This window comes from Mycoplana sp. MJR14 (genome assembly GCF_029210525.1).
Lineage (GTDB): Bacteria > Pseudomonadota > Alphaproteobacteria > Rhizobiales > Rhizobiaceae > Mycoplana.
Genome location: NZ_JARGEO010000010.1, coordinates 1 through 55,855, shown reverse-complemented (window position 1 = coordinate 55,855; position 55,855 = coordinate 1). Strand labels below are relative to the sequence as shown.

The window sequence follows — 55,855 nt, the reverse complement described above, 5'->3', positions numbered from 1 at the left end:
GGCTGCTGGACGAAACGACGATCGGTGAGGGTCGCCAGCTCCGCCTCGGACGCGGCGATCAGGAGCTCGACGACGTCCGGGGTGAACTCCATGTGGCACTGGAAGCCGTAGACGAGGTCGCCATACTCCACGATCTGGCGCGGGCAGCCTTCGCTTGCGGCGATGACGGTCGCCGTGTCGGTCAGGCCCGGCATGTCGTTGTGCCAATGACCGACCGAAAGCGTCTCGCCGAAATGCGAGAACTTCGGATTGGTCCTGCCGGCCGCAGTCAGCGTGATCGGAAACTTGCCGATCTCCTTTTCGGGGCTGTGCGAATGGGCCGCGCCCAGGGCTTCGCCGATCAGCTGCGATCCGAGGCAGACGCCGACGACGGCCTTGCCGGCCTCGACGCACTTTCCGATCAGCGCCTGCTCCGCGGCGGCGTCGAAGTGCGGGCATTCCTCCGTCGTGGTCGAGGGGGACTGCGGCCCGCCCATCACGACGAGAAGGTCGATGCCCTCGGCGGACGCGGGCAGCCTCTCGTTCGCATAGACCCGCGAGTAGCTCGCCGCGTGGCCGCGCGACCTCACCCAGTCCTCGTAAGCGCCCGGGGCCTCGAACGCCTCATGTATGACGAAATGCACTTTCATGGGTCTGTCTCCGGGATCGTTCCTGTGTGTCGATGGCTGCCCTCGCCCGATGCGGCGCGCGGCAACCGGTCCTTTCAATGGGTGGGGTCGGCGAGCCCCGGCCAATAGTGTCCGTCGGGCGTGGGGCGCCTGCCGAAGATAGCCTGGCCGACGCGCACGACGTCCGCTCCCTCCTCGATCGCCTCCTCGAAATCGCCCGACATCCCCATCGACAGCTCCTGCACGGCCGGATTGCGCGCGGCCGCCCGGTCGCGCAGGCGGCGCAGCAGGGCAAAGCACGGGCGGACGGCATCCATATCCCGGCTGAAGAGCGCCAGCGTCATCAGACCGCGGGGGCGGAGACGGGGAAACCGCTCCAGCGTCTCGACGAACGGCATCAGCGCGTCGGGGTGAAGCCCGAACTTGCTCTCCTCGCCCGAGGTGTTGACCTGAATGTAGACATCCAGATGCCGATCCTCGCGTTCGAGCCGGGCGTTCAGCAGATCCGCGAGCCGCAGGCTGTCGAGCGCGTGGAACTCCCGCGCAAACCGGCACAATTGCTTGACCTTGTTGGTCTGGAGATGGCCGACGATGCTCCAGTCGACGTCGAGATCGGCAAGTTCCGCACGCTTGGCTTCCGCCTCCTGGATCTTGTTCTCGCCGAAGTCGCGGATACCCACCTGGCGGGCGAGACGCAGAATCCGGGCCGGGACGGTCTTGGTGATCGGCAGGAGCCGGACGGAGGCCCGATCGCGTCCGGCCCGGGCGCAGGCCCGGCCGATCCTCTCCTCCACAGCCGCGAGATTGGCGCGGAGCAGCGATGCCGGATCGGACCCGAAGCGTTCTTCGTCCGTGACCGACGGCCGTTTGTCCTGATGCAGCATAGGTTCTCGACCCGCGAATTCGGCGGCCCGACGGACGCCGCTTGGATTTCGGCGAAAATAGGCCCAGACTGGCTTGCCGTTAGCAGCCAGTTGCAAGGAAAATTGATGGTCCAGTTGAAGCCCGCAGGCACAAGCGCGAAGGGGCGGATCGGGGCGCAGGACATCTATGCCGCCCTGAAGGAGCACATTGCCCGGGGCGTGTTCGGCGAAACGGGCCAGCTGCCCTCGTCACGGGGTCTGGCGCAGGAACTCGGCGTTTCCCGGACGACCGTGATGATTGCCTTCGAGCAGCTTCACGCCGAAGGTTTCATCGAACTGCGACAGGGCGCACGGCCGCGGGTCGTCAGGGCCGCGGTCGGCGGACCGGACCAGGTGAAGCGGACCCGCGATCCCCGACAGGTGCGCCTGTCTGCCTATGGTGCGCGGCTCAGAGGTTTCTCGCCCTGGTCCGCCGAAGCGCCGGGCAAGGTCCTCGTGGACTTCCGCCACGGCGATCTCGCAAGCGCCGATTTTCCGTCCGCGGCCTGGCGGAAGGCTGTGGCTGAAGCCGCCGCCCGGCGGCCGGACAGGCTGACATACGGCGACCCGCGGGGATCGGTGCGGCTTAGACTTGCGCTGCAGGGCTATCTCTGGCGCGCCCGGACGATCCGCTGCGAGCTGGACCAAATCATCGTCGTGAACGGCTCCCAGCAGGGGCTGGACCTGTGCGCGCGCGTCCTTCTCGATCCCGGCGACCGCTTCGTCATCGAGAACCCCTGCTATGACATGGCGCGCCAGATTTTCGCCGGCGCCGGTGCGTCGGCCGTTCCCGTGCCGGTGGACCGGAGCGGCATGGAAACCGGGGGGCTGGCGCAGCTGGACGCGCGCCTGGCCTATGTGACGCCGTCCCATCAGTTCCCGCTCGGCGGCGTCATGCCCGTGGCCCGTCGCCATCAGCTGCTGGACTGGGCCCGACAGTTTGACGCCCATGTCGTGGAAGACGATTACGACAGCGAGTTCCGCTACGATATCAACCCCGTGCCGCCGCTCTTCGGCCTCACGGAGGGTGGCAACGTCATCTATTGCGGCACGGTCTCGAAGACGCTCGCGCCGGGCCTTCGCCTCGGCTACCTGGTGGTGCCCGCCGACCTGCAGGCGGTGTTCGCAACGGCGAAGCTTCTGTGCGACCGCCACACGCCCTTGCTTCAGCAGGACGCCCTGGCGTCGCTCATCGAAAGCGGCGCCTACGAGGTTCACCTGCGACGGATACGCCGCCTGAACCACGAGCGGCGCGCGACCCTGCTCAACGCCCTCCGTCATCGCCTGGGCGACAAGGTGGACGTCGAGGGCGCGGACGCGGGCCTGCATGTGGTCGCGTGGCTGAACGGCATTCCCCGGTCCGCGGAGACCGCGCTTCTGGAAGGCGCGCGTGCCATAGGCCTGGGGATCCACGCGATCTCACCGCTCTACGCGGCAGACGCCACGGAAAGCCTCCCGGACCGGGCGGGTCTCGTCATGGGCTACTCGGCGCTACAGACCGGAGACATCGAACGCGGCGTCCATCTGCTGGCGGACCTGGTGGAGCGGGTCGCCGGCGGTCTTTCGTGAGCATCGTCCGGTCGGGAGAAGGGGGACAATGCCCTGCCCTCCCAACAGCTCCCCGCCTTCCGCAGCGGGACGGGGGTTACTGCGCGCTCGTCGTTTGGGGCGGCGGGACGTCGGACTGCATCTTGCACTCGGTCAGCCAGACGTCATAGACGGGGTGCTCGACGGCGTTGAGGCCGGGGCTTTCGGCGAACATCCAGCCGGTGAAGATGCGGCGGATCTTGCGGTCGAGCGTGATCTCGCTGACCTCGACGAAGGAATCGACCTTCTGCGCCTCGGTGTCGTCACGGTTGTAACAGACGCGCGGGGTGACCTGCAGCGCGCCGAACTGCACCGTCTCGCCGACATAGACGTCGAAGGAGGTGATGCGGCCGGTGATCTTGTCGAGGCCGGAGAAGACGGCGACCGGGTTGGCGATGCGGGCAGCCTCGGCCGGAGCGCCTATGGCGAGCACCGCCACACCGAGAGCGGCGAGCGCGAGGGCCATGCGCGAAGCGATTGTCTGCCTGCCTGCCAAATCCATCCCCTTTTAAGTCTTTCGCATGAGAATCGGCCCGGCGCGGCGGCCGGGCCTGTCTGCGCTAGCGGTCAAATGTGGCGAAAGCGGTTCAGCCGCGCGGGGTCCAGGCGTCGTAGTCGCCGGTCACACGGGGGCGTTCGCCGGGGACGGCGAGCGAGCCCGGCGGGCGGTAGGCCTGCGCCGTGCCGGTGCCGTTCGGGCGGTGGTCCTTCTGCCACTCGCGCGGCTTGTAGTCCTCGTCGGCCGGGGAGACGTCGGTGCGGTGATGGATCCAGCCGTGCCAGCCGGGCGGGATGGCGGAGGCTTCCGCATATCCCTTGTAGATCACCCAGCGGCGGGTGCGACCTTCGGAGTCCGTGCCGCCGCCCTGGTAGTAGACGTTGCCGAACTGATCCTCGCCCACCTTCTTGCCGAAGCGCCAGGTATGGAACCGCGTGCCGATGGTCTGTCCGTTCCACCAGGTGAAGATCTGCTTGAGAAGGCTCATTATCCACTTCCTTGACCGGGCCGGAATGGCTGGCCCGCTGTCGAAACCGTTCCTCGCTTATGGCGCGCGGATGGGCGAATGTCCAGCGATTCCCGAATGTTCAAGCGGGATTTGCGGCAACGGCGACGCTTGTGCACGGCCGCGTCAGCCGAGCGGCTTCTCAAGGATCAGCGCGGGAATGCCGGAGCGGCCGTCGCCGCAATCGGCGGTCTCGCCCGCCCTTGCGAACCCGTGCGCCTCATAGAAGGCGATCGCAGTCGTGTTCTTCGGCTCCACCTCGAGCCGCATCACCCTGGCGTCGGGAAAGCAGGTCTCGAGTTCGGCGAAGAGATCCCGCCCGACGCCCTGCCGCTGATACTGCGGCAGCACATAGAGCTGGTGCAGGACCGCCACCTTCGGATCCGCCTCCGACAGGGCGGCATAGCCCATGCCGGCCAGCACCCTGCCGTCGTCGGCGACGACGAACTCGGCATGCTTGCGCTTCAGCTTCTCCGTCAATGCCGGTACGGAGTGCCATTTCGCCGTGATCTCGGACACCTTGTCGGGGCCGTAGAGCGCGTCATAGGTCGCATGCCACGTCTCGGCCAGGAGCGCGCTCACTTTCGGCAGGTCGCGCTCCGAGGCCGTGCGGACGAAGAACACGGCTATTCCTCGATGCCGAGCTTGGCCTTGACGAGGGCCTGGACGGCCTGCGGGTTGGCCTTGCCGCCGGTCGCCTTCATCACCTGGCCGACGAACCAGCCGGCGAGCGTCGGTTTGGCCTTGACCTTCTCGACCTGGTCGGGATTGGCGGCGATGATGTCGTCGACGGCCTTTTCGATTGCGCCGGTGTCGGTGACCTGCTTCATGCCGCGGGATTCCACGATCTCGCCGGGCACGCCGCCTTCGTTCCAGACGATCTCGAACAGGTCCTTGGCGATCTTGCCGGAGATGGTGCCGTCCTTGATCAGGTCGATGATGCCGCCGAGCTGGAAGGGCGAAACCGGCGTCTCTTCAATGCCTTTGCCCGCCTTGTTCAAGGCGCCCAGGAGGTCGTTGATCACCCAGTTGGCGGCAGCCTTGCCGTCGCGGCCGGAAGCGACCTCCTCGAAATAGTCGGCGATCGCCTTTTCCGACACCAGCACCGAAGCGTCGTAGACGGACAGGCCGAGCTCGCGCACGAAGCGCTCCTTCTTGTCGTCCGGCAGCTCCGGCAGGTGCGCCTTCAGCTCTTCCACATAGGCGTCGTCGAATTCGAGCGGCAGCAGGTCGGGATCGGGGAAATAGCGATAGTCGTGCGCATCCTCCTTGGAGCGCATCGAGCGGGTCTCGCCCTTGTTCGGGTCGAACAGGCGGGTCTCCTGGTCGATCGTGCCGCCATCCTCGAGGATGCCGATCTGGCGGCGGGCCTCATATTCGATCGCCTGGCCGATGAAGCGGATGGAGTTGACGTTCTTGATCTCGCAGCGCGTGCCGAAGGCCTCGCCCGGGCGGCGGACGGAGACGTTGACGTCGGCGCGCATCGAGCCCTCGTCCATGTTGCCGTCGCAGGTGCCGAGGTAGCGCACGATCGAGCGCAGCTTGGTCATGTAGGCCTTGGCCTCGTCGGAGGAGCGCATGTCGGGCTTGGAGACGATCTCCATCAGCGCCACGCCGGAGCGGTTCAGGTCGACATAGGACATGGTCGGATGCTGGTCGTGCATCGACTTGCCGGCGTCCTGCTCCAGGTGCAGGCGCTCGATGCCGATCTCGATGTCCTCGAAATTGCCCTGGCGGTCGGGGCCGAGCGAGATGACGATCTTGCCCTCGCCGACGATCGGGTCCTTGTACTGCGAGATCTGGTAGCCCTGCGGCAGGTCGGGATAGAAATAGTTCTTGCGGTCGAAGATCGAGCGGTTGTTGATCTTCGCCTTCAGGCCGAGGCCGGTGCGGATCGCCTGGCGAACGCATTCCTCGTTGATCACCGGCAGCATGCCGGGCATCGCCGCATCGACGAGCGAGACGTTGGCGTTCGGCGCATTGCCGAACACGGTCGCAGCGCCCGAAAAGAGCTTGGAATTGCTGGTGACCTGGGCGTGCACCTCCATGCCGATGATCACCTCCCAGTCGCCGGTGGCGCCGGGGATGAAGCGTTTCGGATCGGGGGTGCGGACGTCGACGATGGTCATGTGCAAGCTCTTGGAAGATCGCTTCGGAATGGCTGATTTTCGAACTGTGTCGGTAGACCATATGGGCAGGCGGCGCAAGGCTTTCACCCTTCCAGCCTCGGCCCGGACTACAGCGCCCCCAGCAAAACCTCGAGCAAGGCGTTAACCGGCATCGGCTATGCGTCGAGGGATGAGCGCCCTGTCGATTGCCTTCGTTCTTGTTTCGATCAACGTCCTGACGTTTCTTGCCTTCTGGCGGGACAAGCAGGCGGCCCGCGCCGGAGAGTGGCGGGTTCGCGAGAGCACGCTTCTCGGCCTTGCGGTCATCGGCGGCAGCCTCGGGGCGATCACCGCCCAGCGGCTTCTGCGCCACAAGACGCGCAAGGAACCGTTCCGGACGGCATTGCCGGCGCTCCTCGCCCTCCATCTCGCCCTTGGCATCGTCCTGGTCGCAGTGCCGGATCCTGCAGTGAGCCTGCTTCGGTCGCTCGGGCGTTGACGGCGGCAGCGCCATTTCCTAGAAATCGAGCCGTCCTATCGGAGCCTTTATGTTCTCTTCGTCTGAGTCCCGCTGAGGGCCCTGCCCGCAAACATCGCTTGCGCGCACGGGCCAGAAAAACGTTTCAGCCCCGCCGACCTTCGTCCGGCGGCAACGTTTTTTCGCGTTCTCTCGAACGCCTCTCGGACTTCAACGACCATGGACATTTCACGCGCCGAACAGCGCATTCTCCACCTGCTCGCCCAGGGCGGCAGGATCGAACTCGAACGGGACGAAACCCGGACCATCCTCAACGTCCACTGCATCACGCGCGACGGTTGGCGCGCCGGCGGCCTGGACCTGGACCTGTTCCGCAAGCTGAAGCGTCGCAAATGCATCGCCTCGCAAGGCGGAAGGCCGTACCGCATCACCCATCGCGGGCTGGTGCTGGTGCGCTCGCAGCTCGACAATCGCTGACAACGGCATGCGCGGCCCCGGTCGCGCATGCCTGCCGGCGCGGCGTCGTCCGGAAGGCTCAGAAGCCGCCCGGCCCGTAGCCGATCGGCGTGTCCTCCACCAGCTGCCGTCGCAGGCCGACCGATTCCACGTTCCTGTCGAGCTTCGGCGAATAGGCGACGGACAGCCAGCTGACCGCGTAGTCCCGCTTGCGGAAGAAGGCGAGTGCCGCCGCATTGCGCGCATGCGTCTGGAGCGTTGCCGCCTCGTGGTCGGCTCCCCGCATCTCGTCCTCGACGGCGGCAAGCAGGGCCGTGCCGATCCCCCGGCGCTGCATCGACGGATCGACCCAGAGGTCGGTGATCTCCTCGTCGAGCTTCTCGCGCGCCGCCCAGCCGGCGATGCGCCCGCCGTCCTCGGCGACGATGACCTTGACCCAGTTCGCCGACAGGAACTGCAGGAACGCCAGGCGCGCATTGTCGCGCAGCGCGTTCAGGTCGGCGACCCCCGTCACCGCCTGCTCCCAGGCCCGCATGCCGATCTCGGCCAATGCGGGGACGTCGTCGCCATGTGCATATCGAATGGTCGTCATCAGGAATGCCCCTCAGCCCAAGGGGCATACAACCATCCGAATCACTATTTGGCGAGAGCCAGTTACCACCACTTCTGCGGCGAGAACCGGCCGGCGGCCTTCTCGATGACGTGGGCGGTCTTGAACAGCGTCTCCTCCTCGAAGGGCTTGCCGATCAGCTGCAGGCCGAGCGGCAGGCCCTTGTGGTCGAGGCCGGCCGGGACGGCGATGCCCGGCAGGCCCGCCATGTTCACCGTCACCGTGAAGATGTCGTTCAGGTACATCTTGACCGGATCGGACGCGAGGTCCTCGTCGGCGATGCCGAAGGCGGACGACGGGGTCGCCGGCGTCAGGATCGCATCGACGCCGGCGTCGAAGGCGAGCTCGAAATCGCGCTTGATCAGCGTGCGGACCTTCTGCGCCTGCAGGTAGTAGGCATCGTAGTAGCCGGCCGAAAGCACGTAGGTGCCGATCATGATGCGGCGCTTGACCTCCTTGCCGAAACCGGCGGCGCGGGTCTTCTCGTACATGTCGACGATGTCCTTGCCGTCGACGCGCAGGCCGTAGCGGACGCCGTCGTAGCGGGCGAGGTTCGAGGACGCCTCGGCCGGCGCCACGATGTAATAGGCCGGCAGCGCGTATTTCGTGTGCGGCAGGGTGATGTCGACGATCTCGGCGCCGGCGTCCTTCAGCCAGGCGATGCCCTGCTGCCACAGCGCCTCGATCTCTTCGGGCATGCCGTCGACGCGGTATTCCTTCGGAATGCCGATCTTCATGCCCCTGACCGACTGGCCGATGGCCTTCTCGTAGTCCGGCACCGGCAGGTCGACGGAGGTGGTGTCCTTGGCGTCGACGGAGGCCATCGACTTCAGGAGGATCGCCGCGTCGCGGACGTCGCGGGCGATCGGGCCGGCCTGGTCGAGCGAGGAAGCGAAGGCGACGACGCCCCAGCGCGAGCAGCGGCCGTAGGTCGGCTTGATGCCGACGGTGCCGGTGAAGGCGGCCGGCTGGCGGATCGAGCCGCCGGTGTCGGTGGCGGTGGCGCCGGCGCAGAGGAAGGCGGCGACGGCGGCGGCCGAGCCGCCCGAGGAGCCGCCCGGCACGAGGTCGAGGTTGGAGCCCTTGGCGCGCCAGGGGTTCTTGACCGGACCGTAGTAGGAGGTCTCGTTCGACGAGCCCATCGCGAACTCGTCCATGTTCAGCTTGCCGAGCATGACGGCACCGTCGTTCCAGAGGTTCTGGGTGACGGTCGATTCGTACTTCGGCTTGAAGCCGTCGAGGATGTGGCTGCAGGCCTGGGTGTGGACGTCGCGGGTGCCGAACAGGTCCTTGATGCCGAGCGGGATACCCTCCAGCGCGCCGGCCTTGCCCTCGGCGATGCGGGCGTCCGAGGCCCTGGCCATCTCGCGCGCCTTCTCCGGCGTCACCGCGACGTAGGCGTTCAGCGTGCCGTTGGCGGCATCGATCGCCGACAGATAGGCCTCCGTCAGCTCGACGGCGGTGATCTCCTTGGCGCCGAGCTTCTCGCGGGCTTCGGCAATGGTCAGGCGGGTCAGGTCGGTCATGGCTCTATCTTTTTCGGGTCACGCAGCGCTGGAGGCACGTCCAAGCTGCTTCTGGTAGAATATCGAATAGGGGCTTTCCGGATAGTCGAGCACCGGGCCGCAGCGGGAGAAGCCGGCCTTCTCGTAGATCGCCCAGGCGGCGGGATGGCGGTCGCCGGTCTCGAGCACGAGGTGCGAAAGCCCGTCCGTTTCGGCGGCGGCGACGATCTCGGCCAGGATGGCCCGGCCGACGCCCCTGCCCTGCCATTGCGGCCGGGTGAACATCCGCTTGACCTCGCCGGTCCCGGCGGTATGCCGCTTCAGCGCACCGCAGCCGATCGCGGCACCGCCCTCGTCACGGGCGATCCAGACGGTGACGCCCGCCTCGGCCATCTGCTCCACCGTCAGGTGGTAGCAGGCCTCAGGCGGCGACAGCGTCAGCAGAACCGCGTTCAGTTCTGCGATGAGCGCACGCACCTCGTCCTGCAGCGGGCTTTCGACGGCGATCGTGAAGGCCAAGGGCTTACTCCACGACCTTGGGCACGAGGAAGAAGTTGCGGTCGGAGACCGGCGCATTGGCGACCACGTCTTCGGCTTTGTTGCCGTCGGTGACCGCGTCGTCGCGCTCCTTCATGGCCATCGGCATCACCGAGGTCATCGGCTCGACGCCGGTGACGTCGACCTCGCCCAGTTGCTCGACGAAGCCGAGGATGCCGTTCAGTTCGCCCATCATGCGCTGGGCTTCCTCTTCGCTGACCGCGATACGGGCAAGGTGGGCCACCCGCTTGACGGTGGCAAGATCGACAGACATCGGCATACTCCGGTCGGAAATTTTCCTCCCGCTATAATGAGAGTGCCCCGGCTGCGCAACGGGGGAATGTGCGCAGCCGGCCCGGGCGACACCCCTACCGCGAAACCAGTTCGCCGACCTTCGGCACCTCGACCTTGGTCTTGGCGCCGTCCATCCCGCTCACGAAGGTGTCGGCCGTCTGGTCGATGATCGGGAAGGTGCCATAGTGGCAGGGCAGGACGGTGCCGAACTTGAAGTAGCGCTGGCAGGCAAGGGCCGCCACCGCGCCGCCCATGGTGAAGCGGTCGCCGATCGGCACCAGCCCGATCTCCGGGTCGTGCAGTTCGTGCACCAGCGCCATGTCGGAAAAGATGTCGGTGTCGCCCATGTGGTAGAGCGTCGGCTCGTCCTCGAAATGCAGCACCAGGCCGTTGGCGCTGCCGAGCGAATGGGAGACGCCGTCCTCGGTGATCTGCGCCGACGAATGCAGCGCGTTGACGAAGGTGGTCGAGAAGCCGTCGAAATGCACGGTGCCGCCGGTGTTGCCCATCTCGAGCTTCTTGACGCCCTTGGTGCTCAGCCAGGCAGCGAGGTCGGCGTTCGCGAGCACGGTGGCGCCGGTTTCCCTGGCGATCGCGACGGTGTCGCCGACATGATCGCCGTGGCCGTGGGTCAGGAGGATGTGCGTCAGGCCGGCGGTCGCCTCCTTGCGCTTCGTCGTGTCGAAGGACGGGTTTCCGGTGAAGAACGGATCGATCAGGATCTTGGCCTTGCCCGTCTCGATCCGAAACGCGGCGTGGCCGAGCCAGGTGATCTTCATGATATTCTCCCGTTGTACTTCCGCCAGCAAATGGCATAGAGCATGGCACGCATTTCTGCAGCTCGGATGATTGGAATCCCGCTTTGGCAGCGGAGACGGACCGTACCGATGGCGGGGCGCTCGGCGATCCCGGAAACCGGCCCGGAAAACTCGCCTGGTTCCAGCATTATCCAAGCTTCCCGATGGAGACAAGCATGACACCCGATGACGACGACTATATCTATGACGAAGCAACCGGCGATTGGCGCCCGGCTTCCGAGGTGGCGGCAGCGGCCGCCGCGAGCCAGCCCGTCGCGCGCGATTCGGCCGGCAACCTGCTCGCTGACGGCGACAGCGTCACCCTCGTCAAGGACCTGAAGGTCAAGGGGACGAACACGACGCTGAAGCAGGGCACGGTCATCCGGTCGATCCGCCTCACCGACAACCCGGAGGAAATCGACTGCCGCCACGAGACGATCAAGGGCCTGGTGCTGCGCACCGAATTCGTCCGCAAACGGTGAGCGCATCCGCATGGCGACGGTGACGATCGAAGAACTCGCGGCGCTGCTCGAGCCCGGCCAGCCGATCGCCGGCCTCGATCTCGGCACGAAGACGATCGGCCTGTCGGTCTCCGACCTCGGACGGCGACTGGCCACGCCGCGGCCGGTCTTGAAGCGGGTCAAGCTCGGGATCGACGCGGAGGCGCTGCTGGCATTTGCGGAGAAGGAGCGGATCGCCGCCTTCGTGATCGGCCTGCCGATGAACATGGACGGCAGCGCGGGACCGCGGGTGCAGGCCACGCGCGCCTTCGTGCGCTCAATGAGCGAGAGGACCGACATTCCGTTCGTCTACTGGGACGAGCGGCTGTCGACGGTCGCGGCCGAGAGGACGCTGATCGAAATGGACGTATCGCGGAAGAAGCGGGCGGAGCGGATCGATTCCGCCGCCGCCTCCTTCATCCTTCAAGGCGCGTTGGACAGGCTCTCGGCGCTCGCAAGATCCTGAGCCGGCGCACCCTCGCCCGCGTCGCGCCGGCGCTGCCACCAGGCTGCGATGCGCTTTCGCTTGCGGAAGGCAATGATGGCGAAGACGAACAGGCTGTCGACGACGATGGCGCGGGCCACGAGCGGCGGGATGGTCTCGGGCGGCATGCCCAGCACGTGGCCGTAGACGCGGAACACCAGGTCGTGGGCGTCGCGGGTGAGCATGAAGATGCCGAAGCTCATGTCGTAGTAGGACAGGCCATACCAGCTGCCGAGCAGCGCGATCGGGCCGGCCCAGAGGATCAGGAACCACTTCATGCCGTTCTCTCCTCGCCGACGACGACGCCACCGAATTCCAGGCCGAGCTCGCGGACGGCCACCAGCGCCAGCAGCACGGCGGCCGGCACGGCAATGTCCAGCGCGAGCGCTGCGAAGAAGGCCGTCATGGCCGCAATCAGGATCGATTTCGGCATCGCGCCGTCCCCGATGGTTAACGAAACATTAATGGAAGCACCTTCCATCGATCGCTTCGGACACGCAACGTAAACCCCCGGTTAAGGTTAATTTCCACACCGACCCGCCTGCCCGCCGCGGCGACGGCCGCCCTTGCGAAAGGACCGCCGCCGACAAAAACAACCTTCAGGATTGCCGTTTGTTCCCGGTCGTGAAATGAGGGACCGGTCCCCTCGCATACCGGCCCTCCCATGCTCGTCGTCTTCGAAAGTATCCTCCCCGTCTTCCTGCTGGTCATCCTCGGCACCGTGCTCAAGCGCTGGCGGAAAATCGACGACGGCCTTTGGGTGGGGCTGGAGCAGCTCGGCTTCTACGTCCTGTTTCCCGCGCTGCTGTTCTCCACCCTCGCGCAGGCCGATTTCGCCGGCATGGAAGCGGGCACGCTCGCCATCGCCTCCATCGGCTCGGTGACGCTGATGTCGGCGGCGATCCTTCTCGCCTGGCCGCTCTTCCGCAAGGCCGGCGTCTCCGCCGCGTCCTTCACCACCGTCTTCCAGACCTCGACGCGCTGGAACGGCTTCATGGCGCTCGCCACCGCCGGCAAGCTCTATGGCCAGGAGGGGATCGGGATGCTGGCGCTGATCATGACGCTGATCATCATCCCCATCAATCTCTACAATATCGGCATCCTCGTCTGGTTCGGCGGCGGCGCGCGCGACGTGCGCGTCTTCCTGACGAAGGTGCTGACCAATCCGCTCGTCCTGGCGTCGGCGCTGGGTGCGGTCTTCAACCTTCTCGGCATTTCCCTCTATGCGCCGGTGATGGAGACAATCGATCTGGTGGCGGAGGCGTCGCTGAGCCTCGGCCTGATCATGGTCGGCGCGGGCCTGCGCGTCGCCGATGCCCTGCGGCCCACCGGCGTGGCGCTGCTGTCGGTCGCGCTGAAGCTGTTTGCGATGCCGCTCGTGATGGTGAGCGCGGCCTGGCTGCTCGGGATCGAGGGCAACGCGCTGCTCGTCGTCGCGCTCGGCGCCAGCGTGCCGACGGCGATGAACGGCTATCTTCTGGCCAAGCAGATGGGCGGCGACGCGCCGCTCTACGCCTCCGTCGCCACGCTGCAGACGGCGGCCTCGTTCCTGACAATCCCGCTGGTGCTGACGCTGGCCGCCTACGCCGCCGGGTAGAGCAGGTCGACGATGTAAGCCGAATCGAAGCGGGAATCGAGCATGCCGTAGGTCGAACGCCAACCGGCGGCCAGGCGCGTCTCGACGAAGGCGTCGGCGATGCGCCCTGCCCCGATCCGGTTGAGCTCGGCGGCGGCGGCCGAAAGCGCCAGCTGCTCGACCAGCATGCGGGCGGCGCCCTCGTCGCGCTCGCAGAGCGAGGTCGCCGCACGCAGCACCTCGACCGTCTTGCGTCCCGACGGACCGAGATCGCGGGCGATGCCGGCGAAGACGGATTCGAACAGGTCCTTGCCGCGCGACAGAACGCGCAGCACATCCAGCGCCATCACGTTGCCGGAGCCTTCCCAGATCGCGTTGACCGGCGCCTCGCGGTAGTGGCGGGCGATCGGGCGCTCCTCGACATAGCCGCTGCCGCCGATGCACTCCATCGCCTCGTAGATCAGCGCCGGCGCGATCTTGCAGCACCAGTATTTCGTCACCGGCGTCATCACCCGGGCATAGGCGGCCTCGTCGCCGCTGACCGGGGCGCGGTCGAAGGCCTCGGCGAGCCGGAGCGACAGCGCGGTCGCCGCTGCGACGTCGAGCGCCATGTCGGCGAGCACGCGCGTCATGATCGGCTGGTCGACGAGGTTCTTGCCGAAGACCTTGCGCCCGCGGGCATGGTGCACGGCTTCCGCGAGCGAGGCGCGCATGATGCCGCTGGAGGCCAGCGCGCAGTCGAGCCGGGTCAGCGTCACCATGTCGAGGATGGTGCGGATGCCGGCGTCCGGGGCACCGAGCAGGAAGCCGAAGGTGTCGTTGAACTCGACCTCGGAGGAGGCGTTGGAACGGTTGCCGATCTTGTCCTTCAACCGCTGGAAACGCAGGCCGTTGGCGGTGCCGTCCTCCAGCAGGCGCGGCACGAGGAAGCAGCCGATGCCGTCGCGGGTCTGCGCCAGCATGACGAAGGCATCGCTCATCGGCGCCGACATGAACCACTTGTGGCCGCTGAGACGGTAGATGCCCTCGCCCACCCGCTCGGCGGTCGAGGTGTTGGCGCGCACGTCGGTGCCGCCCTGCTTCTCGGTCATGCCCATGCCGATGGTGACGGCGCTCTTCTGCATGGCCGGGCGGTTGGTGCTGTCGTACTTGCGCGACAGGATCCGGCCGGCCCACTCGCGCTGCACGACCGGCGAAGCGGAGATGGCCGCGACCGAGGCGCTCGTCATCGTCAGCGGGCAGAGATGGCCGCTTTCGAGCTGTGCGGTCAGGTAGAAGCGGACGGCGCGCGCCTTGTGCGCCCTGCCCTTCTCGTCGGGAAGGTTCTCCCAGATCGACGAATGCAGGCCGGTGGTCATCGAGCGCCGCATCAGCGCGTGCCAGGCGGGGTGGAAATCGACCACGTCGAGGCGCTCGCCGCGCGGGCCGTGGGTGCGCAACTGCGGCGGCGATTCGTTGGCCATCCGCGCCAGTTCCTGCGCCTCGGGCGCGGTGACGTGGCGGCCGAGCGCGTCGAATTCGTCGCGCAGCCCCTTCGGCAGCGATGCCGTGCCGTCGACGAGCAGCGGATCGGACCGATAGGCGTTGATGCCCGTCCACAGCCGCGGCTGGTTCAGGTCTGCAAGGGTTTGTTCGGTCCGGGTCATCTGAGTCATGCAGGCGTTCTATCCTAACTGCGCGTGCCGCGAAACGGGGACGCAACCGCCTTACCCCGAAAGAATGCTTGATAAGAAGCGCCATCGGCCGGCCTGCGCGCACGGCCGCCTTGCCGCATCGTGGCATAGCCTCTATAGACCCCGCGTATTCACGACATCGAGGCGACCCATATGGATTCCTTTCCGCATCGCCACCTGCTCGGCATCAAGGGATTGACCGAGCCGGAAATCAACTTCCTGCTCGACAAGGCGGACGCGGCCGTCGATATCAGCCGGCAGCGGGAAAAGAAGACCTCCACCCTCAGGGGCCTCACCCAGATCAACCTCTTCTTCGAGGCCTCGACGCGGACGCAGTCCTCCTTCGAGCTCGCCGGCAAGCGCCTCGGCGCGGACGTGATGAACATGTCGGTCGGCAATTCCTCGGTGAAGAAGGGCGAGACGCTGATCGACACGGCTATGACGCTGAACGCCATGCACCCGGACGTGCTGGTGGTCCGCCACTCCTCCGCCGGCGCCGCCGCGCTCTTGGCGCAGAAGGTCTCCTGCTCGGTCGTCAATGCCGGCGACGGGCAGCACGAGCACCCGACCCAGGCGCTTCTCGACGCGCTGACGATCCGCCGCGCCAAAGGCAAGCTCTCGCGCATCATCGTCGCCATCTGCGGCGACGTTCTGCATTCGCGCGTCGCCCGCTCCAACATCCTGCTCTTGAACGCCATGGGCGCGCGCGTCCGCGTCGTGGCGCCTGCGACGCTGCTGCCGAACGGCATCGCCCAGATGGGGGCGGAGGTCTACCATTCCATGGAGGAAGGCCTGAAGGACGCGGACGTGGTGATGATGCTCAGGCTCCAGCGCGAGCGCATGTCGGGCGCCTTCGTTCCGTCGGTGCGCGAATATTTCCGCTACTTCGGGCTCGACGCTGAGAAACTGAAGGCGGCCAAGGAGGATGCGCTCGTCATGCATCCCGGACCGATGAACCGCGGCGTCGAGATCGCGTCGGAGATCGCCGACGGCCCGCAGAGCGTGATCGAGCAGCAGGTGGAAATGGGCGTCGCCGTCCGCATGGCGGTGATGGAATCCCTCCTCGTCTCGCAGAACCAAGGACCGCGCGCATGACCCGGCCGACCGTCATCAAGAATGTCCGCATCATCGATCCCTCCCGGGATATGGACGAGACCGGCACGATCGTCGTCAAGGACGGCCGGATCGCGGCCGCCGGCAAGGCAGCGCAGAACCAGGGCGCGCCGGACGGGGCGGAGATCGTCGACGGCGCGGGCCTCGTCGCCGCGCCCGGGCTCGTCGATGCCCGGGTGTTCGTCGGGGAACCGGGCGCCGAGCACCGCGAGACGCTCGAATCCGCCTCGCGGGCGGCCGCCAGCGGCGGCATCACCACCTTCATCATGATGCCCGACACCGATCCGGTGATCGACGACATCGCGCTCGTCGAATACGTGCTGAAGACGGCGCGCGACAAGGCACTGGTTCACGTCCATCCGGCCGCCGCCCTGACCAAGGGACTGGCCGGCAGCGAGATGACGGAGTTCGGGCTGCTGCGGGAAGCCGGCGCCGTCGCCTTCACCAACGGCCGCCATGCGATCCACGACGCGCAGGTGCTGCGCCGGGCAATGACCTATGCCCGCGAATTCGGCGCGGTGATCGCGCTCGAGACGCGCGACGAGCACCTGGGTGCCGGCGGGGTGATGAACGAGGGGCTGCTGGCAAGCTGGCTCGGCCTATCGGGCACGCCGCGCGAGGCGGAGGTGATCCCGCTGGAGCGCGACCTGCGACTCGCCACGCTGACGCGCGCCGCCTATCATGCCGCGCAGATCTCTGTCCCGGAATCGGCGGAAGCGATCCGGGTCGCCCGCGGCCGCGGCGCCAACGTCACCTGCGGCATCTCGATCAACCACCTGACGCTCAACGAGAACGACATCGGCGAATACCGCACCTTCTTCAAGCTCTCGCCGCCCCTGCGCGGCGAGGACGACCGCAAGGCGATGGTGCAGGCGCTCGCCGACGGCACGATCGACATCATCGTGTCCTCGCACGACCCGCAGGACGTCGACACCAAGCGGCTGCCCTTCGGGGAGGCCGCCGACGGCGCGATCGGGCTGGAGACGATGCTGGCTGCAGCCCTTCGCCTGCACCACAGCGGCGAGGTCGGGCTGACGCGCCTCATCGATGCGATGTCGACGCGTCCCGCCAAGATCTTCGGGCTCGACGCCGGTTCGCTCAGGGCGGGTGCGGTTGCCGACATCGTGCTGATCGACATCGACGAGCCGTGGCTTGCGACCAAGGACTGCTTCTTGTCGCGCTCCAAGAACACGCCGTTCGAGGATGCCCGCTTTACCGGGCGCGCGGTTCAAACCTATGTTGCGGGCAAGCGCGTCTATTCGGGGCGGTAGCGCCGGGCGCGGACGGCGGGCAACGGCTGCTCGTCCGCCCTGCGGGACTGATAGGGCCTGGCCCCTCATCCGGCCTGCGGCCACCTTCTCCCCGTGAGCGGGGAGAAGGGACATGCTGCTTCGGCGCGGTGGCGCGCCGTGAGCCAAGGGGCCTTCTCCCCGCCTGCGGGGAGAAGGGGGCGGCAGCCGGATGAGGGGCATGCCGTCATCGCAGGGAAGCACGTTCATTCGGCAATCTCGGGGGAGATTCAAAAGTGCCTGACATCCTGACCTGGCAGCTGGGACCGCTGCCGACGCTTCTGAGCCTTGCCTTCGGCTACCTTCTCGGCTCGATCCCCTTCGGCCTGATCCTGACCCGGATGGCGGGGCTCGGCGACGTGCGACAGATCGGCTCCGGCAATATCGGCGCCACCAACGTGCTGCGCACCGGCAACAAGAAGCTGGCGGCGGCCACCTTGCTCCTGGATGCGCTGAAGGGGACGGCGGCGGCGGCGATCGCGTCGCGATGGGGGCTGGAAGCCGGCATCGCCGCAGGCTTTGCCGCCTTCCTCGGCCACCTCTTTCCGGTCTGGCTCGGCTTCAAGGGCGGCAAGGGCGTCGCCACCTATCTCGGCGTGCTCCTCGGGCTCGTGCCGATCGTGCTGGCCGTGTTCGCCGCCATCTGGCTCGCCGTCGCCTTCATCAGCCGCTACTCCTCGCTTGCCGCCCTGGTTGCAATGCTCGTCGTTCCGGTTGTATTATGGTTTCTGGGGAACGAAGAGGTTGCACTGCTGTTCGCCGTCATGAGCGCGATCTCGTGGTGGAAGCACCGCGCCAACATCGCGCGCCTGATCAACGGCACCGAAAGCAGGATCGGCAGCAAGGGCTAGGACGAGAGGGCGCATGTCCGAGGGCGCAGGCAGGCAGGGAATTGCGCTTTCGGAGAAACAGCGGATCGCCTGGCTCAGGCTGATCCGCAGCGACAATGTCGGCCCCGTCACCTTCCGCGACCTGATCAATCATTTCGGCACGGCCGAGGCGGCGCTCGAGATGCTGCCGGAACTCTCCCGCCGCGGCGGCGCCGTCCGGACGATCCGGATCGCCAGCCGCGCCGATGCCGAGCGCGAGCTCGACCTGGCGGAACGGCACGGCGCGGCCTTCGTCGGCATCGGCGAGCCGGACTATCCGGCGCTGCTCCGCCAGATCGACGGCGCCCCGCCGCTTGTTGCGATCAAGGGCAACCGGAAGATTGCCGGGGACGTCGCCGTCGGCATCGTCGGCTCCCGCAACGCGTCGATCGCGGGGGCGAAATTCGCCGGCATGCTGGCAAGGGATCTCGGCGCGGCCGGCTATGCCGTGGTCTCGGGCCTCGCCCGCGGGATCGATACGGCCGCCCATCGCGCGAGCCTTGCCACCGGAACGATCGCCGCGATGGCAGGCGGCCTCGACCAGCCCTATCCGCCCGAGAACATCGGCCTCCTGGACGAGATCACCGCCGGCAACGGCCTCGCCGTCAGCGAGATGCCGTTCGGCTGGGAGCCCAGGGCGCGCGACTTTCCGCGGCGCAACCGGCTGATCGCCGGCATCGGGCTCGGGCTCGTGGTCGTCGAGGCCGCCAGCCGTTCCGGCTCGCTGATCACCGCGCGCAATGCCGCCGATTTCGGCCGCCTCGTCTTCGCCGTTCCGGGCTCGCCGCTGGATCCCCGCGCGCACGGGACGAACGGTCTCCTGAAGGACGGGGCGATCGTCACCACCGGGGTCGCCGATATCCTGGAGGCGCTGGCGCCGATGCGCGAGCCGGACCTGTTTGCCGGCCCGTCCGGCGCCGACGAGCCGCAGCGGGAGGCGATCGCCCTGCCGCCGAGCGACGGCGATCGCGGCCGCATCGCCTCCGCGCTCGGCCCCACCCCGGTGGAGATCGACGAGATCATCCGCCACACCGAGCTGCCGGCTGCGACCGTCTACCTCGTGCTTCTAGAACTGGATCTTGCCGGCCGTCTTCACCGTCACCCCGGCGGCCTTGTCTCGATCGCCGCCGATTGAGAGCGGCCGCAGTCCGGCCTGGATGTCGCCCGCCTCGACATAGGCCATCTCGATCAGATAGCGCAGCATCTCCGCGCCCTCCATGTTGGCGACGGCGCGCAGCTCGCCGAGCATCTGGCGGATATAGGCCACGTTCTCCTGCGTCCGTCCGGTGGGAGGGGCCGGAATGATCGGTTTGGTATTCATTTGCACATCCTGTCCGAATACCGCTGCGCAGACAGACGTCATCGCCGCAGCCTTCACTCCCGGAAGACGATACAACCTTTATTTTAAATTGCAACACAAGCTAGAACCCTCTTAGGTTGTACCCATCGAACGCCAGTTATTTTGCGCCCTCCTCTTGACCGGGACGTTTTCCCTGTTCATTTCGAGGGCCAAGACAACGCCGGCGCGTATCGCAGAACAGAAGGGCCATCCCGCCGGGACCGGCCCCCGGCACAGAGAACGACGATGAATGTTGTAGTGGTGGAATCGCCTGCCAAGGCCAAGACAATCAACAAGTATCTGGGTTCGGGCTACAAGGTGCTTGCCTCGTTCGGCCATGTGCGCGACCTGCCTGCCAAGGACGGCTCGGTGCTTCCCGACCAGGACTTCGAGATGTCTTGGGAGGTCGACGGCGCCTCGGCCAAGCGGATGAAGGACATTGCGGATGCGGTGAAATCCTCCGACGGCCTGATTCTGGCGACCGACCCGGATCGCGAGGGCGAGGCGATCTCCTGGCACGTGCTGGACCTTCTGAAGAAGAAGAAGGTGCTCGGCGACAAGCCGGTCAAGCGCGTCGTCTTCAACGCCATCACCAAGTCTGCGGTGCTGGATGCGATGAAGGCGCCGCGCGACATCGATATCGCGCTGGTCGACGCCTATCTCGCCCGCCGCGCGCTCGACTATCTCGTCGGCTTCAACCTGTCGCCGGTGCTCTGGCGCAAGCTGCCGGGCGCACGCTCGGCCGGCCGCGTGCAGTCAGTGGCGCTCAGGCTCGTCTGCGACCGCGAGGCCGAGATCGAGCGCTTCGTCTCGGAAGAATACTGGAACCTCTCGGCGCTGCTGAAGACGCCGCGCGGCGACGAATTCGAGGCCAAGCTCGTCTCGGCGGACGGCAAGCGCCTGCAGGCGCGCTCGGTCGGCAACGCCGAGGAGGCGAACCGCCTCAAGGACCTGCTGGAAGGTGCGGCCTATCGCGTGGAAAGCGTCGAGGCCAAGCCCACCAAGCGCAACCCGGCCCCGCCCTTCACCACCTCGACGCTGCAGCAGGCCGCCTCCTCCAAGCTCGGCTTCTCGGCGTCGCGCACCATGCAGGTGGCGCAGCGGCTCTACGAGGGCATCGACATCGGCGGCGAGACCGTCGGCCTCATCACCTACATGCGTACCGACGGCGTGCAGATGGCGCCCGAGGCGATCGACGCCGCCCGCCGGGCGATCGGTAGCCAGTTCGGCGACCGCTACCTGCCGGAGAAGGCGCGCTTCTATTCCACCAAGGCCAAGAACGCCCAGGAGGCGCACGAGGCGATCCGCCCGACCGACTTCAACCGCGTGCCCGACCAGGTCCGCCGGGCCCTCGATCCCGACCAGGCCCGCCTCTACGACCTGATCTGGAAGCGGGCGATCGCCAGCCAGATGGCATCCGCCGAGATCGAACGCACCACCGTCGAGATCGACGCCGACAATGGCGGCAAGCATGCCGGCCTGCGCGCCACGGGCTCGGTCATCCGCTTCGACGGTTTCATCGCCGCCTACACCGACCAGAAGGAGGACGGCGAGCCGTCCGACGACGGCGACGAGGACGGCCGCCTGCCGGAGATCAACGCGCGCGAGGCCCTCGCCAAGCAGAAGATCAACGCCAGCCAGCACTTCACCGAGCCGCCGCCGCGCTACTCGGAAGCCTCGCTGATCAAGAAGATGGAAGAGCTCGGCATCGGCCGCCCCTCCACCTATGCTGCGACGCTGAAGACGCTGGAGGACCGCGAATACATCGTCATCGACAAGCGCAAGCTGATGCCCGAGGCCAAGGGCCGGCTGGTGACGGCCTTCCTGGAGAGCTTCTTCACCCGCTACGTCGAATACGACTTCACCGCTTCGCTGGAAGAAAAGCTCGACCAGATCTCGGCCGGCGAACTCAACTGGAAGGACGTGCTGCGCGACTTCTGGAAGGACTTCATCGCCCAGATCGACGACACCAAGGAACTGCGCGTCACCAACGTGCTCGATGCGCTGAACGAGATCCTCGCCCCCCTCGCCTTTCCGAAGCGCGAGGACGGCGGCGATCCGCGCGCCTGCCCCTCCTGCGGCACCGGCAAGCTGTCCCTGAAGCTCGGCCGCGGCAGCGGCGCCTTCATCGGCTGCTCCAACTATCCCGAATGCCGCTACACCCGGCCGTTCGGCGCGGAGGCGGCCAATGGCGAGGGCCAGGTCTCCAGCGAGCCGCAGGCGCTCGGCAAGGACCCGCACACCGGCGAGGAGATCACCCTGCGCTCGGGCCGCTTCGGCCCCTACGTCCAGCGCGGCGACGGCAAGGACGCCAAGCGCTCCAGCCTGCCCAAGGGCTGGGCGCCGGCCGGCATCGACCACGAGAAGGCGGTGGCGCTGCTGTCCTTGCCGCGCGATATCGGCGCGCATCCCGAGACGGGGAAGATGATCTCGTCCGGCCTCGGCCGCTACGGGCCGTTCGTGCTGCATGACGGCACCTATGCCAATCTGGAGAGCATCGAGGACGTGTTCTCGATCGGCCTCAACCGCGCCGTCTCGGTGCTCGCCGACAAGCAGACGAAGGGCGGCGGCCGCGCCCGCGGCGGCACGCCTGCGGCGCTGAAGACGCTCGGCGACCATCCCGACGGCGGGCCGATCACCGTCCGCGACGGCCGCTACGGCCCCTATGTCAACTGGGGCAAGGTCAACGCGACGCTGCCGAAGGGCAAGGACGCGCAGGCCGTCACGCTCGAGGAGGCGCTGGTGCTGATCGCTGAGAAGGCCGGCAAGGGCGGCGGCACGAAGGGCAAGGCGAAGGCCGCCAGGACGACGAAGACCGCGGTCGCCAAGGCGGACGGCGAAAAGACCGCCAAGGCCAAGGCACCGAAGAAGGCGACCGGAACCAAGGCCAAGCCCGCCGCGAAATCGGCCGCAAAGAGCAAGAAAGCAAGCGAATGACGCATGACCCGCGCGACCGGTCGAGGCAGAGCAAGCGTCCCGGACGGGCGGGCCGCGACCTGCCGCCGGGCGCGGAGATTCCGCTGATCCACGGCGAGATCCCGCCGCGCGAGGTGCTGCTGCGCTTCATCGCCGAACATCCCGACAAGGCGTCCAAGCGCGAGATCTCCAAGGAGTTCGGGCTGAAGGGCGAAAAGCGGGTCGAGCTGAAGCAGATCCTGAAGAGCTTCGAGGAAGAGGGCCTGCTGGAGAAGCGGCGCAAGTCGCTCGTGCGTCCGGGCGCCCTGCCCCCCGTCGCCGTCCTCGACATCACCACCCGCGACGTCACCGGCGATCTCATCGGCCGGCCGGCCGAATGGCTGGACGATCTCGGTGTGGCGCCGGCCGTGACGATCCGTCAGCCGAGTGTCGGCAAGTCGGCCGGCAAGGCGCCGGTCGCGGGCCTCGGCGACCGGGTGCTGGCGAAGATCTTCCCGGCCAAGGACCGTGGCGGCCCGGCCTATACGGCCCGCGTCATCAAGATCCTCGACAAGCGCAAGAATGCCGGCATGGGCGTGTTCCGCGCCCTGCCGGACGGCGGCGGGCGGATCATGCCGATCGACAAGCGCGGCGAGGAACTCGCCGTCGACAGCGACTTCACCGCGAACGCCAAGGACGGCGACCTGGTGGAGATCGACGTGCTGCGGATCGGCCGCTACGGCCTGCCGCGCGCGCAGATCAAGGCGGTGATCGGTTCGGTCGCTTCGGAAAAAGCGATCTCGATGATCGCGATCCACGCGCACGGCATTCCCTACATCTTTCCCGACAGCGTCCTGAAGGAGGCCGCGGCCGCAGGCCCGGCGACGATGGCGCACCGCGAGGACTGGCGCGACCTGCCGCTGATCACCATCGACCCGGCCGATGCCAAGGACCACGACGACGCGGTCTATGCGGAGGCGGACACCGCGCCGGAAAACCCCGGCGGCGTGATCGTCACCGTGGCGATCGCCGACGTCAGCTACTATGTCCGGCCCGGTTCCGCGCTCGACCGCGAGGCGCTGAAGCGCGGCAACTCGGTCTATTTCCCCGACCGCGTCGTGCCGATGCTGCCGGAGCGGATCTCCAACGACCTCTGCTCGCTGAAGGAAGGCGTCGACCGGCCGGCGCTCGCCGTGCGCATGGTATTCTCGAAGGAAGGCCGCAAGGCGAGCCACACCTTCCACCGCATCATGATGAAGAGTGCGGCCAAGCTCTCCTACCAGCAGGCGCAGGCCGCCATCGACGGCGCACCGGACGACAAGACCGGCCCCATCTTAGAGACGATCCTGAAGCCGCTGTGGCATGCCTACCGCGTGCTGACGGTCGGCCGCGACCGCCGCCAGCCGCTCGAACTCGACATGCCCGAGCGCAAGATCCTGCTGAAGGAGGACGGCACCGTCGACCGGGTCGTCGTGCCGCCGCGGCTCGATGCGCACAAGCTGATCGAGGAGATGATGATCCAGGCGAACGTCGCCGCCGCCGAGACGCTGGAGAAGCGGCAGCAGTCGCTGATCTACCGTGTGCACGACGCCCCCTCGCTCGCCAAGCAGGAGACGCTGCGCGAGTTTCTCGGCACGCTCGACATCGCGCTGGTACGCGGCGGCAACATGCGCGCCAACCATTTCAACGGCATCCTGAAGAAGGCCGAGGACAAGCCGTTCCAGCAGATGGTCAACGAGATGGTGCTGCGCTCGCAGAGCCAGGCGATCTACAGCCCGGAGAACATCGGCCACTTCGGCCTGAACCTGATGAAGTACGCCCACTTCACCTCGCCGATCCGCCGCTATGCCGACCTGATCGTGCACCGGGCGCTGGTGGCCTCGCTGAAGCTCGGCGAAGGCGGCATCACCATGGACGAGGAGGCAGCCCTCGACGACATCGCCGCCGAGATCTCCACCTTCGAGCGCCGCGCCATGGCGGCCGAGCGCGACACGGTGGACCGGCTGATCGCCCATCATCTCGCCGGCCGGATCGGCGAGGAGTTCCTGGGACGCGTCTCGGGCGTCACCAAGGCCGGCCTCTTCATCGTATTGCCCGCCTATGGCGCCGACGGCTTCGTCCCCATCTCCACGCTCGGACGCGACTACTATATCTACGACGAGGCGCACCAGGCGCTCTCGGGCGAGAAGACCGGGCTCGGCTACCGGCTCGGCGACGAGGTGCAGGTGAGGCTCGCCGAGGCCGTGCCGCTGGCAGGCGCCCTGCGCTTCGAGATGCTGAGCGAGGGGCGCAAGATGCCGACGGGCGTGCGCTCCTTCCACAAGGCCGGCCGGCGCGACCGGGCGGGATCGCGGCGGCAGCCGGGAACGCGGCCGCCCCGAGGCCGGCGCTAGGACCGGACGGCTGGCCGTGAAGCAAGAGTTGTGACGATGCAGGCGACATTCGAACAGAAGCGCAAGGGAGCGGCCCCAGCCCATCCGGAGGACCGGCCGGCGGCCCGCTCCATCCGCCGCGGCCTTCTCGGCCGCTGCCCCGCCTGCGGCGAAGGCCGGCTGTTTGCGTCCTTCCTCAAGCCGGTCGATGCCTGTTCGGTCTGCGGCGAGGAAATGCACCATCATCGCGCCGACGACCTGCCGCCCTACCTGGTCATCACCATCGTCGGTCACCTGGTGCTCGGCGGCTACATGATGACGGACCTCATCCTGCCGTTCAGCACCTGGATGCACCTGGCGATCTGGGTGCCGCTGACGCTGATCGGCGCGCTGGCGCTGATGCAGCCGGTCAAGGGCGGCGTCATCGGACTGCAATGGGCGCTGCGGATGCACGGTTTCGGCGGACAGGCGGAGGCGCCGGAGGACGAGCTGCCGCAGCGCGACGCCGGCGCATGAGCGGGCCGAGCCCGCTGCGGCCGGTGGATGCGGCGTCGGTGATCCTCATCGACCGGTCGGACGACCGTTTCCGCGTCCTCGTCGGCAAGCGCAGCAGCCGGCATGTGTTCATGCCCGACGTCTACGTCTTCCCCGGCGGGCGGCGCGATCCGCTAGATTCGCGCATGCCGGTCCATGCCCCGTTCCATCCCGCAGCCTTCGAGCGGCTCAAGCAGCGAACGCCGGTGCGCACGGTTCCGGCAACGCTGCGCGGCCTCGGCGTCGCGGCCCTGCGGGAACTGCGCGAAGAGGCCGGCGTCACCGTCGGAAGCGCGGTGGACGGCGCGCCTGCCGGCAGCCATCTCTTTCATCCCGACCTCTCCCGGCTGCGCTTCGTCGCCCGCGCGATCACCCCGCCCGGACAGGTCCGTCGCTTCGACACCCGCTTTTTCGCCCTATTTACCGACGATGCGGAGATCGACCCGCAAACGGTGCACGACAGCCCCGAGCTTTCGGACCTGCGGTGGATTGACATCTTCCAGACATTGAAAGTCGATATGCCCGCGATCACGATCTCCGTTCTTGAAGAACTGAAGACTTCCCTCCAGCAAGATCCGTCCCTGCCGTTCGGCGGGCAGGCGGCCTTCTTCATGCACCGTCGTGGCACATTCGTCCGGGACCTATTGTAGAGCGATGGAATCACGCATGTCAGATCCCAAGTCCGGGACCTCTTCCACGCCCGACAGCATCCACTGGCGCTCGCTGATCGCCGCCATGGCCTCGATCGCCGCCGTCGGCATCGCCATCGGTCTCGGCCTGCCGCTGCTCAGCATCATCATGGAGAAGCGCGGCATCCCGACCACGCTGATCGGCCTGAATTCGGCGATGGCCGGCGTCGCCGCCATGGTCTGTGCCCCGTTCACGGCGCGGCTGGCGCACAAATACAGCACCTCGACCGTCATGGTCGCCGCCATCGTGCTCGCCGCGGCCAGTTCGCTCGGCTTCTACTACATCCAGAACTTCTGGCTCTGGTTTCCCCTGCGCATCGTCTTCCACGGGGCGACGACGATGGTGTTCATCCTCTCCGAGTTCTGGATCAATGCCGCCGCCCCGCCGCGACGGCGGGGGCTCGTGCTCGGCATCTATGCGACGGTGCTGGCGCTCGGCTTCGCCAACGGGCCGCTGCTGTTCTCGCTGCTCGGCAGCGAGGGTCCGGTTCCTTTCGCGGTCGGCGCCTTCGTCATCCTGCTCGCGGCCGTGCCGATCCTGATCGCCCGCAACGAGAGCCCGGACATCGACGAAAAGCCGGAAATGCATTTCATGCGCTACATCCTGCTCGTGCCAACGGCGACGGCGGCCGTCTTCGTCTTCGGCGCGGTCCAGGTCGGCGGGCTGTCGCTGTTTCCCGTCTATGCCACCCGCGCCGGCTTCAGCGAATCGCAGGCAGCGCTGCTGCTCACCGTGATGGGCGTCGGCAACTTCCTGTTCCAGATCCCGCTCGGGCTCCTGTCCGACCACATGAGGGACCGGCGCAGGCTGCTGTCGATCATGGCGCTGATCGGCATGGTCGGCGCCGCCTCCCTGCCGCTTCTGTCGCAGAACTGGCTCCTGATGGCGGTGGTGCTGCTCTTCTGGGGCGGCTGCGTCTCCGGGCTCTACACGGTCGGGCTCAGCCATCTCGGATCCCGGCTGACCGGGGCGGACCTTGCAGCCGCCAACGCCGCCTTCATCTTCTGCTATGCGGTCGGCACGGTCGCGGGCCCGCAGGTCGTGGGCGTCGCCATCGACGTTGCCGGCGACGACGGCTTTGCCTGGTCGATCGCCTTCTTCTTCGGGCTCTATGTCGCCCTTTCCCTCGCCCGCATGGTGTTCCGGCCAAAACGGGCTTGACTTTTCAGGCGCGATTTGTAGTTTCCGCGCACAATTGAAGTTCCAATGCCGTGGAACCGGACAGGTCGTCCACGGCTTCGTTTTTGTAAAGGCAGGACGACCATGGCCAAGGCTACCACCATCAAGATCAAGCTGCTGTCGACGGCCGACACCGGCTTCTTCTACGTCACGACGAAGAACAGCCGTACGATGACGGAAAAGATGACCAAGACGAAGTACGACCCGGTCGCGCGCAAGCACGTCGAGTTCAAGGAAACGAAGATCAAGTAATCCTTGACACTTCGGCCTCTCTGAAGGGCGCATCGCTCCGGCGGCGCGCCTTTTTTATGTGCCGTGATTCTGCAGGCCCGGCGTGGGAGCTTGCGGCGGACGAATCATCGGATGCACGGAGAACCCTGAAACGCGAAACGCCGCTCCGTATTTCGGAAGCGGCGTTGATCGGGGGCCGGCTGGGGAAGACCACGGCACGAGGATTCCGTTTACGTCGTCACCAGCCGGCCAACCCCACGACCCAGGAGATGCGGCGGACCTAGCATCATGGGGTAACTTGCGGCGAATTCTCGCTCGCCTTTCTTTAAAGATCGCGCGGAATTGGAAAAAAATCAATGAAATCTTGCGCGCTGCCGCTACTGTGCGAGCCGCGAAGGTTAATTCGTTCATCCCCACCTGAGGTCATCAGGCGAAGAAAACGCTATTTGCAGCATCGGTTATCGTGCGCCCCCATCACCAACCCTCAGGTGCACGTCGTCTTCCGAGTAAGACCTGACGTTAGGTGAGCCCCAATCACCACATCATCAGAAGACATTGAATACATTATCAAACCCAAACTGTAATATAAATCGTCAAAAGTAGCCTATCCGCCACTATTTTTACGCTTCTCCGAGCCCTTCAAACCGCCACGACTTGCCATTCCTCAGCCGTTGCAGAAATTGACGCTGTGTCATTTTTCACTCAAATGAGGGGTACAAAATCTGTGGATAAATGCATTCGGCAGACCAACTGTGTCGCCACCGCCACGATTCGTCCCGCGTCGGGACGGAAAAATTCCGGCGCTCGCGGAACGTCTCGATCCCGTACGGCGCCGGCGCCGGTCCGACAGGGATAGTAGGACGCGCCTCCGCTCGAGGCGAGCGGAAGGCAGCGATGAAAGGCAAGACAAAAGTGATGGGGCGGTGAGGTGCGTCGCCGCCGATCAGGCGGCCGCAAGCGCCGAACCCGTCGATATCGCGGATCGGGCAGCCCGCTTCAGGCTGCGGCTGCGACGACGCGGTTGCGGCCGGCGCGCTTGGCCTCGTAGAGGGCGTTGTCCGCCCGCTTCAGAAGCGTCTCGGGGGCGTCTCCCTGCGGCAGCAGCGAGGCGATGCCGATCGAAGCCGTGACCTGCAGCGGCACGCCGCCGTCGGACAGCCGGAAAGGTTCCTGCTCGATCGTCATCCGCAGTCGCTCGGCAACCGCAGCAGCCGTTTCCGCCGACGTGTCGGGCATCACGAGAACGAATTCCTCACCGCCATAGCGGCAGGCGAGATCGGCGCCGCGCACCGCGGTGCGAAGCCGGCTGGCGAATTCGCGCAGGACCACGTCGCCGACGTCGTGGCCATAGGTATCGTTGATCAGCTTGAAGCGGTCGATGTCGGTCATGCAGATCGACATCTGCCGCCCCCGGGCCAGGGAACGATCGATCAGAAGCTTGAGATGGCTGTCGAGATAGCGCCGGTTGTGGAGCCCCGTCAGGCCGTCGGTGACGGCGAGCTCGATCGTCTGCCGGACGCTGGCGCGCAGGCGGTCGTTGTAGCGCTTGCGCCGGATCTGGGTGAGGCTTCGCGCGAGAAGCTCGTTGGCGTCGACCGGCCGCATGAGATAGTCGGTCACGCCGAGATCGAGCGCACGCACGATCATGTCGTCGTCGCCCTGCTCGGCGATCAGCAGGATCGGCAGGAACCGCGTGCGCTCCAGCGAACGGAGCTGCGAGCACAGCCGAAGCGGATCGTAATCGCTGAAATTCGCATTGACGATGACAAGCTCGAACGGGTTCTCGGCGGCGTCGAACAGCGCCGCCTGCGGATCCGACATGCAGGAGACCTCCGCGATCGGCTTCAGCGCGCGGACGATCCGCTCCTGCGAGCTGGCGCGGCCATCGACGAGCAGGACGGAGCCCGGCTCGTCGCCGATCGCGCCGGCAAGCCCCGTCTCCATCCCGATCGCCTCGGCCGTCGCGGCGCGCACGCGCAACTCGTCGGTCAAGGTCTTCAACCGAACAAGGCTCTTGACGCGCGACATCAGCTGCAGGTCGTTGACCGGCTTGGTGAGGAAATCGTCGGCGCCGGCCTTCAGCCCCCTCACCCGGTCGGACGGCTGGTCGAGTGCGGTGACCATCACGACCGGAATATGTGCGGTGCGCGGATTTTCCTTCAGCCGCTCGCAGACCTCGAAACCGTCTATCCCCGGCATCATGACGTCGAGGAGGATCAGGTCCACCTGCGTCCGCTCGCAGATCGCCAGCGCATCGTAGCCGTTGTCCGCCGTCAGAACGTCGAAGTACTCCGCCAGAAGACGCGCTTCCAGGAGCTTCACGTTCGCGGGGATATCGTCAACGACGAGGATGCGCGCGGTCATCGATCGGATTTCAACCTCATGCGTCGCCCAGGTAGGTCTTGATGGTCTCGATGAATTTCGGAACCGAGATCGGCTTGGACACATAGGCCTCGCAGCCGCCCTGGCGGATACGTTCCTCGTCGCCCTTCATCGCAAAGGCGGTGACGGCGATGACCGGGATGACGTGCAGTTCGTCGTCCTCCTTCAGCCACTTCGTCACCTCCAGCCCCGAGACTTCCGGCAGCTGAATGTCCATCAGGATGAGGTCCGGGCGGTAGCGACGCGCAAGATCCAGCGCCTCCATGCCGTTGCGGGTCTGGATCGTGCTGTAGCCCGAGGCCTCGATGAGGTCACGGAAGAGCTTCATGTTCAGCTCGTTGTCCTCGACTATCATCACCTGCTTCGGCATCACGTGTCCCTGCCCCTCGCTCCAGCCTTGCAACACCTCGGGAGATATATAAGTTGCCGCAGTACCGACTTCACCCAGCGCGATCTTCGCGACAGTAGCGGCATTTGGTTGACTAAAAGGTAACTTTTCCGGGAAATTGCCATGCAAAGCCAAAAAGATACATCGGCCCAGGAGGCCGAAACCACGGCAATCGCCGTGCTTGCCTGGCTTGCGGGCGAGCCGGAACTGTTGTCCCGTTTTCTGTCGCTCACCGGCGTCGACCCGGCCGGGCTGCGCGAGGCAGCCGGCAACCGCGGCTTCCTCGCCGGCCTGCTCGACTTCCTGATGGGCCACGAGCCGACGCTGATCGCCTTCTGCGAGGCGACGAACCGCAAGCCCGAGCAGGTGGTGCGCGCGCACGCGCTGATGTCGGGTGCCGGCAGCGGGGCCGACTGGCCGTGAAGACCGGGGCCGACATCGTCCCGCTCGATCACGTGCACCTGTCGGACCGGCCGCTCGTCGTCTGCGACGTCGACGAGGTGGTGCTCGAGTATCTGACCCCGCTCGACGCCTTCCTGCGCTCGCGCGGCCACGAACTGCTGCCCCGCTCCTTCCGCCTGACCGGCAACATCATCGACCGCGTCACCGGAGAGGCGGTGCTGGAGGCGGCGGTCAAGGCGCTGCAGGAGGAGTTCTTCGCCACGCAGGACCAGTGGCAGACGCCCGCGGCGCTGGCGGTGGAGACGCTTGGCGCGCTCGGCAGGGACGCCGACGTCGTCTTCCTGACGGCGATGCCGCCGCGTCATGCCGAGGTCCGGCGCCGGCTGCTCGACCGGCACGGGCTCGATTTTCCGATGGTGGCGACGGAGGCGGCGAAGGGCCCCGTCGTGCAGGCGCTGCATCGCGGGCGTTCGCTGCCGCTCGCCTTCATCGACGACATCCACTCCAACCACCATTCGGTGCGCGAAAGCGTGCCCGAGGCGCTGCTCGTGCGGCTGATGGCCAACCAGGCCTTTCTGGCGCTGGCGCCGGATCCGGGGGGATTCATCGTGACGGCGAGCGACTGGCGCGATGCCGAACGCCGGATCCGCGCCCATTTTGCCGCCTGTGCCGGCCGATGACGGGCCTGCGCCATGCCGGCGGGCCGGATCTGCAACAGCATCGATTGCGGCGCGGGTTCCCATGCGCTCCTCACTGGCCTGGCTTGAGAGTCGCAAGCTTACGGGCTAATGTGCGAATGTTCAATATTTGTTCTCAAGATGCAGCCAGACGAAGCGCGCCATCCGGGTTTCTGCCGCGATTGCCTGACGGGGCAGCCGTCGGGCAATCGCCGCTGCAAGCATTGCGGCAGCCCGCGCCTCCTCTACCATGACGAGCTCTACCGGCTGACGCTCGCCCATATCGATTGCGACGCCTTCTACGCCTCGGTCGAAAAGCGCGACAACCCCGAGCTCGCCGACAAGCCCGTCATCATCGGCGGCGGCAAGCGCGGCGTCGTCTCCACCGCCTGCTATATCGCCCGCATCCATGGGGTGCGCTCGGCCATGCCGATGTTCAAGGCGCTGGAGGCCTGTCCGCAGGCCATCGTCATCAAGCCGGACATGGAAAAGTACGTCCGCGTCGGCCGCCAGATCCGCACGATGATGCAGGAGCTGACGCCGCTCGTTCAGCCGCTGTCGATCGACGAGGCCTTTCTCGAGCTCAAGGGGACCGAGCGCCTCCATCACGATCCGCCGGCGCGCGTGCTCGCCCGGTTTGCACGGCGCATCGAACAGGAGATCGGCATCACCATTTCGGTCGGCCTCTCCTATTGCAAGTTCCTCGCCAAGGTCGCCTCCGACCTCCAGAAGCCGCGCGGCTTCTCCGTCATCGGCCAGGCGGAAGCGCTGGAGTTCCTGCGGACGAAACCCGTGCGGCTGATCTGGGGCGTCGGCAAGGCCTTCGCAGAGACGCTGGAGCGCGACGGCATCCGCGAGATCGGCCAGTTGCAGACGATGGAGGAGACCGAGCTGATGCGGCGCTACGGCGTCATGGGCAAGCGGCTCTACAATCTGTCGCGCGGGCAGGACGACCGGGAAGTCCACCTGAACGACGCGGCCAAGAGCGTCTCCTCCGAGACGACCTTCTTCGACGACATCGCCGCCTATGACGACCTCGTCACGCATTTGCGCCGGCTCAGCGAGCAGGTGGCCGCAAGGCTGCGCAAGGCGGAGATCGCCGGGCAGACGGTGGTGCTGAAGCTCAAGACCGCCGATTTCAAGAGCCGCACCCGCAACCGCAAGCTTGAGGACCCGACCATGCTGGCCGACCGGATCTTCCGGATCGGCATGGAGCTTCTGAAGAAGGAAGCGGACGGGACGAAGTTCCGCCTGATCGGCATCGGAGTCACAGACCTGTGCGACCCGCAGCGCGCCGACCCGCCCGATCTCGTCGACCCGCAGGCCAGCCGCCGCGCCGCAGCCGAGGCCGCGATCAACACGCTGCGCGACAAGTTCGGCAAGAAGAGCGTCGAGACCGGCTACACTTTCGGCAAGGACCGCCGGTAGCCGCCCGATGCGCCGTTGCCTGCGCGAGGATGCGGGCGCGGGACCCGGACGGGTACGCGCCATTGCCGGCCGGCGGCCCGCCATAAAAGGTTCCTTAAAATCGAGGGCGTATCCTCCACAGCTTCCCGAGTATTGCGTCAAGGAAGGGAAACATGCTTTTGCGCCTCGCAGCCGGGTTCGGCATCCTCGCCCTCGCCTCGACCACGGCGCTCGCCGGAACGATCGAGGGGCCGCTCCAGATCATCGTCTCCAGGGACCAGCAGACGCTGAAGGTCTATGACGGCGACACCGTGGTCGCGAGCTCCAACGTCTCCAGCGGCAAGGAGGGCCACACGACGCCGACCGGCATCTTCTCGATCCTGGAGAAGAAGCGCATGCACCACTCCAACATCTACGACGAGGCGCCGATGCCGTTCATGCAGCGGCTGACCTGGTCCGGGATCGCCCTGCATGCCTCCAGCCACGTGCCGGCCTATCCCGCCTCGCACGGCTGCGTGCGCATGCCGGACGACTTCGCCCGGATGCTCTACCGCCTGACCCGTCGCGGCGGCCACGTGCTGATCACCGGCGGCGACGTGGCACCGCACGTCGTGGAGCACCCCGCCCTCTTCCAGCCGGAAGGCGCCGAACCGGACGCCCAGCTTCTCTCCGAAGCCGCCCTGCGCCCGGCCATTCCGCATCCGTCGGACGGCGCAGTCGAGGTCGCCATGAGCATCCCGCAACCGCCTGTCGCAAGACCCGCCATCCAGCGGCCGGCGGGCGATCCGGTCCGCATCCTGGTCACCCGGGCGACGGCGCGCGACCGGTTGAGGGACCTGCAGACGGTGCTCGGCGAACTCGGTTTTGACGCCGGCGTTGCCGATGGCGTGGCCGGCGCGCAGACCACGCTGGCGATCAAGGCCTTCCAGAGCGCCGAGGGGATGCCGGCCGACGGGGCCGTGACGCCGGCGCTGGTCGAGGCTGCTTTCCGCAAGGCCGGACGCGCGCTGCCTGCCAACGGGAGGCTCTCCGTGCGCAAGGACTTCGAGACGGTGCTGGAGGCGCCGGTGACGATCCGCGACGAGACCGTCGAACTCGGCACGCATTTCCTGCTCGCGCGCACCGCGGACAGCGGCAGCGCGCTGGCGTGGTTCGCCGTGACGATGGACAACGCGCTTTCCGACCCGACGCGCCGGCGTCTCGGCATCGCCGAACCTGGCGCCTTCACGGCAAGTCCGGCCGATCCCGTCAAGGCGGCGCTCGACCGCATCGACATTCCCGACGACGCCCGCCGGAGGATCGCGGCCCTCGTCGGCGACGGCGCGTCGCTGACGATCACCGACACCGGCACCGAGGGCGAGACCGGCAAGGGCACCGACTTCATCACGCTCACCCGCCCGGGCGCCTACGGCTTCAATTCCTCGACGGCCCGCTGGAAGAAGGAGTCCTCGATCGTCGTGGTCGAGTAGGTGGCCGGCCAGCCAGCCCGGCTCGGCGAATTGTGGTGCGGGCGCGAAGACAAGGGCGCGCCGCACCGGCTCAGGCCTTGGGATGGTTCGGCGCGAACTCGGCGACGAGCTCGTGGCTTTCGCCCGGATAGGTCAGCCGGACATGGGTGACATAGGCGCCGCCGCTCCAGGTGCGCCGTTCGATGACGAGGCAGGCGGCACCCGCCGGAATCAGCAAGAGGTCCGCGACGCGCCGGTCGGCCGAAACGGCGCGGATGCGGTGCTCGGCAGCGCTCCACGGCACCTGGCTCAGCAGCCACTGGCCGGGCGGGACCTGTTCGAACCCCTCGGCAGCCGCCTCCGGCACCGCCTGGAGGCTGATCAAGCGTTCCTCCAGGCAGAAGGGGCGCGCGCCGGCGTGATGGACGGCGACGAGGTCGACAAGCTTCGCGCCGGCGGCAAGGTCCAGCAGCTTGCGCTCGGCCGCCCGCGCGGCGCGCTCCGACCGGGCCAGACGCTGATACCGGTAAGGCAACCCCAGCGAGCGCACCTCAGCCTCGATGTCATGGATCTCCAGCACCGCCGACTGCGCATGCGGGCGGGTGACGAAGCTGCCCGACTTGCGCCGGCGCTCGATCAGGCCGCGCTTGACGAGTTCGGTCAGGGCCTTGTTGACGGTCATCCGCGAGCAGCCGTATTGCGCCGTCAGCTCGTGCTCGAAGGGGATTCGGTATCCCGGCGGCCATTCGCCGGACATGATCCGGCCCTCGACGTCCTCCAGGATGCGCCGATGCAGCGACGGCTCCTTGGCCGCCAGCGCGGGATCGGTGGTGTTGTCCATGCCCCTGTTCCATCCGCCTGTTGTCTGCGCGCAGCGTCTTGGAAGATCGGCACCGTGCGCGAGACCATCTTCTGAAGCATCACGATTCTGGGCTTTCCTGCAACCACGGCCGACGTTGTCGCCGCTGCCGGCGGGCTGCCGTCGCGTCAGGCCGCAAGCGCCCGCATGGCTTCTGCGAACCGCGCCGCCGTCGCCTCGCGTGCGGCATGGCGCCCGTTCTCGACCAGTTTGCGCCCGGCGACCCAGACCGTATCGGGCGCGACACCGGCCGAAAACACCCAGGCATCCAGCAGTCGGTCGCCGGAGACGGGGATATCGTGCCGCGGGCGGAGACTGACAAAATCGGCCGGCGCACCGGCTGCGATCCCCGTCTCCACCCCGAGCGCCGCCGCGCCGCCCGCCATCGCCCCGTCGAACAGGGCGCGGCCGGTGGAGCCGCCGGGGGCCGCGATCATGTTGCGGCCGCGATGCAGCAGCCGCTGGGAGTATTCGAGCTGGCGCAGTTCGTCGCCGAGGCCGATCAGCACGTTCGAATCCGAGCCGATGCCGAAGCGGCCGCCGCCGGCGAGGAACCGGATCGCGGCGAACGTGCCGTCGCCGAGATTGGCCTCGGTGATCGGGCACAGGCCCGCGACCGCGCCCGAAGCCGCCATCGCGTCGGTCTCGGCATCGGTCATGTGGGTCGCATGGATGAGGCACCAGCGACCGTCGACCGGCGCGTTCTCCAGCAGCCATTCGACCGGACGGCGGCCCGACCAGGCGATGCAGTCCTCCACCTCCTTCACCTGCTCGGCGATGTGGATGTGGATCGGCGCGTCGCCTGCGAGCGCCACGACCGCCGCCAGCTCTTCCGGGGTGACGGCCCGCAGGCTGTGCGGCGCCACGCCGGTGACGCCGCCCGGCAGCGCCGCAGTCAGCTCCCGGCAGCGGGCCAGGAGACGCGCATAGCCGTCGCGGTCGTTGATGAACCGGCGCTGCCCCTCCCCGGGTGCGCTGCCGCCGAAGCCGGCATGGGCATAGAAGACCGGCAGCAGGGTCAGGCCGATGCCGGTCGTGCGCGCGGCCGCGGCGATGCGCGCCGCCAGCTCGCCGATGTCGGCATAGGGCCGGCCGTCGGCGTCGTGATGGAGGTAGTGGAACTCGCCGACGCGGGTGAAGCCGGCTTCCAGCATCTCGACATAGAGCTGGGCTGCGACCGCCTCCACCTGCTCCGGGTTCATCGACAGCGCGAAGCGGTACATCACCGTGCGCCAGCTCCAGAAGCTGTCGCTGCCGGGTCCGCGCAGCTCGGCGAGCCCGGCCATCCCGCGCTGGAAGGCGTGGCTGTGGAGGTTGGCCATGCCCGGCACGATCGCGCCGTGACGCTCGTCGCCGGGGGCCGCCGCCACGCCGGTCTCGACTGTGGCGATGCGGCCATCCTTCAGCGTCATGCGAACGTCGCTGGCCCAGCCTTCGGGCAACAGCGCCTGGCCGGCAAAGATTGCTGTCATGGCGTGATCCTCCTCGTGGGGCACAAAATCGGTCTTGCGTGAGCTTCAATATGTATATACATTATCCATCAACAAGGGAAGAGCGAAACGATGTCCACGGCCATATCACAGATGACCTCAGGCAGCGGCGACGACACGGCAAGGCTGTGGCGCAACGCGCGGCTGGCATCCTTCTCGCCGGCCCTTCCGGGCATCGGCGTCATCGAGGATGCGGCCATTGCCGTGCGCGACGGTTTGATCGCCTATGCCGGTCCGGAATCGGAGCTGCCGGCCGCCCTCGGCAAGACCGAGACGATCGATTGCGAGGGGCGCTGGATCACGCCCGGCCTGATCGACTGCCACACCCATCTCGTCCATGCCGGCACCCGCGCCAACGAGTTCGAGATGCGCCTTCAAGGCGCGAGCTACGAGGAGATCGCGCGCGCCGGCGGCGGCATCGTCTCCTCCGTGCGGGCGCTGCGGGCGGCCAGCGAAGACGATCTGGTGGCGGAGACGCTGCCGCGGCTCGATGCGCTCATCGGCGAAGGCGTCACCACGGTCGAGATCAAGTCGGGCTACGGTCTCGATCGCGACAACGAGATGAAGGCGCTGCGCGCAGCCCGACGCCTGGGCGAGCTGCGTGACGTCACCGTGCGCACGACCTTCCTCGGCGCGCACGCGCTGCCGCCGGAGATGAACGGCGACAAGGCCGGCTATATCGAGAAGGTCGTCGCCGACATGCTGCCGGCCGTCGCCGCGGCCGGGCTCGCGGATGCCGTCGACGGCTTCTGCGAAGGCATCGCCTTTTCGCCGGCCGAGATCGCGCGCGTGTTCGACGCGGCCAGGCGCCTCGGCCTGCCGGTCAAGCTGCATGCGGACCAGCTCTCCAATCTCGCCGGCGCAGCGCTCGCCGCGTCCTACGGGGCACTGTCGGCCGACCACCTGGAATACACCGACGCCGACGGCGCAAGGGCCATGGCGCAGGCGGGCACGGTCGCGGTGATCCTGCCCGGCGCCTATTACTTCATCCGCGAGACGAAGAAGCCGCCGGTCGCGCTCTTCCGCGAACACGGCGTCCGGATGGCGGTCGCCACCGACAATAATCCCGGCACCTCGCCGCTGACCTCGCTGCTTCTGACCATGAACATGGCGGCGACGCTGTTCGGCATGACGGTGGAGGAATGCCTGGCCGGGACGACGCGCGAGGCCGCGCGTGCGCTGGGGCTGCTTGACGAGATCGGGACGCTGGAGGCCGGCAAGCGGGCCGACTTCGCGCTCTGGGACATCGGCCAGCCGGCCGAACTCGTCTACCGCATGGGCTTCAAGCCGCTGCACCGGCGCGTCTACCGCGGCCGCTGACATCGAATGGCGGCCCGCCGCCACATCGGAGAAAACGCAATGACCATCATCCTGCATCCGGGCTCCGTGCCGCTCAAGGATCTCGAGACCATCTACTGGACGGGCGAGCCCGCCCGCCTCGATCCCGCCTTCGACGCGGGAATCGAGAAGGCCGCCGCGCGGATCGCCGAGATCGCCGCCGGCAACGCGCCGGTCTACGGCATCAACACCGGCTTCGGCAAACTCGCCTCGATCAAGATCGACGCCGCCGACGTCGCGACGCTGCAGCGGAACCTGATCCTGTCGCATTGCTGCGGCGTCGGCGCGCCGCTGCCGGAAAACATCGTCCGCCTGATCATGGCGCTGAAGCTCGTCTCGCTCGGCCGCGGCGCCTCGGGCGTACGCCTGGAAATCGTCCGCCTGATCGAGGCGATGCAGGAAAAGGGCGTGATCCCGCTCATTCCGGAAAAGGGATCCGTCGGCGCCTCCGGCGATCTGGCGCCGCTGGCGCACATGGCGGCGGTGATGATGGGCCACGGCGAGGCCTATTTCGACGGCCGGCGCATGGCCGGCGCAGATGCGCTTTCAGCTGCAGGCCTCGTGCCTGTCAGGCTTGCGGCCAAGGAGGGACTGGCGCTGATCAACGGCACCCAGGCGTCCACGGCGCTGGCGCTCGCCGGCCTTTTCCGCGCCCACCGCGCCTCGCAGGCGGCGCTGATCACCGGCGCGATGTCGACGGACGCGGCGATGGGCTCGTCCGCGCCGTTCCACCCCGACATCCATACCCTGCGCGGCCATCGCGGCCAGATCGATACCGCCGCTGCCCTGCGCGCGCTGCTGGAGGGCTCGCCGATCCGCCAGAGCCACATCGACAATGACGAGCGCGTGCAGGACCCCTACTGCATCCGCTGCCAGCCGCAGGTCGACGGCGCCTGCCTCGACCTCCTGCGCTCGGTCGCCCGCACGCTGGAGATCGAGGCCAATGCGGTGACCGACAACCCGCTGGTGCTGTCGGACAATTCCGTCGTCTCCGGCGGCAACTTCCACGCCGAGCCGGTCGCGTTCGCCGCCGACCAGATCGCGCTCGCCGTCTGCGAGATCGGCGCGATCTCCCAGCGCCGCATCGCGCTTCTCGTCGACCCCGCCCTCTCCTACGGCCTGCCGGCGTTCCTGGCGAAGAAGCCCGGGCTGAATTCCGGCCTGATGATCGCCGAGGTGACGTCGGCGGCGCTGATGAGCGAGAACAAGCAGCTCTCGCATCCCGCCTCGGTCGATTCCACGCCCACCTCGGCGAACCAGGAAGACCACGTCTCCATGGCCTGCCACGGCGCCCGCCGCCTGCTGCAGATGACGGAGAACCTGTTTGCGATCATCGGCATCGAGGCGATCACGGCAGCGCAGGGCGTGGAGTTCCGCGCACCGCTCGCCACGAGCCGGGAATTGCAGAAGGCGATCGACACGCTGCGGACCGCGGTGCCGACGCTGGACGAGGATCGCTACATGGCGACCGACCTGGCGGCCGCGGGTGAGCTGGTGAAGACCGGGGCACTGAACGCATCGGTTTCCGCCGGCATCCTGCCGGCGCTGGAGGGGTGAGATGGTGAGGATGTGGCTACCCGGGGGGGCTCTCGGCATGACGACCTCCGCCTTCGAAATCCGCCGGGGCGCCTCGCCGGTCATCCTGGCCTTTCCCCACACCGGCACCGATGTCCCGGCTGCGATCTGGGAGCGGCTCAACGACAACGGCCGCAGGCTCGCCGATACGGACTGGCACATCCATCGCCTCTATGACGGCCTGCTGGCCGACGCCACGACCGTGCGGGCGACCTTCCACCGTTACGTCATCGACGCGAACCGCGATCCGGCGGGAACGAGCCTCTATCCCGGCCAGAACACGACCGGGCTGGTGCCGGAGACCGACTTCGACGGCCAGGCGATCTGGAGGGACGGCGAAGGCCCGACGGGCGGGGACATCGCGGCGCGGCTGCGGGACTTCCATGCCCCCTATCATGCGGCCCTTGCCGCGGAGATCGCGCGGGTGAAGGCCATCCACGGCATCGCCGTGCTCTACGATTGCCATTCGATCCGGTCACACATCCCCTTCCTGTTCGAGGGCCGGCTGCCGGACTTCAACATCGGCACCGACATGGGCCGGACCTGCGCGCCGGCGATCGAGGCGGCAGTGGTCGAAATCGCAGCCCGTGCGGACAATTACAGCAGCGTCCTCAACGGCCGCTTCAAGGGCGGCTGGACGACAAGGCACTACGGGAAGCCGGAGACGGGCGTCCATGCGATCCAGATGGAGCTGGCCCAGTCGACCCATCTTGCGACGGAAACGCCGCCCTTCGCCTACGACACGACCAAGGCGGAACGGCTTCGCGGCCATCTCGAAACCATTCTCAGGCGGATCGAACGGATCGCGCCCGAACTCAAACACTAAGCCGGAGGACCCCATGACCAATCCCCGCCACAACATTCGCGACGTGCGCGCCCCGCAGCGCAACGAACTCAACGCCAAGAGCTGGATGACCGAGGCGCCGCTGCGCATGCTGATGAACAACCTCGACCCGAACGTGGCGGAAAACCCGCACGAACTGGTCGTCTACGGCGGCATCGGCCGGGCGGCGCGCACCTGGGACGATTTCGACCGGATCGTCGCCACACTGAAGGACCTGAACGAGGACGAGACCCTGCTCGTCCAGTCCGGCAAGCCGGTCGGCGTCTTCCGCACCCACAAGGATGCACCGCGCGTGCTGATCGCCAATTCCAACCTCGTGCCGCACTGGGCGACCTGGGACCATTTCAACGAGCTGGATAAGAAGGGCCTTGCCATGTACGGCCAGATGACGGCCGGCTCGTGGATCTATATCGGCACCCAGGGCATCGTGCAGGGCACCTACGAGACCTTCGTCGAGGCCGGCCGGCAGCACTATGGCGGCAATCTCAAGGGCAAGTGGATACTGACCGGCGGCCTCGGCGGCATGGGCGGCGCCCAGCCGCTCGCCGCCGTCATGGCCGGCGCCTGCTGCCTCGCCGTCGAATGCGACGAGACCCGCATCGATTTCCGCCTGCGCACCCGCTACGTCGACGAAAAGGCCACAACGCTCGACGAGGCGCTGGCGATGATCGACCGCTGGACGAAGGCCGGTGAAGCCAAATCCGTCGGCCTGCTCGGCAACGCCGCGGAGATCTTCCCGGAACTGGTGCGCCGCATGAAGGCCGGCGGCCCGCGCCCGGACATCGTCACCGACCAGACGTCCGCGCATGATCCCCTGAACGGCTACCTGCCGATCGGCTGGAGCGTGGCGGAGGCGAAAGCCAGGCGCGAAAGCGATCCGAAGGCGGTCGAGGCTGCGGCCCGCGCGTCGATGAAGACCCATGTCGAGGCGATGGTCGCCTTCTGGGACGCCGGCGTGCCCACCCTCGACTACGGCAACAACATCCGCCAGGTCGCCAAGGACGAGGGCCTCGACAACGCCTTTGCCTTCCCCGGCTTCGTGCCGGCCTATATCCGGCCGCTGTTCTGCCGCGGCATCGGTCCGTTCCGCTGGGCGGCCCTGTCCGGCAATCCGGAGGACATCTACAGGACCGACGCCAAGGTCAAGGAACTGCTGCCCGACAACAAGCACCTTCACAACTGGCTGGACATGGCGAAGGACCGCATCGCCTTCCAGGGCCTGCCGGCGCGCATCTGCTGGGTCGGTCTCGGCGACCGCCACAAGCTCGGCCTCGCCTTCAACGAGATGGTGCGCAACGGCGAGCTCTCCGCCCCGATCGTCATCGGCCGCGACCATCTCGACAGTGGTTCGGTCGCCTCGCCGAACCGCGAGACGGAAGCGATGAAGGACGGCTCGGACGCCGTCTCCGACTGGCCGCTCCTGAACGCGCTGCTCAACACCGCCTCGGGCGCCACCTGGGTGTCGCTGCACCATGGCGGCGGCGTCGGCATGGGCTTCTCGCAGCACTCCGGCATGGTCATCTGCTGCGACGGCTCGGACGATGCCGACCGCAGGCTGGAACGGGTCCTGTGGAACGACCCGGCCACCGGCGTCATGCGCCATGCCGACGCGGGCTACGACATCGCGCTCGACTGCGCCCGCGACAAGGGCCTGCGCCTGCCGGGCATCCTCGGGAACTGAACGGGGAAACGAGAGCGTGCCGGGCCTCAGATCGTCATGAGGCCCGGATACTGCAGCACCATCTGGTCGACGGAGAGCAGGCGAACGCCCTCGACAATCGCCTGGGCGACGAGGATCCGGTCGAACGGGTCCTTGTGCAGAAGTGGTAGCCGAGCGACCGCCAGCGCATGTTCGCCATTGATGGGAAGCTCGCCGTAACCGTTTTCCAGGAGGCGCTGGCGCAGCACGTGCGGATCGACGTGAAAATCGGGACGACCCTGCCCCTGCTTGATCGCGATTTCCCAGATGCTCGCGGAGCTGAACAGCACGTCGTTCCCGGCATCCTCGATCGCGGCCCGGAAGGCAGCGGGCAGCATGGCGTTGGCGCCGGCAGCCCAGAGCAGGACGTGCGTATCGAGCAACAACCTCATCGGGAGCGAAGGCCGCTGTCGTTGAACATGCCGGCGATCTCCTCGGCCATCATCGTGTCGAAATCCTCGGGGACGACGATCATGTCCTTCATGAAGCCGATCCGGCGCCTGTCCGCGACGTCCGCCTCATCGAGCGGCACGACCTTGACCATCGGCTTGCCGGCCTTGGCGATAATGAAGGCCTCTCCCTTCGCCGCCTTTTCGATCAGGCGCGACAGATGGGTCTTCGCCTCGTGGATGTTGATGGTATCCATGGATGCCTCGTTCGGACTTAGTCCACTAAACTTAGTTTAAACCGACACCGTGTCAAGGATCAGCGCATGCGTCAGCCGGAACCGAAAATCCTCGCCAGCAGCCGCCATCGCCGCATGCCGTGGAAGAACGGCGGCGGCGAGACGGTGGAGGTGGCCGTCTATCCGGAGGGCAGCGACCTGGCCGACTTCGGCTGGCGGGTGAGCATGGCGACGGTCGCAAGCGACGGGCCGTTCTCGAGCTTTCCGGGCGTCGACCGGACGCTTGCCGTCCTGTCCGGCGCCGGCATGGAACTGGAGATCGACGGCATGGGGCGGCAGGTCCTCGGACCCCACGGGGCTCCCCTCGCCTTTCCCGCCGATGCGCCGACCTTCGCCCGGCTGACCGGCGGGCCGATCACAGACCTGAACGTGATGACGCGGCGCGGCCTGTTCACCCACACGCTGGAGCGCATCTCGCTCGGCGCAGGGCAGCGGATTGCGGCGTCGCACGACTGGACCCTGCTGCTGGCGCTGGCAGACCTCGCGGTCGTGTCCGGCGACACGCCGTTCGCGCTTGCACCCCTCGACGTGCTGCTCGTCGAGGGAAGATGCGACCTCCGCGTCCCCCTCGGCCAGGCGCCGGGCGACGCCTGCCTGATCGGCATCGACGGCATCCACGCATAGCCGCTCGCGCGGACTTGTCGGGAGGGTGCGCCGGCGCTACACCGGCACATCCACAGATGGGAGACGTGAGATGAGACACCGGCAGTTCGGACGCACCGCCTTCACCACCACCGATATCGGCTTCGGTGCCTGGCAGATCGGCGGCTCCTGGGGCGACGTCAGCGAGGCGGACGGGCGCGCGGCCCTGAACGCGGCGCTTGACGCCGGCATGACCTTCATCGACACCGCCGACGTCTATGGCGACGGCCGGTCGGAAAAGATCATCGCCGAGGTACTGAAGGCGCGCGGCGGCACCCGGCCGATGGTGGCGACCAAGGCCGGTCGCCGGCTGTCGCCGCATACCGCCGACGGCTACACCAAGGCCAACCTCGAAGGCTTCATCGACCGCAGCCGACAGAACCTGCAGGTGGACCGGCTGGACCTCGTCCAGCTTCACTGCCCGCCGACCGAGGTGTTCTACCGGCCCGCGGTGTTCGAGGGGCTGGAGGAGATCAAGGCGTCCGGCAAGATCGCCGACTACGGCGTCAGCGTCTCAACGGTCGAGGAAGGCCTGAAGGCGATCGAATATCCGGGCGTCGTCAGCATCCAGATCATCTTCAACATCTTCCGGCAGCGCCCGGCGCATCTGTTCCTCAAGGAGGCAAAGCGCCGGAATGTCGCGGTGATCGCCCGCGTGCCGCTCGCAAGCGGGCTGCTGTCCGGCAAGATCACCCGCGACACCGCCTTCGCCGCCGACGATCACCGCAGCTACAATCGCCACGGCGAGGCCTTCGACGTCGGCGAGACCTTCGCCGGCGTTCCGCTCGAAGTCGGGCTACAGGCGGTCGAGGAGGTGCGCAAGCTGGTGCCGGCGGGCGCCGGCATGGCCGCGTTCGCGCTGAAATGGATCCTGATGAACGAGGCGGTCAGCGTCGTCATCCCGGGCGCCCGCAACGCCGCGCAGGCCGAGGCGAACGCGAAGGCGGCCGACCTCGCGCCGCTGTCCGCCGAGGTGATGGCCGCAACGGCCGGCATCTACGACCGGCTGGTGGCGCCCTACGTTCACCAGCGCTGGTAGGCGCCCCCGCCCCCCAAGATCGGCTTCTGCCCCGCCGGGATGGCGCCCGCCGCCATCCCGCTGCGCATTGACGTGAATGATATTCGCTATCATGCCTATCTATTTCGTTTATACTTTGCGCAGCGCTAGGCTCGCCCTACCCGTTTGAAGGGCACCGGGAAAAAGGGGAACGATCATGAAAAAGAGCATTGCCTTGCTGGCGCTTGTCGCCGCCAGCCTTATTGCCGCAACGGCTTCGGCCGAGACGTTGAAGATCGGCACGGAGGGCGCCTATCCGCCCTTCAACTACCAGGAACCGTCCGGCAAGCTCGCCGGCTTCGACGTCGACATCGGCCTTGCGCTCTGCGAGAAGATGAAGGTCGAGTGCGAGGTCGTCGCGCAGGACTGGGACGGCATCATTCCCGGGCTGCAGGCGAAGAAATACGACATGATCATCGCCTCGATGTTCATCACCGACGAGCGCAAGAAGCAGGTGTCCTTCACCGACCCCTACTATCTCGCCGCCATGACCCATGCCGCGCCGAAGGGTGCCGGCATCACCGACTTCACCAACGAGGGCATGAAGGGCAAGGTGATCGGCGCCCAGTCGGGCACGACCCAGGCGGACTATATCGCCGCCGTCTATCCCGACGCCGACATCAAGCTCTATCCGACCCAGGACGAGGTCAACCTGGACATGGCGAACGGCCGCCTGGACCTGCAGGTGGGCGACATGATCCCGCTGCTCGACTGGGTGACGAAGAACGAGGACGGCAAGGGCTGCTGCGAACTGATCGGCGAGCCGATCACCGACAAGAAGTTCGTCGGCGAGGGCGTCGGCATCGCCGTGCGCCAGGAGGACAATGCCCTGCGCGAGCGGATCAACCAGGCGCTGAAGGACATCCGCGCCGACGGCACCTACCAGAAGATCAACGACAAGTACTTCGCAATCGACGTCTATACGATGAAGTAGAGCCGGCTCCGGGCGGCCACCCTCCCGCGACGCGGGAAGGATGGCCGCCTTGCGCCCGCAACGCTCCGGCTCGCTTTCGGATCCCATGCCGACCAACCGCCTCGAACGCTTTGCCCACAATCTCGACTGGAACCTGCTTCGCACCTTCGTCGTGGTGGTGGAGGAAGGCAGCATCACGCGGGCGGCCAACCGGCTCTTGCTGCAGCAACCGGCCGTCAGCATGGCCTTGAAGCGGCTGGAGCAGACTGTCGGCCACAAGCTGATCGACCGCCGGCCGGGGCGGTTCGAACTGACGGAAGCCGGCGAGCGGCTGCATGCGCTTTGCCGCGACATCTTCACCGCCGTCGTGCGGTTGCCGGAAGCCATGGAGCCGACCGGCCAGGACGTCACCGGCCATATCACCATCCACACCGTCAGCCATGCGCTGAACCCGGACTGGGACCGCGCGCTCGCCGCCTTCTTCCGCCTGCATCCGCGCGTCACGGCCGGCGTCAGGGTGGAGACCACGGCGGACGTGATCCGCGCGGTGGAGCGCGGCATCGCGACACTCGGCATCTCGGACGGCATCATCCCGGCGGGTCTCGTCTGCACGCCGTTCTGCATCGAGACCTACGCGCTCTACTGCGGCCGCGGCCACCGGCTGTTCGGCAGCGAGGACGTCCGCGTCGAGGAACTGCGGGGCGAGCCCTATGTCAGCTTCATCTCCGACGTCCTCGGCGGCCCGCATATGGGCCCCGTCACGGCGGTCAGGGCGGTCGGCTCGTTCGGCCAGCAGGTGCGGGCGATCGCCTTCAACGTCGAGGAGGTGCTGCGGCTCGTCATCGCCAATGCCGGCATCGGCATGCTGCCGGTGCATCTCGCCCGCCCGGCCCTGTCGGCGGGCGAACTGTGGCAGCTGCCGCCCTATGACGACCTGCCGCAGACGGAGACCTTCCGCATCACCAATCCGGGAGCGGCCCTCAACCCCGCCGAGCGCGCCTTCCTGGCGCATGTGGGAGAGGTGCCGCTGTTCCGGCATCCCGCCTCATAAATTGCGTCGATATTCACCTTCATCCCTATAAATTTGAACGCGGGTCCCAGGTCGCCTAGATCGATGGCAAAGCCGCAGCGCGGCGGCGCATCTCCAACGGGGCCGAAACCATGCAGCATCATGACGTAGCCATCATCGGCGGTGGAATCGCCGGCCTGTCGCTGGCGCATTTCCTGGCGCCGCATCGCTCGGTCGCCGTGCTCGAGCGGGAGGCGGCCAACGGCTACCACAGCACCGGACGCTCGGCGGCCGAGTTCACCCTGCGCGACAATGCGCCGGCGGTGAATGCGCTCGCCCGGATCAGCCACGCCTTCTTGGCGCGACCACCCGAAGGCTTTGCCGCCGTTCCCCTCCTGACCGCCCGCGGCAGCCTCTGGATCGGTCCCGCCGGGCGGGAGGATGCCGTGGAACGCGCGCGGCTTGCGGCGAAAGCCGACGGCGTCGCGGTCGTTGCCCTCACCGTCGAGGACGCCGTCCGCCGCGTGCCCTTCCTCGATCCCGGCCATGTCGCCGCCGCCTATTTCGACCCGGACTACTGGGATATCGACGTGGACCAGCTGCTGCAGGGCTATGCCCGCACGGCACGGCGGGCGGGGGCGGAGCTGATCGCGGGCGCCGAACTGTTGCGGGCGCGCCACGACGGCCGTCGCTGGAGCATCGAGACGTCGGCGGGCACGTTCTCCGCCACAGTCCTCGTCGATGCCGCGGGCGGCTGGGCGGACACCGTCGCCGGCCTTTGCGGCGTCGCTCCGGCCGGCATCGTCCCGCATCGTCGCACCGCCATCACCGTCGACCTGCCGGCGGAGATCGACGCCGGCGCGCTGCCGGAGGTCAACGAGATCGACGAGACCTACTACTTCAAGCCGGATGCCGGCCGCCTGCTCGTCTCGCCGGCGGACGAGACGCTGTGCGAGGCCTCGGATGCGCAGCCCGAGGAGCTCGATATCGCCTATGCCGTCCACTATCTCGAAGAGGCCACCACGCTGAAGGTCAGACGCATCGCCAGCAGCTGGGCCGGCCTGCGCAGCTTTTCCGCAGACCGCCTGCCGGTCATCGGGCCGGCGGCGGACAACCCCGCCTTCTTCTGGCTCGCCGGCCAGGGCGGCTACGGCATCCTCACCTCCCCCGCCATCGGCGCGCTTGCGGCGGCGCTGATCACCGGGACGGCGCTGCCCGAAGCCTTCGAGGCGAACGCGGTCGACCCGGCCCTGTTCTCGCCGCGACGCTTCCGGCGATAGCGGCATCGAGCCGCCCGTACATCGAACCTGATTAAACAATTCAAAACTAATTTAACTTAATTCAATTGCGATCTGTTAATCATTATGGGCTGCAAGGATCGCGACAATGGGGCTTCTGGGTTCGAAAACCGCCACCGAATTGAAGGAATTGAAAGCGCGCTACCAGGCGCTGAGCGAGCGGTCGGCGCTGCTGGACGAAGCCTGCGGCGTCGGCCTCTGGGAAGCGGTGCTCAAGAACGGCGACGCCATGCATCCTGAGAGCAAGTGGACGTGGTCGGCCGAGTTCCGCCGGATGATCGGCTACGAGAGCGAGCAGGAATTTCCGAACGTCGTGCATTCCTGGTCGGGCCGTCTGCACCCCGACGACGTCGCCGGCACCTTCGCCGCCTTCGCCAAGCACCTCGAGGACAAGTCCGGGCGCTCGCGCTACAACATCGCCTACCGGCTGAAGATGCGCGACGGCTCCTATCGCTGGTTCCGCGCCACCGGCGGCTGCGCGCACCAGGCGGACGGCAAGACGATCCGCGCCTGCGGCTCGCTCACCGACATCCATGAGCAGATGCTGACCCAGCAGGCCGCAGCGACGGCCGCCGAGGAGGATCGCGTCGTCATCGACGGCCTGGCTGCCGGCCTGTCCGCGCTTGCCGCCGGCGACATGACCTACCGCATCACCGAGGACTTCGTGCCGAAGGCCGCTGCGCTGAAGAAGAACTTCAACCTCGCGGCCGACAAGCTGCAGGAGATGCTGGGCGGGGTCACCAGCGCGATCCGGAGCATGGTCTCCGGCTCGCGCGAGATCAGCCACGCCTCCGACGACCTGTCGCGCCGCACCGAGCAGCAGGCGGCATCGCTCGAGGAGACGGCCGCCTCGCTGGAACAGATCACCTCCACGGTGAAGAAGTCCGCCGACGGCGCCCGCCAGGTGGCGAGCGTCACCGCCGTCGCCCGCTCCGAGGCGCAGAAGTCCGGCGTGGTCGTCGAGAACGCCGTCGCGGCGATGGCGCAGATCGAGCAGTCCTCCAGCCAGATCGGCCAGATCATCGGCGTGATCGACGAGATCGCCTTCCAGACGAACCTCCTGGCGCTGAACGCCGGCGTCGAGGCGGCCCGCGCAGGCGAAGCCGGCAAGGGGTTCGCGGTCGTCGCCCAGGAAGTGCGCGAACTGGCGCAGCGGTCGGCGAATGCCGCCAAGGACATCAAGACCCTGGTGGCGACCTCCTCGCAGCAGGTGGCCGAGGGCGTGACGCTGGTGGGCCAGGCCGGCTCGGCGCTGACCGACATCCTGCAGCAGATCACCGAAATCTCCGGCCTCGTCGGCGAGATCGCCGCCTCGACGCAGGAACAGTCAACCGGCCTGCACGAGATCAACACCGCCGTGAACCAGATGGACCAGATGACCCAGCAGAACGCGGCCATGGTCGAGCAGACGAGCGCCTCCAGCCACACGCTCGCCCAGGAGGCCGACCAGCTGTCGCAGCTCGTGGGCCAGTTCCGCCTCGGCGGCGACGACCGTCAGCACGCCGGCGCCCATCGCGTCCGGAAGGCCGCATAGTCAGGCCGCTCCCGGCTCCCCTCGCGGCCGCAGGTTCGGCCGGAGTTTCCCGGCACCGCCCAAGAACAACGCCGCGCGTCCCGCCAGACGCGCGGCGTTTTCTTTTGCCCACGTCAGCGCAGGCCAAACGTTCAAGGGGCGCCGAAGCGCCCCTTTTTCCTATTTCTGCTCGATGACCTGTCCTTCCGGGCCGCCTGCCGTCGGCAGGCGGTTGCCCTCGCGGTCCTTCCACCAGCGCGACAGGAACAGGAGGATCGGGCCGCCGATGTAGATCGACGAGGACGTCGCGACGATGACGCCGAAGACCATCGGCCAGGCGAACGGCTTGACGGTGTCGCCGCCCCAGATCGCCATCGGCAGCAGCGAAACGGCCACCGCGACCGAGGTGAAGATGCATCGCATGATCACCTGGTTGATCGACAGGTCGATCAGGTCGGAGAACGGCATCGACTTATACTTGCGCAGGTTCTCGCGCATGCGGTCGTAGACGACGACCTTGTCGTTGACCGAGTAGCCGATCAGCGTCAACACGGCGGCGATCGCCGTCAGGTTGAAGTCGATCTGCATCAGCGCGAAGAAGCCGATCATCTTGGTGATGTCCAGGATCAGCGTCGCGATCGCGCCGACGGCGAAGTGCCATTCGAAGCGCCACCAGATGTAGATCAGGATCGCCAGCATGCCGAGACCGACGGCGATGAAGCCGGAGCGGGCGAGCTCGGTGCTCACGGTCGGGCCGACGACTTCGGTGCGTTCGAAGCTCGCGTCCGGAATGACCTCCGACACGCCCTGGCGGATCTGGTTCAACGCTGCCGTCTGCGCCTCCTCGCTGCCGGGCTGCCGCTGGACGCGGATCAGCACCGAGGTGCCGTGGCCGAACTCCTGCAGCGCCACTTCGCCGAGGTTCAGGCCCTCCAGCTCCTCGCGCAACGTGCCGAGATCGATCGGCGTCTTCGAGGTGGCCTCGACCTGGATGCCGCCGACGAAGTCGATGCCGTAGTTCAGGCCGGGGGTGAAGAACAGGATGATCGAGCTGATCGACAGGAACGCCGAGACGCCGATCGCCACGAAGCGGCCGCGCATGAAGGAGAAGCTCGGAATGCTGCGCACCGCGCCGAGGATCGAATGGATCTCGATCTTCTTCATCTTGCGGCGAACGACGGCCTCGCGCATCAGCAGGCGGACGACCGTGATCGAGGTGAACATCGAAATCGCGATACCGATGATCATGGTGATCGCAAAGCCGCGGACCGGGCCGCTGCCGAACATGAACAGCAGCAGCATGCCGACCATCGTCGTCATGTTGCCGTCGACGATCGTCGCATAGGCCTTGTTGAAGCCGACGTCGAGCGCCTTCATCGCGCCCGAGCCGGAGGCGGTCTCCTCGCGGATACGGGCGTTGATGAGGATGTTGGCGTCCACCGCCATGCCGATGCCGAGGATGATGCCGGCGATGCCGGGCAAGGTCAGCGTCGAGCCGAGCAGGCCGAGGATGCCGATCGTCATGATCGTGTGCAGGATCAGGCCGACGACGGCGATCAGGCCCCAGGCGCTGTAGAGGCCGACCATCAGGGCGACGACGAAGGCGAGGCCGGCGAGGCCGGTATAGAGGCCCATGCGGATGGAGTCGCTGCCGAGGTTCGGGCCGACGGTGCGCTCCTCGATGATGGTGAGCGGGGCCGGCAGGGCGCCCGAACGCAGCAGCGCGGAGAGAACCGTCGCCTCCTGCGGGGTGAAGTTGCCGCTGATCTGCCCCTGGCCGCCGAGGATGGGCTCGCGGATGACGGGTGCGGTCAGCACCTTGCCGTCGAGGACGATGGCGAAGGGACGGCCGACATTGGCCTTGGTGACTTCACCGAACTGGCGCGCGCCGGTCGTGTCGAAGGTGAACGAGACGATCGGCTCGTTGGTGCGCTGGTCGAAGCCGGCCTTGGCATCGGCCAGACGGTCGCCCGAGATCGTCACGCGATCCTCGACGGCGTATTTCTGGCCGTCGTTGGCGCCCGGCAGGATCGTCACGCCGCGGGGCGGCACGCTGTTCGGATCGACGGAGGCATCCAGCATGTGGAAGCTCATCTGCGCGGTCGAGCCGAGCAGCTGGCGAAGCCGGGTCGGGTCCTGCAGGCCGGGCAGCTGGACGAGGATGCGGTCGCCGCCCACGCGCTGGATCAACGGCTCGGCGACGCCGACCTGGTCGACGCGGCGGCGGATGATCTCGAGGCTCTGGTCGACGGCCGCGGTCATGCGGTCGGCGACGCCCGCCTCGGTCAAGGTCACGCTGATCGTGTCGCCCTGCTGCTGGACGTCGATGTCGGAGGCGCTCGCCCCGAAGCCGAGCGCGCCGGCGGGGGCTGCGAGGTTGCGGATCTCCGGCAGGACCTTGTCGCGCGCTTCCGGCGACGACGGGGTCACGACGATGGTGGTGCCGTTCAGCCGGGCGGCCGAGGCCCGTTCGCCGGCGGTCCGCAGGATGCCGCGGACGTCGTTGAGCAGCACGTCCATGCGCGCCTTGGTCAGGGCGGCGGAATCGACCTCGAGGACGAGATGCGAACCGCCCTTCAGGTCGAGGCCGAGCGTCACGGGCTTGGCCGGCAGGAACCTGCCGAAGCGCTCGAGCTGCGACGGCGTCAGGATGTTCGGAACGGCGGTGAGGACGCCGAAGATGATGATGACGAGATAGGCCGCGAGGGCCCATTTGGATGTGCGCATGGAAGTGTCCGCTTCAGGTGCGAGAGAGCGTCGGGCCCTGGGCCGCGAGGCTCCGGTATCGTCGGAAATTCGGCGCGCCGTGGCGCCGGTGGCGGCCCTCGAGGGCCGTCAGAGGACGCCTTGCGGGGGCGCCCGCCCGTCAAAATGGTGCCGGGGTGCTGCGGAATGGACCGCCGCGTCCGGCAGCGGCAGACGTGCAAGGTCAGCAAGCCCGGCCAGGGGCGCCGGCCGGCTGGAAAGCGGCAGACCGAGTTCCGGCCACGGATCGCCGCCACCGGTCGCCTTCGCCTTGGCGGCACGCCGTTCGGTGGCGCTCGCGGTCAGGTGCCAGCTGTCGCTGCCGTTCGATCCGCCGCCCGCCGAAAGCGGGCGGGTGCTGCCGGTCGCCTTGTCCGCCGCCGCGCGCGAAACCGCCGGATCGGCGGCGGCGCGGAAGGAAATCTTGCGTTCGAGGGTGACGAACTGGCCGACGACGAGCGCGAGCATGAGCAGGAACGCCCCGAGGAAACCCCGCTGCCGATCCTTGCCACCGCTCAATTGTCCAACCGTCATGGCACTCGCCCGTAGACGCTCCGGCACCGGGCCGAAGCACCGTGCCAAGAACCATCGGTGCCGCCCCAAGTCAACCCCGACGGCCGAGATTGCGTGCGGGGCGGGCATTCCCGGCCGCTACGCGCAAGCGCTGCCCGCCGCCCCGGCATGGCCGGCAACCGGGGGCCCGCCAGCGAGCCGGTACGCTGGCGCTGCCCGGCGACTTCCGCCGGTTCATGGGCGCCCGCCTGCCCTCAGGATCCTCCCCCTGCCCGGCAAATGCAAGCGCACCGGCGCTCGGTTCCCTTCAGGCCGCGCGCACCTGACTGTTACACGCGGGTCACCTTGGCGACGTAGCGTCCGGTCACGGCCAACGATTCCCCAAAGGCAGGTCCGCATGATCGACGAGCGCCAGGACGAGGGCCACCCCGGCAGCGCCGCATTCGACCATGCCGCTACCCGCCGCCGGTTCTCCGCCATCCTCGCCGGGCTTGCGGACGATCAGGGGCGCGAGCGCATCAGCGTCGGCGACATCCTCGCAGCCATGGGCGACCGCGCCTTCGGGGCGCTGATGCTGATCTTCGCGCTGCCGAACATCCTGCCGACGCCGCCCGGAACCTCGGCGGTCCTCGGCGCCCCGCTCGTCGTGCTCGCCGCCCAAATGACGCTGGGGCTGAGGCCGTGGCTGCCGCAGATCATCGCCGGAAGGTCGATGACGACGCGGGATTTCGCGGCCGTCGTCGGCCGGCTGATGCCGTTGCTGCTGCGCGCCGAACGCCTGCTGCGGCCACGGCTGTCGTTCCTGACGACGCCGCCAGCGGAAAACGTCATGGGCGCGGTCTGTCTCGTGCTTGCGGTGGTGCTGTTCCTGCCGATGCCGCTCGGCAACATCCTGCCGGCGCTCGCGGTGTCGCTCACCGCCTTCGGCATCCTGGAGCGCGACGGCGTGTGGGTGATCGCGGGCCTCGTCTGTGCCGTCGTCGCCCTGGCCGTGGTCGGCGGGGCGCTGGCCGCGGCCGTGCTTGCCTTCATGCTGGTCGTCCAGCATCTCGTGCTCTAGCACGGACCGCGGCGGCGCGGCCCGCCTCACAATTCGTGGACGGTGACGCTCGGGCAGGCCCGCCGGGCGATGGCGCAGAGGTGCTCATGGTGCGTCAGGTAGACGACCTGCCCTACCCTCGCCATGTCGGCCATCAGTCGGAAGGCGTTGAAGGCGCGGCCGTCGTCGAAGGTCTCCATGATGTCGTCGGCGACGAAGGGCAGGATCTCCCGGTTCGCCGCCACCTCGTGATAGCCGGCAACCCGAAGCGCCAGATAGAGCTGGAAGCGCGTTCCCTTGGACAGTTCGCGCGCGAGCTTCGTGCCGCCCGACGCCGCGGCCGCGACGAGGATTTCCTGGTCCTTCTCGAGCACGGTGGCGAGCCCCGCATATTCGCCGCCGCTGATCGTGCGAAAGGCGTCCGAGGCCTGGCGCATCATCGCGCTGCGGTGCCGTTCCCGGTAGAGCCGCAGGGCCGCCTCCACCGCCTGGATGCCGGCGCGGCCGGCGACATAGCCCCGCGCCCGCTCGGCAAGGTCGATGATCAGCGTGCGCCGCCGCTCCTCGATCGCGGCGACCCTGCCGTCCGCCGCGACGGCGGCCAGCGCATCGGCAGCCTTGATCCGCGCCGCATGCGCCGCGCGCACCTCTCCGTCCTGATCCTCGTGCAGCGCCCGCAGCCGGTCGCGCTCGCGCAGCAGGTCCGCCTCGTCGGTGGCCGCAAGCGCGGCCTCGGCCTCCTCGGCGGTCGCGGTCAACATGGCGCGCGCAAGGTCGAACGCGGTCTCGTCGGCGCGCTGGCGCAGTTCCTCGCGCTCGCGCAACCGCTCCAGGGCCCGGGCGGCATCCGCCAGCGTCTCGCAGCCGAGGGCAGCGCACATGTCGCCCGCCTGGCGCCGGTGAACCGCAAGCCGGTCGTCCACGTCGCGGCCCTCCGCCTCCAGCCGCTCGAGCTCCGCCCGGAGGCTGGCGCTGCGGGCGGATACCTCGCGGGCGCGGCCGAGCCTGTCGGCCAGTTGACGCAGCAGGGCGAGCGGATCGTCCGCCTGCTCCCCGAGCCGGGCCGCCAGGTCGGCGGTGAGGCGGCGGAAATCGGCTTCGTCGCGCCGCATGCCCTCGATCCGCCGGTCGAGTTCGCGCCGCGCATCGACCAGCCCGGCTATGTCGCGGATGAGGGGAAGCAGCGCGCCGGCACGCGCCGCATCAGCCGCAAGTCCGGTCGCGGCGAGCCAGGTGCCGTCGCAGGCGGCGTCCCAGTCCGCCTGCCATGCCGCCACCGCGGCCTCGGCCGCCGCCCGGCCCGCCTGCCGCTCGCGCTGCTTTGCCTCCGCCGACACGAGGGCCGCGCGCGCGTTGCGCCCCACGGCGATGACCTCCGCAAGTGCTGCGGCGCGATCGTCGGCGCGCAGCAGCAGTTCGTCGAGAACGCCGGCGGACATCTCCACCGGCACCGGGCTTGCCAACGCCTGCGACAGCCGCCCGGCCATCTCCTGCGCCTCGCGCATCGTCGCCGAGACGGCGGCACTGCGTTCGGCCAGATGATCGGCGGCGGTCCGCGCCGCCCGCAGGTGCTCGATGGCGCGGTCGATCGCCTCCAACTCGGCCAGCGCCCCTGCCAGCCAGGCTGCGACGGGCTCGGCCTCCGGTTCCCGCCAGGCCTCGGCCTGCGCAACGGAAGCGGCGGCGCCGAGCGAGGCCGCGGCAGGACCGGATGCGGCTCCCCGCCCGCGTCCTGCCCGAACGGCCGTCGTCCGGCCGTCTCCGTTTGCCGCCGCCCGGATCCCGAGCCCGGACGCCAGGCGCCCGATCCTGTCGTCCAGAAGGCCGCGGTCTTCGCCCGCGCGCTCCAGATCGGCCTCCAGCGTCTCCAGCCGCGCCTCGTTTGCAGCCAGCGCCCGCTCGGTCAGGCGCAGCTCGGACAGCTGCCCCGCCTGGGCAAGGCGCTGGTCGGCGGCGTGATCGTCCTTGCGCAGCAGGACCTCGAAGCGCTCGGCAGTCTCTTCGTCGCGGGCGGCGCGATGCGCCTGCCAGGCCTGGTCGCGCGCGCGGCGCAGCGCCCTGGCCTCCTCGTCGCTGACCAGCACCTCGTCCCGGCGCATGCGCTCCAGGCCTGCGCGCTGGCCGGAAAGCTCGCGCATGAGGTCGCGCGCCTGCTCCTCCATCCGCTCCACGCTCTCGGCATGCCGGCGAACCGCGGCCTTGAGGCTTTCCACCGCCTCGCGTCCGGGAATGTCCGCCCGCCGGACGTCCTCGACATCGCCCGCGGGCCCGCAGCGCTCGAGGGCGGCCGCCAGCGCCGCCC

53 protein-coding genes and 3 pseudogenes (1 of these 56 cut by a window edge) are annotated in these 55,855 nt (G+C 67.7%); 32 read left to right on the top strand and 24 right to left on the bottom strand.

Translation table 11 applies throughout. The features are described from left to right. Positions 1-629, bottom strand: partial view of a type 1 glutamine amidotransferase gene (locus tag P0086_RS20150; protein WP_275788840.1) — the 5' portion only. It extends 115 nt beyond the left edge of the window; only the first 629 of its 744 coding nucleotides appear in the window; it begins with the start codon at positions 627-629; its stop codon lies off the left edge, out of view. A 74-nt stretch (positions 630-703) separates the two neighbouring features. Beyond that, positions 704-1,492, bottom strand: a complete 789-nt coding sequence (locus tag P0086_RS20145) for a YggS family pyridoxal phosphate-dependent enzyme (protein ID WP_275788837.1) — start codon at positions 1,490-1,492, stop codon at positions 704-706. 105 nt (positions 1,493-1,597) lie between these two features. Between P0086_RS20145 and P0086_RS20140 the strand changes: the two genes are divergently transcribed. Beyond that, entirely contained in the window at positions 1,598-3,079 is a 1,482-nt protein-coding gene (locus tag P0086_RS20140; protein ID WP_275788834.1) for a PLP-dependent aminotransferase family protein, read from the top strand. A gap of 76 nt (positions 3,080-3,155) precedes the next feature. On the opposite strand, the gene P0086_RS20135 is transcribed toward P0086_RS20140, so the two are convergent. From P0086_RS20135 to gatB, 4 genes are all read right to left on the bottom strand, one after another. Then, on the bottom strand, positions 3,156-3,599 hold the full coding sequence (locus P0086_RS20135) for a DUF2155 domain-containing protein (protein ID WP_148149978.1): 444 nt from the start codon (positions 3,597-3,599) through the stop codon (positions 3,156-3,158). Between the two features lie 85 nt (positions 3,600-3,684). Beyond that, positions 3,685-4,086 carry an NADH:ubiquinone oxidoreductase subunit NDUFA12 gene (locus P0086_RS20130; protein ID WP_275789527.1) on the bottom strand — a complete coding sequence of 134 codons (402 nt, stop codon included), beginning with the start codon at positions 4,084-4,086 and terminating at the stop codon, positions 3,685-3,687. Positions 4,087-4,227: 141 nt separating this feature from the next. Next, positions 4,228-4,725 carry a GNAT family N-acetyltransferase gene (locus tag P0086_RS20125; RefSeq protein ID WP_275788830.1) on the bottom strand — a complete coding sequence of 166 codons (498 nt, stop codon included), beginning with the start codon at positions 4,723-4,725 and terminating at the stop codon, positions 4,228-4,230. Between the two features lie 2 nt (positions 4,726-4,727). Continuing rightward, positions 4,728-6,230 (bottom strand): Asp-tRNA(Asn)/Glu-tRNA(Gln) amidotransferase subunit GatB, encoded by a 1,503-nt coding sequence (gatB, locus tag P0086_RS20120; RefSeq protein WP_112599660.1) that lies wholly within the window; start codon positions 6,228-6,230, stop codon positions 4,728-4,730. Between the two features lie 169 nt (positions 6,231-6,399). Here gatB and P0086_RS20115 point away from each other — a divergent pair, with 169 nt between their 5' ends. Both P0086_RS20115 and P0086_RS20110 read left to right on the top strand, forming a co-directional pair. After that, positions 6,400-6,708, top strand: a complete 309-nt coding sequence (locus P0086_RS20115; protein WP_275788826.1) for a DUF1294 domain-containing protein — start codon at positions 6,400-6,402, stop codon at positions 6,706-6,708. A gap of 198 nt (positions 6,709-6,906) precedes the next feature. Then, positions 6,907-7,164, top strand: a complete 258-nt coding sequence (locus tag P0086_RS20110; protein ID WP_148652886.1) for a YjhX family toxin — start codon at positions 6,907-6,909, stop codon at positions 7,162-7,164. A 58-nt stretch (positions 7,165-7,222) separates the two neighbouring features. Here P0086_RS20110 and P0086_RS20105 read toward each other — a convergent pair whose 3' ends face one another. From P0086_RS20105 to P0086_RS20085, 5 genes are all read right to left on the bottom strand, one after another. Beyond that, a complete protein-coding gene (locus P0086_RS20105) occupies positions 7,223-7,735 on the bottom strand; it encodes a GNAT family N-acetyltransferase (RefSeq protein WP_112611692.1) in 513 nt (170 codons plus the stop codon). Positions 7,736-7,797: 62 nt separating this feature from the next. Next, the gene (gene gatA / locus P0086_RS20100; RefSeq protein ID WP_112599656.1) at positions 7,798-9,279 is read right to left on the bottom strand and encodes an Asp-tRNA(Asn)/Glu-tRNA(Gln) amidotransferase subunit GatA; all 1,482 of its coding nucleotides are present in this window, start codon (positions 9,277-9,279) and stop codon (positions 7,798-7,800) included. 18 nt (positions 9,280-9,297) lie between these two features. Further along, a complete protein-coding gene (locus tag P0086_RS20095) occupies positions 9,298-9,777 on the bottom strand; it encodes a GNAT family N-acetyltransferase (RefSeq protein ID WP_275788820.1) in 480 nt (159 codons plus the stop codon). 4 nt (positions 9,778-9,781) lie between these two features. Further along, on the bottom strand, positions 9,782-10,069 hold the full coding sequence (gene gatC, locus P0086_RS20090) for an Asp-tRNA(Asn)/Glu-tRNA(Gln) amidotransferase subunit GatC (RefSeq protein ID WP_112599722.1): 288 nt from the start codon (positions 10,067-10,069) through the stop codon (positions 9,782-9,784). Between the two features lie 94 nt (positions 10,070-10,163). Next, positions 10,164-10,868 (bottom strand): metal-dependent hydrolase, encoded by a 705-nt coding sequence (locus P0086_RS20085; protein WP_275788816.1) that lies wholly within the window; start codon positions 10,866-10,868, stop codon positions 10,164-10,166. A gap of 194 nt (positions 10,869-11,062) precedes the next feature. Between P0086_RS20085 and P0086_RS20080 the strand changes: the two genes are divergently transcribed. Next, positions 11,063-11,368 carry an alkylphosphonate utilization protein gene (locus tag P0086_RS20080; RefSeq protein ID WP_112599653.1) on the top strand — a complete coding sequence of 102 codons (306 nt, stop codon included), beginning with the start codon at positions 11,063-11,065 and terminating at the stop codon, positions 11,366-11,368. A 10-nt stretch (positions 11,369-11,378) separates the two neighbouring features. Then, positions 11,379-11,852 carry a Holliday junction resolvase RuvX gene (gene ruvX / locus P0086_RS20075; RefSeq protein WP_112611696.1) on the top strand — a complete coding sequence of 158 codons (474 nt, stop codon included), beginning with the start codon at positions 11,379-11,381 and terminating at the stop codon, positions 11,850-11,852. On the opposite strand, the gene P0086_RS20070 is transcribed toward ruvX, so the two are convergent. Both P0086_RS20070 and P0086_RS20065 read right to left on the bottom strand, forming a co-directional pair. Continuing rightward, complete coding sequence (locus P0086_RS20070) at positions 11,810-12,148, bottom strand: DUF6105 family protein (protein ID WP_112611697.1); 339 nt, start codon at positions 12,146-12,148, stop codon at positions 11,810-11,812. The genes ruvX and P0086_RS20070 overlap by 43 nt on opposite strands. After that, positions 12,145-12,303, bottom strand: a complete 159-nt coding sequence (locus P0086_RS20065; protein ID WP_162714804.1) for a hypothetical protein — start codon at positions 12,301-12,303, stop codon at positions 12,145-12,147. Before P0086_RS20065 ends, P0086_RS20070 begins: the two co-directional genes overlap by 4 nt. Before the next feature lie 231 nt (positions 12,304-12,534). Here P0086_RS20065 and P0086_RS20060 point away from each other — a divergent pair, with 231 nt between their 5' ends. Next, entirely contained in the window at positions 12,535-13,467 is a 933-nt protein-coding gene (locus P0086_RS20060; RefSeq protein WP_148656986.1) for an AEC family transporter, read from the top strand. Here the strand turns inward: P0086_RS20060 and P0086_RS20055 are convergent. Beyond that, complete coding sequence (locus P0086_RS20055) at positions 13,452-15,101, bottom strand: acyl-CoA dehydrogenase family protein (protein WP_112611699.1); 1,650 nt, start codon at positions 15,099-15,101, stop codon at positions 13,452-13,454. The genes P0086_RS20060 and P0086_RS20055 overlap by 16 nt on opposite strands. 171 nt (positions 15,102-15,272) lie before the next feature. Here P0086_RS20055 and P0086_RS20050 point away from each other — a divergent pair, with 171 nt between their 5' ends. The 4 genes from P0086_RS20050 (at position 15,273) to dprA (ending at position 19,525) form a co-directional block, all read left to right on the top strand. Next, entirely contained in the window at positions 15,273-16,214 is a 942-nt protein-coding gene (locus P0086_RS20050; protein ID WP_112599648.1) for an aspartate carbamoyltransferase catalytic subunit, read from the top strand. After that, a complete protein-coding gene (locus tag P0086_RS20045; RefSeq protein WP_275788806.1) occupies positions 16,211-17,503 on the top strand; it encodes a dihydroorotase in 1,293 nt (430 codons plus the stop codon). Before P0086_RS20050 ends, P0086_RS20045 begins: the two co-directional genes overlap by 4 nt. A 254-nt stretch (positions 17,504-17,757) precedes the next feature. Then, the gene (plsY, locus tag P0086_RS20040) at positions 17,758-18,372 is read left to right on the top strand and encodes a glycerol-3-phosphate 1-O-acyltransferase PlsY (protein WP_112611701.1); all 615 of its coding nucleotides are present in this window, start codon (positions 17,758-17,760) and stop codon (positions 18,370-18,372) included. Between the two features lie 13 nt (positions 18,373-18,385). Next, a complete protein-coding gene (gene dprA, locus P0086_RS20035) occupies positions 18,386-19,525 on the top strand; it encodes a DNA-processing protein DprA (RefSeq protein WP_275788803.1) in 1,140 nt (379 codons plus the stop codon). Here the strand turns inward: dprA and P0086_RS20030 are convergent. Further along, the gene (locus P0086_RS20030) at positions 19,457-19,711 is read right to left on the bottom strand and encodes a hypothetical protein (protein WP_112599644.1); all 255 of its coding nucleotides are present in this window, start codon (positions 19,709-19,711) and stop codon (positions 19,457-19,459) included. The two genes, dprA and P0086_RS20030, sit on opposite strands and share 69 nt — an antisense overlap. A gap of 264 nt (positions 19,712-19,975) precedes the next feature. On the opposite strand from P0086_RS20030, the gene topA reads away from it, so the two are divergent. From topA to rpmG, 6 genes are all read left to right on the top strand, one after another. Further along, entirely contained in the window at positions 19,976-22,666 is a 2,691-nt protein-coding gene (gene topA, locus P0086_RS20025) for a type I DNA topoisomerase (RefSeq protein WP_275788799.1), read from the top strand. After that, complete coding sequence (gene rnr, locus P0086_RS20020) at positions 22,663-25,017, top strand: ribonuclease R (RefSeq protein ID WP_275788796.1); 2,355 nt, start codon at positions 22,663-22,665, stop codon at positions 25,015-25,017. Before topA ends, rnr begins: the two co-directional genes overlap by 4 nt. Positions 25,018-25,053: 36 nt before the next feature. Continuing rightward, positions 25,054-25,512 (top strand): DUF983 domain-containing protein, encoded by a 459-nt coding sequence (locus P0086_RS20015; protein WP_275788794.1) that lies wholly within the window; start codon positions 25,054-25,056, stop codon positions 25,510-25,512. Next, positions 25,509-26,180 carry an NUDIX hydrolase gene (locus P0086_RS20010; protein ID WP_112613718.1) on the top strand — a complete coding sequence of 224 codons (672 nt, stop codon included), beginning with the start codon at positions 25,509-25,511 and terminating at the stop codon, positions 26,178-26,180. The genes P0086_RS20015 and P0086_RS20010 overlap by 4 nt, the downstream gene beginning before the upstream one ends. 16 nt (positions 26,181-26,196) lie before the next feature. Then, a complete protein-coding gene (locus P0086_RS20005; protein ID WP_112599639.1) occupies positions 26,197-27,381 on the top strand; it encodes an MFS transporter in 1,185 nt (394 codons plus the stop codon). Between the two features lie 102 nt (positions 27,382-27,483). Next, positions 27,484-27,651 (top strand): 50S ribosomal protein L33, encoded by a 168-nt coding sequence (gene rpmG / locus P0086_RS20000; RefSeq protein WP_097138867.1) that lies wholly within the window; start codon positions 27,484-27,486, stop codon positions 27,649-27,651. Positions 27,652-28,626: 975 nt separating this feature from the next. Here the strand turns inward: rpmG and P0086_RS19995 are convergent. Together P0086_RS19995 and P0086_RS19990 are read right to left on the bottom strand one after the other, a co-directional pair. After that, entirely contained in the window at positions 28,627-29,994 is a 1,368-nt protein-coding gene (locus P0086_RS19995) for a PleD family two-component system response regulator (protein WP_148180287.1), read from the bottom strand. A gap of 16 nt (positions 29,995-30,010) precedes the next feature. Then, positions 30,011-30,382, bottom strand: coding sequence for a response regulator (locus tag P0086_RS19990; RefSeq protein ID WP_097138872.1), 372 nt, complete (start codon positions 30,380-30,382; stop codon positions 30,011-30,013). Positions 30,383-30,523: 141 nt separating this feature from the next. Between P0086_RS19990 and P0086_RS19985 the strand changes: the two genes are divergently transcribed. The 4 genes from P0086_RS19985 (at position 30,524) to P0086_RS19970 (ending at position 34,355) form a co-directional block, all read left to right on the top strand. Beyond that, complete coding sequence (locus P0086_RS19985) at positions 30,524-30,823, top strand: DUF3572 domain-containing protein (protein WP_112599637.1); 300 nt, start codon at positions 30,524-30,526, stop codon at positions 30,821-30,823. Further along, positions 30,820-31,482: a hypothetical protein gene (locus P0086_RS19980; protein ID WP_275788782.1), complete on the top strand. Its 663-nt coding sequence runs from the start codon at positions 30,820-30,822 to the stop codon at positions 31,480-31,482. The genes P0086_RS19985 and P0086_RS19980 overlap by 4 nt, the downstream gene beginning before the upstream one ends. Positions 31,483-31,590: 108 nt before the next feature. Then, entirely contained in the window at positions 31,591-32,907 is a 1,317-nt protein-coding gene (locus P0086_RS19975) for a DNA polymerase IV (protein ID WP_112599635.1), read from the top strand. Positions 32,908-33,059: 152 nt separating this feature from the next. Then, positions 33,060-34,355, top strand: coding sequence for a L,D-transpeptidase family protein (locus tag P0086_RS19970; protein ID WP_275788779.1), 1,296 nt, complete (start codon positions 33,060-33,062; stop codon positions 34,353-34,355). Between the two features lie 70 nt (positions 34,356-34,425). Here P0086_RS19970 and hutC read toward each other — a convergent pair whose 3' ends face one another. Both hutC and P0086_RS19960 read right to left on the bottom strand, forming a co-directional pair. Next, on the bottom strand, positions 34,426-35,175 hold the full coding sequence (hutC, locus tag P0086_RS19965) for a histidine utilization repressor (protein ID WP_275788777.1): 750 nt from the start codon (positions 35,173-35,175) through the stop codon (positions 34,426-34,428). Between the two features lie 146 nt (positions 35,176-35,321). After that, positions 35,322-36,665, bottom strand: a complete 1,344-nt coding sequence (locus tag P0086_RS19960) for a formimidoylglutamate deiminase (protein ID WP_275788774.1) — start codon at positions 36,663-36,665, stop codon at positions 35,322-35,324. Positions 36,666-36,776: 111 nt separating this feature from the next. Between P0086_RS19960 and hutI the strand changes: the two genes are divergently transcribed. The 4 genes from hutI to hutU are packed head-to-tail and all read left to right on the top strand — an operon-like array spanning position 36,777 to position 42,121. After that, complete coding sequence (hutI, locus tag P0086_RS19955) at positions 36,777-38,003, top strand: imidazolonepropionase (RefSeq protein ID WP_275788772.1); 1,227 nt, start codon at positions 36,777-36,779, stop codon at positions 38,001-38,003. Positions 38,004-38,042: 39 nt separating this feature from the next. Beyond that, positions 38,043-39,578 (top strand): histidine ammonia-lyase, encoded by a 1,536-nt coding sequence (gene hutH, locus P0086_RS19950; protein WP_275788769.1) that lies wholly within the window; start codon positions 38,043-38,045, stop codon positions 39,576-39,578. Positions 39,579-39,615: 37 nt separating this feature from the next. Then, entirely contained in the window at positions 39,616-40,422 is an 807-nt protein-coding gene (hutG, locus tag P0086_RS19945; RefSeq protein ID WP_275788766.1) for an N-formylglutamate deformylase, read from the top strand. 13 nt (positions 40,423-40,435) lie between these two features. Continuing rightward, positions 40,436-42,121 carry a urocanate hydratase gene (gene hutU, locus P0086_RS19940; protein ID WP_275788763.1) on the top strand — a complete coding sequence of 562 codons (1,686 nt, stop codon included), beginning with the start codon at positions 40,436-40,438 and terminating at the stop codon, positions 42,119-42,121. A gap of 26 nt (positions 42,122-42,147) precedes the next feature. Here the strand turns inward: hutU and P0086_RS19935 are convergent, their stop codons facing one another. Next, positions 42,148-42,531, bottom strand: a complete 384-nt coding sequence (locus tag P0086_RS19935) for a type II toxin-antitoxin system VapC family toxin (protein ID WP_275788761.1) — start codon at positions 42,529-42,531, stop codon at positions 42,148-42,150. Beyond that, positions 42,528-42,785 (bottom strand): type II toxin-antitoxin system prevent-host-death family antitoxin, encoded by a 258-nt coding sequence (locus P0086_RS19930; RefSeq protein WP_112611716.1) that lies wholly within the window; start codon positions 42,783-42,785, stop codon positions 42,528-42,530. Before P0086_RS19930 ends, P0086_RS19935 begins: the two co-directional genes overlap by 4 nt. Positions 42,786-42,851: 66 nt before the next feature. On the opposite strand from P0086_RS19930, the gene P0086_RS19925 reads away from it, so the two are divergent. The 7 genes and pseudogenes from P0086_RS19925 to P0086_RS19895 form a co-directional block, all read left to right on the top strand. Further along, on the top strand, positions 42,852-43,448 hold the full coding sequence (locus P0086_RS19925) for a HutD family protein (RefSeq protein ID WP_275788755.1): 597 nt from the start codon (positions 42,852-42,854) through the stop codon (positions 43,446-43,448). A gap of 70 nt (positions 43,449-43,518) precedes the next feature. Then, positions 43,519-44,505, top strand: a complete 987-nt coding sequence (locus tag P0086_RS19920) for an aldo/keto reductase (RefSeq protein ID WP_275788753.1) — start codon at positions 43,519-43,521, stop codon at positions 44,503-44,505. A gap of 175 nt (positions 44,506-44,680) precedes the next feature. Further along, the gene (locus P0086_RS19915) at positions 44,681-45,457 is read left to right on the top strand and encodes an ABC transporter substrate-binding protein (RefSeq protein WP_275788750.1); all 777 of its coding nucleotides are present in this window, start codon (positions 44,681-44,683) and stop codon (positions 45,455-45,457) included. A 49-nt stretch (positions 45,458-45,506) separates the two neighbouring features. After that, a complete protein-coding gene (locus P0086_RS19910) occupies positions 45,507-46,487 on the top strand; it encodes a LysR family transcriptional regulator (protein WP_275788747.1) in 981 nt (326 codons plus the stop codon). A 110-nt stretch (positions 46,488-46,597) separates the two neighbouring features. Continuing rightward, a complete protein-coding gene (locus tag P0086_RS19905) occupies positions 46,598-47,725 on the top strand; it encodes an FAD-binding oxidoreductase (protein WP_275788745.1) in 1,128 nt (375 codons plus the stop codon). Between the two features lie 106 nt (positions 47,726-47,831). Further along, positions 47,832-48,245 (top strand): annotated as a pseudogene (locus P0086_RS19900) (PAS domain-containing protein); the annotation flags it as partial. A 108-nt stretch (positions 48,246-48,353) separates the two neighbouring features. Beyond that, positions 48,354-49,277: pseudogene (locus P0086_RS19895) on the top strand (methyl-accepting chemotaxis protein); the annotation flags it as partial. A gap of 159 nt (positions 49,278-49,436) precedes the next feature. Here the strand turns inward: P0086_RS19895 and secD are convergent. Next, complete coding sequence (secD, locus tag P0086_RS19890) at positions 49,437-51,983, bottom strand: protein translocase subunit SecD (protein ID WP_112599621.1); 2,547 nt, start codon at positions 51,981-51,983, stop codon at positions 49,437-49,439. 108 nt (positions 51,984-52,091) lie between these two features. Continuing rightward, on the bottom strand, positions 52,092-52,469 hold the full coding sequence (locus tag P0086_RS19885; protein WP_275788741.1) for a hypothetical protein: 378 nt from the start codon (positions 52,467-52,469) through the stop codon (positions 52,092-52,094). Positions 52,470-52,911: 442 nt separating this feature from the next. Between P0086_RS19885 and P0086_RS19880 the strand changes: the two genes are divergently transcribed. Beyond that, on the top strand, positions 52,912-53,574 hold the full coding sequence (locus P0086_RS19880; RefSeq protein WP_275788739.1) for an exopolysaccharide biosynthesis protein: 663 nt from the start codon (positions 52,912-52,914) through the stop codon (positions 53,572-53,574). Positions 53,575-53,600: 26 nt separating this feature from the next. On the opposite strand, the pseudogene P0086_RS19875 reads toward P0086_RS19880, so the two are convergent. Then, a pseudogene (locus P0086_RS19875) lies at positions 53,601-55,855 on the bottom strand (sugar translocase); the annotation flags it as partial.

Bases quoted from the DNA above. Each gene is read 5' to 3' on its own strand.
- P0086_RS19975 (WP_112599635.1), top strand. From the start codon at position 31,591: ATGTGCGAATGTTCAATATTTGTTCTCAAGATGCAGCCAGACGAAGCG.
- P0086_RS19920 (WP_275788753.1), top strand. From the start codon at position 43,519: ATGAGACACCGGCAGTTCGGACGCACCGCCTTCACCACCACCGATATC.
- dprA (WP_275788803.1), top strand. From the start codon at position 18,386: ATGTCCGAGGGCGCAGGCAGGCAGGGAATTGCGCTTTCGGAGAAACAG.
- P0086_RS20030 (WP_112599644.1), bottom strand. From the start codon at position 19,711: ATGAATACCAAACCGATCATTCCGGCCCCTCCCACCGGACGGACGCAG.
- P0086_RS20005 (WP_112599639.1), top strand. From the start codon at position 26,197: ATGTCAGATCCCAAGTCCGGGACCTCTTCCACGCCCGACAGCATCCAC.
- P0086_RS19925 (WP_275788755.1), top strand. From the start codon at position 42,852: ATGCGTCAGCCGGAACCGAAAATCCTCGCCAGCAGCCGCCATCGCCGC.
- P0086_RS20050 (WP_112599648.1), top strand. From the start codon at position 15,273: ATGGATTCCTTTCCGCATCGCCACCTGCTCGGCATCAAGGGATTGACC.
- gatC (WP_112599722.1), bottom strand. From the start codon at position 10,069: ATGTCTGTCGATCTTGCCACCGTCAAGCGGGTGGCCCACCTTGCCCGT.
- P0086_RS20055 (WP_112611699.1), bottom strand. From the start codon at position 15,101: ATGACTCAGATGACCCGGACCGAACAAACCCTTGCAGACCTGAACCAG.
- P0086_RS20065 (WP_162714804.1), bottom strand. From the start codon at position 12,303: ATGCCGAAATCGATCCTGATTGCGGCCATGACGGCCTTCTTCGCAGCG.
- hutG (WP_275788766.1), top strand. From the start codon at position 39,616: ATGACGACCTCCGCCTTCGAAATCCGCCGGGGCGCCTCGCCGGTCATC.
- P0086_RS20115 (WP_275788826.1), top strand. From the start codon at position 6,400: ATGAGCGCCCTGTCGATTGCCTTCGTTCTTGTTTCGATCAACGTCCTG.
- P0086_RS20085 (WP_275788816.1), bottom strand. From the start codon at position 10,868: ATGAAGATCACCTGGCTCGGCCACGCCGCGTTTCGGATCGAGACGGGC.
- P0086_RS19935 (WP_275788761.1), bottom strand. From the start codon at position 42,531: ATGAGGTTGTTGCTCGATACGCACGTCCTGCTCTGGGCTGCCGGCGCC.
- rpmG (WP_097138867.1), top strand. From the start codon at position 27,484: ATGGCCAAGGCTACCACCATCAAGATCAAGCTGCTGTCGACGGCCGAC.
- P0086_RS20110 (WP_148652886.1), top strand. From the start codon at position 6,907: ATGGACATTTCACGCGCCGAACAGCGCATTCTCCACCTGCTCGCCCAG.
- P0086_RS19990 (WP_097138872.1), bottom strand. From the start codon at position 30,382: ATGCCGAAGCAGGTGATGATAGTCGAGGACAACGAGCTGAACATGAAG.
- hutC (WP_275788777.1), bottom strand. From the start codon at position 35,175: ATGGACAACACCACCGATCCCGCGCTGGCGGCCAAGGAGCCGTCGCTG.
- topA (WP_275788799.1), top strand. From the start codon at position 19,976: ATGAATGTTGTAGTGGTGGAATCGCCTGCCAAGGCCAAGACAATCAAC.
- P0086_RS20080 (WP_112599653.1), top strand. From the start codon at position 11,063: ATGACACCCGATGACGACGACTATATCTATGACGAAGCAACCGGCGAT.
- P0086_RS20060 (WP_148656986.1), top strand. From the start codon at position 12,535: ATGCTCGTCGTCTTCGAAAGTATCCTCCCCGTCTTCCTGCTGGTCATC.
- P0086_RS19885 (WP_275788741.1), bottom strand. From the start codon at position 52,469: ATGCTCGCGCTCGTCGTCGGCCAGTTCGTCACCCTCGAACGCAAGATT.
- P0086_RS19985 (WP_112599637.1), top strand. From the start codon at position 30,524: ATGCAAAGCCAAAAAGATACATCGGCCCAGGAGGCCGAAACCACGGCA.
- P0086_RS20105 (WP_112611692.1), bottom strand. From the start codon at position 7,735: ATGACGACCATTCGATATGCACATGGCGACGACGTCCCCGCATTGGCC.
- P0086_RS20145 (WP_275788837.1), bottom strand. From the start codon at position 1,492: ATGCTGCATCAGGACAAACGGCCGTCGGTCACGGACGAAGAACGCTTC.
- gatA (WP_112599656.1), bottom strand. From the start codon at position 9,279: ATGACCGACCTGACCCGCCTGACCATTGCCGAAGCCCGCGAGAAGCTC.
- hutU (WP_275788763.1), top strand. From the start codon at position 40,436: ATGACCAATCCCCGCCACAACATTCGCGACGTGCGCGCCCCGCAGCGC.
- P0086_RS19915 (WP_275788750.1), top strand. From the start codon at position 44,681: ATGAAAAAGAGCATTGCCTTGCTGGCGCTTGTCGCCGCCAGCCTTATT.
- P0086_RS20015 (WP_275788794.1), top strand. From the start codon at position 25,054: ATGCAGGCGACATTCGAACAGAAGCGCAAGGGAGCGGCCCCAGCCCAT.
- secD (WP_112599621.1), bottom strand. From the start codon at position 51,983: ATGCGCACATCCAAATGGGCCCTCGCGGCCTATCTCGTCATCATCATC.
- hutH (WP_275788769.1), top strand. From the start codon at position 38,043: ATGACCATCATCCTGCATCCGGGCTCCGTGCCGCTCAAGGATCTCGAG.
- P0086_RS19970 (WP_275788779.1), top strand. From the start codon at position 33,060: ATGCTTTTGCGCCTCGCAGCCGGGTTCGGCATCCTCGCCCTCGCCTCG.
- P0086_RS19995 (WP_148180287.1), bottom strand. From the start codon at position 29,994: ATGACCGCGCGCATCCTCGTCGTTGACGATATCCCCGCGAACGTGAAG.
- P0086_RS20010 (WP_112613718.1), top strand. From the start codon at position 25,509: ATGAGCGGGCCGAGCCCGCTGCGGCCGGTGGATGCGGCGTCGGTGATC.
- P0086_RS20135 (WP_148149978.1), bottom strand. From the start codon at position 3,599: ATGGATTTGGCAGGCAGGCAGACAATCGCTTCGCGCATGGCCCTCGCG.
- rnr (WP_275788796.1), top strand. From the start codon at position 22,663: ATGACGCATGACCCGCGCGACCGGTCGAGGCAGAGCAAGCGTCCCGGA.
- ruvX (WP_112611696.1), top strand. From the start codon at position 11,379: ATGGCGACGGTGACGATCGAAGAACTCGCGGCGCTGCTCGAGCCCGGC.
- gatB (WP_112599660.1), bottom strand. From the start codon at position 6,230: ATGACCATCGTCGACGTCCGCACCCCCGATCCGAAACGCTTCATCCCC.
- P0086_RS19905 (WP_275788745.1), top strand. From the start codon at position 46,598: ATGCAGCATCATGACGTAGCCATCATCGGCGGTGGAATCGCCGGCCTG.
- P0086_RS20140 (WP_275788834.1), top strand. From the start codon at position 1,598: ATGGTCCAGTTGAAGCCCGCAGGCACAAGCGCGAAGGGGCGGATCGGG.
- P0086_RS19880 (WP_275788739.1), top strand. From the start codon at position 52,912: ATGATCGACGAGCGCCAGGACGAGGGCCACCCCGGCAGCGCCGCATTC.
- P0086_RS19960 (WP_275788774.1), bottom strand. From the start codon at position 36,665: ATGACAGCAATCTTTGCCGGCCAGGCGCTGTTGCCCGAAGGCTGGGCC.
- P0086_RS20070 (WP_112611697.1), bottom strand. From the start codon at position 12,148: ATGAAGTGGTTCCTGATCCTCTGGGCCGGCCCGATCGCGCTGCTCGGC.
- hutI (WP_275788772.1), top strand. From the start codon at position 36,777: ATGACCTCAGGCAGCGGCGACGACACGGCAAGGCTGTGGCGCAACGCG.
- P0086_RS19930 (WP_112611716.1), bottom strand. From the start codon at position 42,785: ATGGATACCATCAACATCCACGAGGCGAAGACCCATCTGTCGCGCCTG.
- P0086_RS20045 (WP_275788806.1), top strand. From the start codon at position 16,211: ATGACCCGGCCGACCGTCATCAAGAATGTCCGCATCATCGATCCCTCC.